Origin of the sequence: Xenorhabdus santafensis, assembly GCF_033949405.1 — a bacterium.
Classification (GTDB): Bacteria; Pseudomonadota; Gammaproteobacteria; order Enterobacterales; family Enterobacteriaceae; genus Xenorhabdus; species Xenorhabdus santafensis.
The window spans coordinates 1-57671 of sequence record NZ_VCDN01000044.1; the positions used below are offsets into that span (position 1 = coordinate 1).

General features: G+C 42.0%; 48 protein-coding genes and 1 other RNA gene (1 of these 49 running past the window's edge). 22 read left to right on the forward strand and 27 right to left on the reverse strand.

What is annotated here, in order from left to right; genetic code table 11:
• The first annotated feature begins 413 nt into the window (after nucleotides 1-413).
• Nucleotides 414-1130 carry an aspartate/glutamate racemase family protein gene (locus FE392_RS11340; RefSeq protein WP_319930338.1) on the forward strand — a complete coding sequence of 239 codons (717 nt, stop codon included), beginning with the start codon at nucleotides 414-416 and terminating at the stop codon, nucleotides 1128-1130.
• 137 nt (nucleotides 1131-1267) lie between these two features.
• Here the strand turns inward: FE392_RS11340 and FE392_RS11345 are convergent, their stop codons facing one another.
• The 9 genes from FE392_RS11345 to xseB form a co-directional block, all read right to left on the reverse strand.
• The gene (locus FE392_RS11345; RefSeq protein WP_319930339.1) at nucleotides 1268-1948 is read right to left on the reverse strand and encodes a helix-turn-helix transcriptional regulator; all 681 of its coding nucleotides are present in this window, start codon (nucleotides 1946-1948) and stop codon (nucleotides 1268-1270) included.
• An 865-nt stretch (nucleotides 1949-2813) separates the two neighbouring features.
• Entirely contained in the window at nucleotides 2814-4268 is a 1455-nt protein-coding gene (gene nhaC, locus FE392_RS11350; protein WP_319930340.1) for a Na+/H+ antiporter NhaC, read from the reverse strand.
• A gap of 38 nt (nucleotides 4269-4306) precedes the next feature.
• A complete protein-coding gene (locus tag FE392_RS11355; RefSeq protein WP_319930341.1) occupies nucleotides 4307-5308 on the reverse strand; it encodes a LacI family DNA-binding transcriptional regulator in 1002 nt (333 codons plus the stop codon).
• Nucleotides 5296-6042: a helix-turn-helix transcriptional regulator gene (locus FE392_RS11360; protein WP_319930342.1), complete on the reverse strand. Its 747-nt coding sequence runs from the start codon at nucleotides 6040-6042 to the stop codon at nucleotides 5296-5298. The genes FE392_RS11355 and FE392_RS11360 overlap by 13 nt, the downstream gene beginning before the upstream one ends.
• 264 nt (nucleotides 6043-6306) lie before the next feature.
• Nucleotides 6307-7533, reverse strand: coding sequence for an MFS transporter (locus tag FE392_RS11365; RefSeq protein ID WP_319930343.1), 1227 nt, complete (start codon nucleotides 7531-7533; stop codon nucleotides 6307-6309).
• A gap of 2 nt (nucleotides 7534-7535) precedes the next feature.
• Nucleotides 7536-7709, reverse strand: a complete 174-nt coding sequence (locus FE392_RS11370; RefSeq protein WP_319930344.1) for a 2OG-Fe dioxygenase family protein — start codon at nucleotides 7707-7709, stop codon at nucleotides 7536-7538.
• Between the two features lie 151 nt (nucleotides 7710-7860).
• Nucleotides 7861-9726: a 1-deoxy-D-xylulose-5-phosphate synthase gene (dxs, locus tag FE392_RS11375; protein ID WP_319930345.1), complete on the reverse strand. Its 1866-nt coding sequence runs from the start codon at nucleotides 9724-9726 to the stop codon at nucleotides 7861-7863.
• A 184-nt stretch (nucleotides 9727-9910) separates the two neighbouring features.
• Nucleotides 9911-10828 (reverse strand): (2E,6E)-farnesyl diphosphate synthase, encoded by a 918-nt coding sequence (gene ispA, locus FE392_RS11380; RefSeq protein ID WP_319930346.1) that lies wholly within the window; start codon nucleotides 10826-10828, stop codon nucleotides 9911-9913.
• Between the two features lie 4 nt (nucleotides 10829-10832).
• Nucleotides 10833-11090, reverse strand: coding sequence for an exodeoxyribonuclease VII small subunit (gene xseB / locus FE392_RS11385; RefSeq protein ID WP_092510166.1), 258 nt, complete (start codon nucleotides 11088-11090; stop codon nucleotides 10833-10835).
• A 255-nt stretch (nucleotides 11091-11345) separates the two neighbouring features.
• Between xseB and thiI the strand changes: the two genes are divergently transcribed.
• Nucleotides 11346-12794, forward strand: coding sequence for a tRNA uracil 4-sulfurtransferase ThiI (thiI, locus tag FE392_RS11390; RefSeq protein WP_319930347.1), 1449 nt, complete (start codon nucleotides 11346-11348; stop codon nucleotides 12792-12794).
• Nucleotides 12795-12854: 60 nt separating this feature from the next.
• Here the strand turns inward: thiI and yajL are convergent, their stop codons facing one another.
• Nucleotides 12855-13451, reverse strand: a complete 597-nt coding sequence (gene yajL, locus FE392_RS11395; RefSeq protein WP_319930348.1) for a protein deglycase YajL — start codon at nucleotides 13449-13451, stop codon at nucleotides 12855-12857.
• Nucleotides 13414-14322, reverse strand: a complete 909-nt coding sequence (panE, locus tag FE392_RS11400) for a 2-dehydropantoate 2-reductase (protein ID WP_319930349.1) — start codon at nucleotides 14320-14322, stop codon at nucleotides 13414-13416. Before panE ends, yajL begins: the two co-directional genes overlap by 38 nt.
• Before the next feature lie 173 nt (nucleotides 14323-14495).
• On the opposite strand from panE, the gene FE392_RS11405 reads away from it, so the two are divergent.
• Complete coding sequence (locus tag FE392_RS11405; RefSeq protein ID WP_319930350.1) at nucleotides 14496-14987, forward strand: YajQ family cyclic di-GMP-binding protein; 492 nt, start codon at nucleotides 14496-14498, stop codon at nucleotides 14985-14987.
• A gap of 420 nt (nucleotides 14988-15407) precedes the next feature.
• Nucleotides 15408-16904, forward strand: coding sequence for a glycoside hydrolase family 18 protein (locus FE392_RS11410; protein WP_319930351.1), 1497 nt, complete (start codon nucleotides 15408-15410; stop codon nucleotides 16902-16904).
• A gap of 194 nt (nucleotides 16905-17098) precedes the next feature.
• On the opposite strand, the gene FE392_RS11415 is transcribed toward FE392_RS11410, so the two are convergent.
• The 9 genes from FE392_RS11415 to FE392_RS11455 all read right to left on the reverse strand — a co-directional run bounded on the left by FE392_RS11415 (nucleotide 17099) and on the right by FE392_RS11455 (nucleotide 26950).
• Nucleotides 17099-18466 carry an MFS transporter gene (locus tag FE392_RS11415; RefSeq protein ID WP_319930352.1) on the reverse strand — a complete coding sequence of 456 codons (1368 nt, stop codon included), beginning with the start codon at nucleotides 18464-18466 and terminating at the stop codon, nucleotides 17099-17101.
• Between the two features lie 144 nt (nucleotides 18467-18610).
• Nucleotides 18611-19495, reverse strand: a complete 885-nt coding sequence (cyoE, locus tag FE392_RS11420; protein ID WP_319930353.1) for a heme o synthase — start codon at nucleotides 19493-19495, stop codon at nucleotides 18611-18613.
• 12 nt (nucleotides 19496-19507) lie between these two features.
• Nucleotides 19508-19840 carry a cytochrome o ubiquinol oxidase subunit IV gene (locus FE392_RS11425; RefSeq protein ID WP_319930354.1) on the reverse strand — a complete coding sequence of 111 codons (333 nt, stop codon included), beginning with the start codon at nucleotides 19838-19840 and terminating at the stop codon, nucleotides 19508-19510.
• Complete coding sequence (locus tag FE392_RS11430; RefSeq protein WP_319930355.1) at nucleotides 19840-20451, reverse strand: cytochrome o ubiquinol oxidase subunit III; 612 nt, start codon at nucleotides 20449-20451, stop codon at nucleotides 19840-19842. The genes FE392_RS11425 and FE392_RS11430 overlap by 1 nt, the downstream gene beginning before the upstream one ends.
• Nucleotides 20451-22433, reverse strand: coding sequence for a cytochrome o ubiquinol oxidase subunit I (gene cyoB / locus FE392_RS11435; protein WP_319930356.1), 1983 nt, complete (start codon nucleotides 22431-22433; stop codon nucleotides 20451-20453). Before cyoB ends, FE392_RS11430 begins: the two co-directional genes overlap by 1 nt.
• Before the next feature lie 4 nt (nucleotides 22434-22437).
• Nucleotides 22438-23403 carry a cytochrome o ubiquinol oxidase subunit II gene (gene cyoA, locus FE392_RS11440; protein ID WP_319930357.1) on the reverse strand — a complete coding sequence of 322 codons (966 nt, stop codon included), beginning with the start codon at nucleotides 23401-23403 and terminating at the stop codon, nucleotides 22438-22440.
• Nucleotides 23404-23754: 351 nt separating this feature from the next.
• Nucleotides 23755-24522 carry a nucleoside-specific channel-forming Tsx family protein gene (locus FE392_RS11445; protein WP_319930358.1) on the reverse strand — a complete coding sequence of 256 codons (768 nt, stop codon included), beginning with the start codon at nucleotides 24520-24522 and terminating at the stop codon, nucleotides 23755-23757.
• Between the two features lie 252 nt (nucleotides 24523-24774).
• Nucleotides 24775-26292 carry a muropeptide MFS transporter AmpG gene (gene ampG, locus FE392_RS11450; RefSeq protein ID WP_319930359.1) on the reverse strand — a complete coding sequence of 506 codons (1518 nt, stop codon included), beginning with the start codon at nucleotides 26290-26292 and terminating at the stop codon, nucleotides 24775-24777.
• Between the two features lie 70 nt (nucleotides 26293-26362).
• Nucleotides 26363-26950 carry a lipoprotein gene (locus FE392_RS11455; protein WP_319930360.1) on the reverse strand — a complete coding sequence of 196 codons (588 nt, stop codon included), beginning with the start codon at nucleotides 26948-26950 and terminating at the stop codon, nucleotides 26363-26365.
• Between the two features lie 240 nt (nucleotides 26951-27190).
• Between FE392_RS11455 and bolA the strand changes: the two genes are divergently transcribed.
• The 9 genes from bolA to FE392_RS11500 all read left to right on the forward strand — a co-directional run bounded on the left by bolA (nucleotide 27191) and on the right by FE392_RS11500 (nucleotide 37870).
• Entirely contained in the window at nucleotides 27191-27514 is a 324-nt protein-coding gene (gene bolA, locus FE392_RS11460) for a transcriptional regulator BolA (RefSeq protein WP_319930361.1), read from the forward strand.
• A gap of 386 nt (nucleotides 27515-27900) precedes the next feature.
• Nucleotides 27901-29205 carry a trigger factor gene (gene tig / locus FE392_RS11465; RefSeq protein WP_319930362.1) on the forward strand — a complete coding sequence of 435 codons (1305 nt, stop codon included), beginning with the start codon at nucleotides 27901-27903 and terminating at the stop codon, nucleotides 29203-29205.
• A gap of 261 nt (nucleotides 29206-29466) precedes the next feature.
• Complete coding sequence (clpP, locus tag FE392_RS11470) at nucleotides 29467-30090, forward strand: ATP-dependent Clp endopeptidase proteolytic subunit ClpP (protein WP_319930363.1); 624 nt, start codon at nucleotides 29467-29469, stop codon at nucleotides 30088-30090.
• 142 nt (nucleotides 30091-30232) lie between these two features.
• Nucleotides 30233-31504 carry an ATP-dependent protease ATP-binding subunit ClpX gene (clpX, locus tag FE392_RS11475; protein WP_319930364.1) on the forward strand — a complete coding sequence of 424 codons (1272 nt, stop codon included), beginning with the start codon at nucleotides 30233-30235 and terminating at the stop codon, nucleotides 31502-31504.
• A gap of 331 nt (nucleotides 31505-31835) precedes the next feature.
• Nucleotides 31836-34190: an endopeptidase La gene (gene lon, locus FE392_RS11480; protein ID WP_319930429.1), complete on the forward strand. Its 2355-nt coding sequence runs from the start codon at nucleotides 31836-31838 to the stop codon at nucleotides 34188-34190.
• Nucleotides 34191-34438: 248 nt separating this feature from the next.
• Complete coding sequence (gene hupB, locus FE392_RS11485) at nucleotides 34439-34714, forward strand: nucleoid-associated protein HU-beta (protein WP_169924704.1); 276 nt, start codon at nucleotides 34439-34441, stop codon at nucleotides 34712-34714.
• A 175-nt stretch (nucleotides 34715-34889) separates the two neighbouring features.
• On the forward strand, nucleotides 34890-36770 hold the full coding sequence (gene ppiD / locus FE392_RS11490) for a peptidylprolyl isomerase (RefSeq protein WP_319930365.1): 1881 nt from the start codon (nucleotides 34890-34892) through the stop codon (nucleotides 36768-36770).
• Between the two features lie 148 nt (nucleotides 36771-36918).
• Nucleotides 36919-37311: a ComEA family DNA-binding protein gene (locus FE392_RS11495; protein WP_319930366.1), complete on the forward strand. Its 393-nt coding sequence runs from the start codon at nucleotides 36919-36921 to the stop codon at nucleotides 37309-37311.
• Nucleotides 37312-37471: 160 nt separating this feature from the next.
• Nucleotides 37472-37870 carry an acyl-CoA thioesterase gene (locus FE392_RS11500; protein ID WP_319930367.1) on the forward strand — a complete coding sequence of 133 codons (399 nt, stop codon included), beginning with the start codon at nucleotides 37472-37474 and terminating at the stop codon, nucleotides 37868-37870.
• A 79-nt stretch (nucleotides 37871-37949) separates the two neighbouring features.
• On the opposite strand, the gene queC is transcribed toward FE392_RS11500, so the two are convergent.
• On the reverse strand, nucleotides 37950-38648 hold the full coding sequence (gene queC / locus FE392_RS11505) for a 7-cyano-7-deazaguanine synthase QueC (protein ID WP_319930368.1): 699 nt from the start codon (nucleotides 38646-38648) through the stop codon (nucleotides 37950-37952).
• 32 nt (nucleotides 38649-38680) lie between these two features.
• Nucleotides 38681-39733 carry a PLP-dependent cysteine synthase family protein gene (locus tag FE392_RS11510; RefSeq protein ID WP_319930369.1) on the reverse strand — a complete coding sequence of 351 codons (1053 nt, stop codon included), beginning with the start codon at nucleotides 39731-39733 and terminating at the stop codon, nucleotides 38681-38683.
• Between the two features lie 122 nt (nucleotides 39734-39855).
• Here FE392_RS11510 and FE392_RS11515 point away from each other — a divergent pair, with 122 nt between their 5' ends.
• The 5 genes from FE392_RS11515 (at nucleotide 39856) to amtB (ending at nucleotide 45697) form a co-directional block, all read left to right on the forward strand.
• Nucleotides 39856-40326, forward strand: a complete 471-nt coding sequence (locus FE392_RS11515) for an Lrp/AsnC family transcriptional regulator (RefSeq protein WP_319930370.1) — start codon at nucleotides 39856-39858, stop codon at nucleotides 40324-40326.
• 56 nt (nucleotides 40327-40382) lie between these two features.
• Nucleotides 40383-42131, forward strand: a complete 1749-nt coding sequence (locus tag FE392_RS11520) for a SmdA family multidrug ABC transporter permease/ATP-binding protein (protein ID WP_319930371.1) — start codon at nucleotides 40383-40385, stop codon at nucleotides 42129-42131.
• Nucleotides 42115-43893: a SmdB family multidrug efflux ABC transporter permease/ATP-binding protein gene (locus FE392_RS11525; RefSeq protein ID WP_319930372.1), complete on the forward strand. Its 1779-nt coding sequence runs from the start codon at nucleotides 42115-42117 to the stop codon at nucleotides 43891-43893. Before FE392_RS11520 ends, FE392_RS11525 begins: the two co-directional genes overlap by 17 nt.
• A 170-nt stretch (nucleotides 43894-44063) precedes the next feature.
• A complete protein-coding gene (gene glnK, locus FE392_RS11530; RefSeq protein WP_319930373.1) occupies nucleotides 44064-44402 on the forward strand; it encodes a P-II family nitrogen regulator in 339 nt (112 codons plus the stop codon).
• A gap of 14 nt (nucleotides 44403-44416) precedes the next feature.
• Nucleotides 44417-45697, forward strand: a complete 1281-nt coding sequence (amtB, locus tag FE392_RS11535; protein WP_319930374.1) for an ammonium transporter AmtB — start codon at nucleotides 44417-44419, stop codon at nucleotides 45695-45697.
• A 155-nt stretch (nucleotides 45698-45852) separates the two neighbouring features.
• On the opposite strand, the gene tesB is transcribed toward amtB, so the two are convergent.
• Nucleotides 45853-46707 (reverse strand): acyl-CoA thioesterase II, encoded by an 855-nt coding sequence (gene tesB, locus FE392_RS11540; RefSeq protein ID WP_319930375.1) that lies wholly within the window; start codon nucleotides 46705-46707, stop codon nucleotides 45853-45855.
• 726 nt (nucleotides 46708-47433) lie between these two features.
• Between tesB and ffs the strand changes: the two genes are divergently transcribed.
• Nucleotides 47434-47530, forward strand: an RNA gene (gene ffs, locus FE392_RS11545) — signal recognition particle sRNA small type.
• Between the two features lie 88 nt (nucleotides 47531-47618).
• Here ffs and hha read toward each other — a convergent pair.
• From hha to FE392_RS11565, 4 genes are all read right to left on the reverse strand, one after another.
• The gene (gene hha / locus FE392_RS11550) at nucleotides 47619-47822 is read right to left on the reverse strand and encodes a hemolysin expression-modulating protein Hha (protein ID WP_010845060.1); all 204 of its coding nucleotides are present in this window, start codon (nucleotides 47820-47822) and stop codon (nucleotides 47619-47621) included.
• Nucleotides 47823-47869: 47 nt separating this feature from the next.
• Nucleotides 47870-48238 (reverse strand): Hha toxicity modulator TomB, encoded by a 369-nt coding sequence (tomB, locus tag FE392_RS11555; RefSeq protein ID WP_092510108.1) that lies wholly within the window; start codon nucleotides 48236-48238, stop codon nucleotides 47870-47872.
• A gap of 674 nt (nucleotides 48239-48912) precedes the next feature.
• Nucleotides 48913-52062 carry an efflux RND transporter permease subunit gene (locus FE392_RS11560; RefSeq protein ID WP_319930376.1) on the reverse strand — a complete coding sequence of 1050 codons (3150 nt, stop codon included), beginning with the start codon at nucleotides 52060-52062 and terminating at the stop codon, nucleotides 48913-48915.
• Between the two features lie 14 nt (nucleotides 52063-52076).
• Nucleotides 52077-53276: an efflux RND transporter periplasmic adaptor subunit gene (locus FE392_RS11565; RefSeq protein WP_319930377.1), complete on the reverse strand. Its 1200-nt coding sequence runs from the start codon at nucleotides 53274-53276 to the stop codon at nucleotides 52077-52079.
• A 141-nt stretch (nucleotides 53277-53417) separates the two neighbouring features.
• Here FE392_RS11565 and acrR point away from each other — a divergent pair, with 141 nt between their 5' ends.
• From acrR to mscK, 3 genes are all read left to right on the forward strand, one after another.
• Entirely contained in the window at nucleotides 53418-54068 is a 651-nt protein-coding gene (gene acrR, locus FE392_RS11570; RefSeq protein ID WP_319930430.1) for a multidrug efflux transporter transcriptional repressor AcrR, read from the forward strand.
• A gap of 19 nt (nucleotides 54069-54087) precedes the next feature.
• A complete protein-coding gene (locus FE392_RS11575) occupies nucleotides 54088-54441 on the forward strand; it encodes a DsrE/DsrF/TusD sulfur relay family protein (protein ID WP_319930378.1) in 354 nt (117 codons plus the stop codon).
• Nucleotides 54442-54585: 144 nt separating this feature from the next.
• Nucleotides 54586-57671, forward strand: partial view of a mechanosensitive channel MscK gene (gene mscK, locus FE392_RS11580; protein WP_319930379.1) — the 5' portion only. Its footprint extends 346 nt past the window's final position; the window shows 3086 of its 3432 coding nt (coding positions 1-3086); the start codon lies at nucleotides 54586-54588; its stop codon lies beyond the right edge, outside the window.

Sequence of the window (57671 nt, forward strand, 5' to 3'; positions counted from 1 at the left end):
AGGAAAAGAGTCTGTCAGTTCAGTTGATTTTAAACGGCAAGGACCATTACCTTGGTTTCGCAAACAAATAAAGCCAACAGATTTTGAACAACAGATTACAGCTATTTTAGCTGAGCTGGATAGGATTAGCCCATCGAAAGGAACAGCTGGTTCTGAGAATATCGTTGGATAAAAATATTAGATAAAATATAAACATAATAGGTGCGGAATGGTTAATTTTCAGGTAAACATGTTTGCACTTTATTAAATATTTTATTGGTTTTATGAATGTATTCCCGTAAAGAAAGTAATAGTGATTGAATTTATTTAAAGTATGGTTATTTATTGTTTTATTTGATATTTTTGTTGCTATTTTAGCAATCTATCCTATGATATTTCGCTTATTGGATTTGTCCAAACAGAGAGGTATCTAAATGTCTTATTCAATTGGTGTACTTGCTGGAATGGGGCCAAGATCTACTGCGCCTTTTGTCGATATGTTGGTAGATGCTTCTCAGTCTTTGTATGGTGCAAAGTATGATATGGATTTTCCTAAAATGCATATTATTTCTTTGCCTACCCCTTTTTATCCAGGGCGGGCCATTGATGATATTCAAATGATACAGGCATTAGAGGGTGGCATTGCAGATTTGGTCAGAGCAGAGGTCGATCTGATTGCCGTTCCGTGTAATCTTGCCCACAGATATTATTCGTATATGACTCAAGCCAGCGCTGGTATACCTGTCCTGCATATAGCTGATTGTGCCCTAACAAAAATTTCTTCTGATTGTAAAAAAATAGCGATTGTTGGCACCGAGCCTACAATTGATGCTGAATTTTATCAGGAACGCATTTATGCAGCAGGTAAAGAGCCTGTTTTATCTATAGAGTTACGTGATCGCACAACAGAGTTAATTACACTAATTAAAGAAAAGGGATTTGACAATAATGAGGTGCTGAAGGCTTGGAGTTCAATATTGTCATGTGTAGAAGCTTTAAAAGCCGATGTGTTACTCATAGCTTGTACAGATATCAGTCCCCTGATAAAAAACAGTGTAATAAATCGACCTGTGAAGATAGTGGATACAGCATTAAGCTTAGCAGAAGAGGCTATTCATAGATTTTACCAGTTTAAATTTACACCTAAATAATAAATGTAAAAAATCAAGGCAATTAAATTGTAGGTTTTTAATAGAGCGTTTAATAGCGCTCTATCAGGTTTTTTGTAAAAAATTATATTTAATTTATATGGTTAGCTATAGGGAATAAAATAAATCTTCATCTTGCATTAATCTAAAAGATGGCTTCCTCGACGCAAAAACTGCTCCGGGACATAGAGGTCAAAATTATTAAGTCGGCAATATTCTTCTAATTGCTGAGCTGAACTGACACCAATCTTTTTATATATTTGTGCTGTGTAATTTTCTACAGTACGGTAGGAGATATTTAATATCTTACCAATTTGCTTACTGGAGTATTTGTGTAAAGAAAGAAAAATAATATTCCATTCTTTTTGTGTAAATAGATTGGTAGGAGGCTGAAACATAATGGATGCAGGAAGTTTTCCATGATATAGACGAGTTAATGAATAATCCTGAGCTTTCCATAGATGATATATAATACCTATGCAATCTCCATTGTTTTGATAAATAGGTGTTTTTTCACAAAAGTAAGATGATAGTATTTTATCTTCACCCCAAATATGTGTTTCAAGTGAAACATATGCTCTTTCTTCTTTCATAACTTTTTGGTCATGATAAATATATTCCTTTGCAAATTCAGCACCATTCCAAGGCAATTCATCATCATAATATCCTTCAAAATCAAATGATTTAGAAAATCCTTTAATAGTGCTCAAGGCCTCATTTCCATAAATAAAGCATGAATCTTTAGCTTTTATGCCCCAGGGATCATTGCTTGCTGCTAGGGTATTAATTATTTGAGGTGAAATGATAAGTTTATTACTCATGTTATTATTCCTTGAGGAAATATACTGGATTTAATATTTAAAGATATTAATTTTTTATTGATCTATAATTTTAAATTAATAAAAATTTGATAAAGATATATTATTTTGCAATTTGTTATCTGAATGTGTTTAATTTAAATATAGAAATTTGTTTCTATTTGAAATTAATTTCATTTTAATTATTTGTTAGGTTGTTGATGATTTTAATTATTAATTTTTCAATGGGCTAATGATATATTAAAATATATAGATTGGCTAGTAAGGGCAGGTGTTTATTATGATTTTTAAAAATATATTTTAATAAAAAATATTATTTTACTTTTATTCATTAAGTTGACTTAAGAGGATCTTTATGCGTTAAATTTCACGTGGGTAGATTATTAATATGTTGTGTTATTGCATTGTTTACTTTCTTGAGAAAAAAGAATGAATTAAAGTATTTTTTACGCTTCCAATATTGATGAAAATAGCTAAAATATTAAGTAATTCATCGCGGTAAAAAATATTTTTATGTGGTTTCATTGTTAATAAATCAATGATTTTAGAATCGCCAAGTGTGTAGTTCTTGTATAAAAACGCTGGCATCAGGGAAAACAATTATAACAATATAATTTTAATACAATAAAAAATAAGAATTGATAATATATTCCATGAAATTAGAATTTCGTCTAAGAAAAAAGAGTGTATCATTTCAGGTATAGAGCACATTATGATTATAAAAGTGGTAACTAGATGAAAAAAATATAGCTAAAAAATATGTGGCTTGAAATAAAGTTCTCTTTATTGTTACCGTAAAAAAATAAATAAAAATCAATGGGTTGATTTTTTATATTAAGTATTGTTGCAGCTTATTATTAAATTGAGATTAGATGATTTTACGGTAACAGCTTTTTTCATTCGGAAAAATTCCCTGTGTAGTTTTTGCTATGCCGAAACCGGTAAAGCCATAAATGAGGGCCAGAAAGGCAGCGGCGTAACATTGAATTGCCCAAGGCAGTAAATCAAGTGTACTGACACCTAATGTAGTTGCCATGAAAATTCCAGCTGAAGTCCAAGGCATCAGCGGCTCGATCACGGTGCAACCATCCTCTATGGTTCGTGATAGATTTTTATTGTCCAGCCCCATCCTACGGTAAGCCTCCTTGAACAATTCTGCCGGAATAAGAAGAGCTAATCTTCCATCACAGGTTGCTCCGGTGAGGAGAATAGTTGTACCCAGAGTAACTGTAATGAGCATTCCAGTTGTATGAACAGCTTGCAGGAGTTGGTTAATAATAATAGTCAAAGCGCCTGTGAGTGCTAAAGCACCGGCAAATGCAAATGCACAAAATATAAGTAATATAGTGCTCATCATTGAGGACATGCCACCACGATTAAGCAAGCGGGGAACGTCACTAATGATGCCGGCAATGTTGTGTTCCTGCTCAGAAAACATCGAGAGATTGAAACCATCAATTAATACATGAAGGCCTTGTTTAATAGTAAATCCTTGAAGAGTAGCACCTATCACAATCGCCAATACACACGCAGCCAGCATGGTTGGGATTACGGGGCGTTTTGTCATAGCCCCCCATAAAACCAGCATTGGCGGCAAAATCAGCAATGGATTGAAATGATATAAGTTTTCAAGCGAGCATATGATTTCGGTTATTTTCTCAGGGGTTGCCACATTTCCGGCTAGGCTTGTATGTCCCGCAATAAAATAAACAATAGCGGCTAAAATAAAGCTTGGGAGAGTGGTATACAGTAAATGTTGAATATGGCTGTAAAGATCGGTATCGGCAACGATAGCTGCAAAATTAGTTGTGTCAGATAGCGGTGAAATTTTATCACCAAAATATGCACCTGAAACAATTGCGCCAGCTGCTGCTGCTAAAGATACATCAAGACTAGCGGCAACTCCCATAAGAGCCACGCCGACAGTACCAGCCGATCCCCATGAAGTTCCTGTGCAAACAGAAATAACACTTGTGATAAAGAAAGCGGTAATGAGTATATATTGAGGGCTAATAAGTTTTAATCCCCAATAAACCATATAGGGTATCGTGCCACTGAACATCCAGGTGCCAATTAATCCCCCAACACAAATCAGTATCATGATTACTGGCATTACTTTGGTAAGTTGTGACACGATAGAATCAATAATGTCATTCCAACGATAGCCTTGCCAATATGCAAGGGCCGCGGCTATACCTGCTGATGTGAGTAATAAAGATTCAATGCGCAATCCTAATTGACCATAGCCAATAATCAGTAGAGGAAGCATCGCCGCAAGTGGTAATATAGCAAGCGCTAGATTGAGTTTTTTCTTACCATACATATAAAAATCCAGTCTTAGATCGTTTTTTGAAGTAAAAATTATTTTATTAAACAGACAGAATCCCTAACGATAAGCTCAGCGGAAAACATATTCATTTGTGGAACAATTTCTTTTGTTGAACTGAGTTGTAATGCCAAATGAGCCGCTCGTTGAGCCATCTGTTCTACTGGGTTATGTACGGTAGTAAGGGAGGGATAAAGATATTGAGCCGTGACAATATCATCAAACCCAACGATAGACAGTTGTTCTGGCAAGCTAATTTTTCTCCGATGTAAGGAACGCATCATCCCTGCCGCCATAACATCATTGAATGTTAATGCAGCTGTAAAATTGATCCCTTTTTCCAAAAGTTTTTCTGCTGCTAGTTCCCCACCTTTTTCATTGAATGGAGCACTGATAATCCAATCGTTGGGTACTGTAATCCCTGCATCGGCCATTGCAGCATAATATCCCTTCAGGCGGAGCCTCCTGTCATCAATTGGTATGTCTGCTGTTACATAAGCAATTTTCCGATGTCCATTTTGGAGAAGATAATTAGTTGCAGTGTGAGAGGCACTGACATTGTCTAACCAAATACATCGGTTAGCGATGGCAGGTAAATATCGATTGATGATAACCAACCCAGGTGTATGGGCTGCATAACGCAATATATCTGCATCACTCATCCTACTCACATGAGCGACTATCGCTTCACAACCTTGGTTAATTAAAAATTCTAAGGCAGATTTTTCGAGTTCTTCCTGATGCCCGCCACTGCATACCATTAATTTGGCACCTTCTTTTTTGGCTATTTTTTCAACTCCTTTCGATAAAAGAGCAAAAAAAGGATCTGCCAAATTAACAGTTAACAGCCCCAACATATTTCCACATCTTTTCGCTAGAGCAAGTGCAGCAGAGTTCCGGCGGTAATTGAATTCGCGCATGGCTTTTTCGACACGCTCACGAGTGCCGGGCTCAACGTAAGCAGTATTATTAATGACACGACTGACAGTCGCGACAGATACTCCTGCTTTATATGCGACATCTTTCATTGTGGCCATGCGTTCTCCTCAGTTGTTATGCATGGTAAATTATCGTCGCTTTGAAATTCTAAATTTCTTGGTTGTAAAAAATAATGGCCTATATATTTAAAATAATTTGGCGGAATATATAGATCATAGTTGTTTTCTTCACATAGCATTTTCAGTTCAGAAATTGAGTTTATTGATAGTTTTTCGTAGATGTTTTTAAAGTGTTTTTCTAATGTACGAACTGAAATTTTCATTTCGTAAGCAATACCTTTATTGCTAATGCCTCGGCAGAATAAAAAAATTATCAACCACTCTTTTTCTGTTAGGGTGTTGTTTGGTGGCGTAATGTTAACAGATATGGATTTGTTATTATTAATATAATGATGCACCGAAAAGTGATGTATTTCTTTAATATGGCCGATTACTCCAATGCATTGATGATTTTCATCTATCAATGGATATTTTTCGCAAGAATAAGGTCTTAGTTGTTTATTATTACTTTGAAAATAAGTACCAACCGATGATATGCGCTGCATGAATTGCAAAACATTTCGATCATGCTCTTCAAATTGATGTGCAAGATGGCTATACGATGTAGGTAAAGCGCTCGTTGTAAGTCCTGTGACGTCAAAATTTTCAGGTAAATTACTCAATTTAAGAAACACCTTATTTGCATAGATAAAACGATGCTTTTTATCTTTTATGAACCATGAATCATGACTTTTATCCCACATGTTTGTTAACTGAGGAGTGATTTGATTCATAGATAACCTTCAACATTCATTTAATACATATACCTGCCTTTATTGGTTGAATTTTGATCGTTATTATAATTAGCTTTAAATTGAAACTATTTTTAACCATGCATTGTAAATTTCTGCTATGGCTGACATCGTAAGGAGAGTAATAAATTTATTATTGATGAAATGTGAGAAATGCTTACTATCCATGTAAGCGCTTTCATGGGGTGTTATAATGTGATGCATATCACGTTATACTTTGATATTGAAACCTGTGGGATAATAAATTTATGCTTTAGGTGCCATAAAATGCTTTCCCCATATAAGGAGAACGATTAACACCGTCAGCGGCAAGCCATGAAATAGCAGAATGACGATAGAAGGTGGCAGCCAGACGTAAAACGGAGCGACAAGTAACATACCAATTCCGAATCCTGTCATCTGTAACAATGTCAGCAAACTGAAAATCGGCAGCCGCAAGTTTTCCGGTTCGCTTTGCGCTCGTGATATCAGGCTAACTTCGGCGATCCCATCTCCAATTCCCGCCCAAATGGCAAACAGCAGCAGCCAGAACAGGCTGGTTTGTTGGAAGGTCAGGATAAATCCTGTCGACATCAGGGCTACTCCAATAAAGAAGAGTTTCTCCATTTTCGGCAGCTTACGACTGCGGAGTAAATAATTGGCCAGCCGCGCGCCACTGAATTTTCCTATTGCCCATGTTGCCAGCAGTAATCCCATTGTAGTGCTGGCATTATCGGGGGTCAGGAGTTTAGAAATGATGGGGAATCCGACGTTATGGGCGGCACTGCCCAGTGTGTCTGCCAGACTGAGGAAGAGCATTCCCGCCAGCACAGGGGCTCCGCGCAAGCCAAAGCGTAATTCACGCCATTCATTACTGAGTGCCCTTGATGTTTTTTGTTCCGGTAAGGAGATAAAACGCAGAGGCATAATCAGGATTGCAGCCAGCAAGTAGGTGATGATATTGACGGTAAATACCATTTCATAACCACTGCTTGCAACCAGAAGCCCTGAGACAAGGCTACCAAATACAGCCCCCGTTGCAGCAACGGAGGTAAGCCAGGCGTTCGTTGATATGCGCTGTGCAGCATGTACCCAATACGGTAATTGGCTGTTAAGCCCAATGGCAAACATCGAGTTGCCCAAGCCAACACCAAAGGCGATCAGCGGTAAAATCAGTAACTGCTGTGAGCCCGGAACCATCAATAGCAGGGACAGCAAAATAACGCGTACGAAATCAAAAAAGATTAACGGCCATCTTCCTGCAAATCGCCTGTAAAATGGCGTTCCGATCAGGCTGGCAATAATGCCGCCCGCAACACGACAGGCGAGAAAAATGCTGACGTGCATAACGCTGTTACTGAGTAAGTACACATAGGTGGAGAGTGCCACCATATTCAGAAACGCACCAAAATCGGAGACGAATCGGGCACTGACAATAAGTAAGACATTAAAACCAGACCCACGCAAATTCAAACTTTCTTCCTGGCTTGACATTATTATTTGCTCTTTTGTTGTTCAGGAAGTTGCCGGAAGGTCACCAGCAATAGATCCCGAAATGCCACGTTTGTAGGAGATACTTGCCGAACACTGCCTGCCCGATGATAAAGTTGTTTATCATTTATTGCGAGTGTTTTAAGAAAGTGCTCCATTGCGGTGAGGATTATATTCACCTTTAGAGATGGTGGATGAGCGATATTAAGTATTCCGATTTAATTGGAGTGGGTTTTCTGCGTCAGGGCGGTAATATCTGGAAAAAAATAAATATGAATATAAAGAAAAATGGATGAGTGTTTAGAATAAACACTCATCCATTATAAGAAGTTATTTAGCCAGATATTTTTCGATACTATTCTGGATGCCTGCGGCATCAAGTCCTAAATCAGCATACAGTTCTTGTTGCGTACCTTGCGGTATAAAGTAATCCGGTAAGCCGAGGTTCAATACGGGAACTGACAGTTTTTCCTGCATCAGCAGTTCATTCACACCACTGCCCGCACCACCCATAATGGCGTTTTCTTCCAGAGTTACCAAAACATCATGGCTGGCCGCTGTTGCCAGTACCAACTCTTTATCCAATGGTTTGATAAAGCGCATGTCGATCACGGTTGCATTCAGGTTTTCGGCTGCTTGCAGTGCATAAGGCAAGAATGTACCGAAGTTCAGGATTGCGATGCGCTCTCCCTGACGGCGGATTACACCTTTACCAATCGGCAATGTCTCGAGTGGTTGAAGTTCAGCGCCTATGCCGGCTCCGCGGGGATAGCGGACAGCAACGGGCCCGGCTTGATAGTGATGCCCGGTATGTAGCATTTGGCGGCATTCATTTTCATCGCTGGGTGCCATGATGACCATATTCGGGATACAACGCAGGAATGAGAGGTCAAAAGCTCCTTGGTGGGTTTGACCATCCGCCCCGACAATGCCGCCACGGTCGATGGCAAAGAGAACGGGCAAGTTTTGGATAGCTACGTCGTGGATCACCTGATCATAAGCACGTTGCAGGAAGGTCGAGTAAATGGCGACGATCGGTTTGTAGCCGCCGATAGCCAGCCCTGCCGCAAAGGTGACAGAATGCTGTTCTGCAATGGCGACATCAAAATATTGGTCAGGATATTCTCGGGAGAAGCGCACCATGCCAGAGCCTTCCCGCATGGCAGGGGTTATTGCCATCAGTTTGTTATCTTGGGCGGCTTCTTCACACAGCCAGTCACCAAATATTTTGGAGAAAGTCGGGCGAGTATCGGTACTTTTTGGCAGGGAGCCGATAGCCGGATCAAATTTCGGTACTGCATGCCAGCTAATCGGATCTTTTTCTGCCGGAGCGTAACCACGGCCTTTTTTAGTCATGATGTGCAGGAACTGTGGCCCTTTCAGGTCACGCATATTTTTCAGAGTTTGGGTCAGCGCCAGTACATCATGGCCGTCGACAGGCCCGATGTAATTGAACCCAAGTTCTTCAAATAATGTTCCGGGAACCACCATGCCCTTGAGATGTTCTTCGGTTTTTTTCAGCAACTCTTTAATTGGGGGTAAGTTGGAAAAGACTTTTTTTCCACCTTCACGCAGGGTGGTATACAGTTTGCCAGACAGCAATTGTGCCAGGTGGTTATTCAGTGCGCCGACGTTTTCAGAAATGGACATTTCATTGTCATTGAGGATAACCAGCATGTCAGGATCGATATCTCCCGCATGGTTCATGGCTTCGAAAGCCATGCCCGCAGTAATGGCCCCATCTCCGATTACGCAAACTGTTTTCCGGCCCTTGCCTTCATGCTTTGCCGCGATGGCCATCCCCAGGCCTGCGCTGATTGAAGTGGATGAGTGGCCGACACATAAGGTGTCATACTCACTTTCATCCCGCCACGGGAAGGGGTGCAGGCCATTTTTTTGGCGAATAGTATTAATGCGTTCGCGTCGCCCCGTCAGGATCTTGTGTGGATAGGCTTGATGCCCAACATCCCAGACCAAATTATCAAAAGGAGTTTTATACACATAGTGAAGTGCGACGGTTAATTCGATTGCGCCAAGGCCGGAAGCGAAGTGACCACTGGAGCGGCTAACACTGTTCAGCAAAAATTGACGCAGTTCATCGCATAACTTTGGCAAAGTGTCTTTAGGTAGCAGGCGAAGCTCTTCTGGAGTTTCTGCCAATGCCAATGTTGGATATTTCGCTATATCAATGCTCATGCTATGCCTGTATAAAATGCTATATCCGTTAGAAGTTGAATGTAAAGAACCCTGTTATTATCGGTGTGTAATTGTCGGGTTCACCCCATAAGGTGCTTTTATTGATTTTTTGGGTAGTTAGATAACTTATTTATAATATTAAACTGGGTGCCAATATGGCTGATTGTTCTTATAGTTGACAGCCTTAGCTGTTTCTTTCAATAACAAAACTAGCCAATTTTTTTAATGTCACAGTGTTATATGATTTTTTTTCCAGCTCGGTGAGTGCACTGATGGCTTCTTCATACAGGTCATAGGCTTTTTTCTGTGCCTGCTCCAAGCCCAATAGCGCCGGATAGGTGCTTTTACCCAGTTGCTGATCGTTACCCTGACGTTTACCAATAACTTCGGTATTGCCAATGACATCCAAAATATCGTCTTGTACTTGAAACGCGAGACCAATGGCATGGGTGTATTGATCCAATAATGAAAGCACGTCACGCCCGCGTTGCCCGGCGGCATAAGCGCCCAGACGAGCTGCTGCCCGTATTAAGGCACCAGTCTTATGGCGATGGATCTGCTCCAGAGACGCCAGATCTATTTGCTTGCCTTCTGCCTCTAAATCGAGTGACTGCCCACCACACATGCCTGCAAATCCACTGGCGCTTGCTAACTCAGCAATCATTGCAATGCGGTCTAATGGGGCAACATCGGGCATATCTTGTGTGGCAAGAATCTCAAAAGCCAGCGATTGTAATGCATCTCCTGCCAAAATAGCCTGACTTTCACCGAATTTAATGTGGCAAGTCGGCTGCCCACGGCGTAAATCATCGTTGTCCATTGCCGGTAGGTCATCGTGGATCAGAGAATAAGCATGAATGCACTCTAATGCTAAGGCCGCGGCATCAACGCTTTTCTTTGTAAGCCCCAACATTTCGCCTACGCTGTAAACTAAAAATGGACGCAGGCGTTTTCCCCCCAAAACAGCGCCATGTTGCATTGCTGTGCCTAATGGGCTGTCAAAAAAAGGTAATGAAGAAAAGGTTGCCACTAATTTGTCATTAATGTGTTGCTGGCAAGCTTTCAATTGTTCTTCGAAAGGGATCTCATATTGTATGGACATAAATTCACTCAGCGTCGGACGAAAATTCATCAAGAGGAGATTGTGCGTCAGGATTCAATAAAATTTGCACTCGTTGTTCCGCTTGCTGGAGGGTTTTTTGGCCTTGTTTTGCAAGTTGAATTCCGCGTTCAAATTCATTCAAGGCATCTTCTAGGGGAAGTTCCCCTGACTCCAGCCGAATAACGATTTCTTCCAGCTCTTTCAAAGAAGTTTCAAATGCTGGGCTTTTTTCGGTTTCTGATGTTTGATTTGCTTTAGACATAATGAGTTAACTTATGGTTATTTAACGAATCACAGCAAAGAAGTTCGTTACAGAATTGCAGAGTACCCTACTACACCAAGAAAAATAAATCATGCGTTACCACCGTTTTTTCAGGTGATTTTTTTACAGGCGATATAGCGAGATGGTGTTATACTCTGCACCCTATCCAACTGAACATTTGAACAGCCATTGATTAATAACAATCATTGGGATTGTTTGTGATAGTTCAATATTGAATGACTACTATATCTTACTATGAAGTTTATCATTAAATTATTCCCAGAAATTACGATTAAGAGCCAGAGTGTCCGGTTACGTTTCATTAAAATTCTTGCCAGCAATATCCGCAATGTGTTGAAAACTTTTGGCGAAGGAATTGCTGTTGTTCGCCATTGGGATAATATCGAAGTTCGCGTTAAAAATGATAATCTCGGTGCAGAAATTTGTGACGCACTAACACGCATTCCAGGTATTCACCATATTCTTCAAGTTGAAGAGCGAGATTTTCGTGATTTGCATCATATCTTTGAACAAACCTACGAAACATATGGTCATTTATTACATGGGAAAACATTTTGTGTTCGCGCCAAGCGCCGCGGTAAGCACAGTTTTACCTCCAACGAAGTCGAGCGTTATGTCGGCGGTGGCCTGAATCAACATATTGAATCGGCTAAGGTGAAGCTGACACAGCCTGATGTGACTGTGAATCTGGAAATTAACCAAGATACACTGATTTTGGTTAAGGCTCGCCATGAAGGGATCGGTGGTTTCCCGATTGGCACTCAGGAGGATGTGCTGTCGCTGATTTCCGGAGGGTTTGATTCCGGTGTTTCCAGCTATATGCTTATGCGCCGTGGCTGTCGCGTACATTACTGCTTCTTTAACCTCGGTGGCTCTGCCCACGAAATAGGTGTGAAACAAGTTGCCCATTATTTATGGAACCGATTTGGCAGTTCCCATAAAGTCAGATTTGTTGCCGTGGATTTTGAGCCTGTTGTGGCTGAAATTCTGGAAAAAGTCGATGATGGTCAAATGGGCGTTGTTCTGAAAAGAATGATGGTCAGAGCGGCATCTAAAGTTGCAGAACGTTATGGCGTACAGGCAATCGTAACAGGTGAAGCGTTGGGGCAGGTATCCAGCCAGACGCTGACCAACTTAAGATTGATTGATAATGCTTCGGATACGTTAATCCTTCGCCCGCTGATTTCTCATGATAAAGAGCACATTATTAAGTTGGCTCGTGAGATTGGCACCGAAGATTTTGCCCGTACCATGCCTGAGTTCTGTGGTGTGATCTCGAAAAGCCCGACCGTAAAAGCGGTTAAAGCCAAGATTGAAGCGGAAGAAGATAACTTCAATTTTGAGATCTTAGAGCGTGTGGTGAGTGAAGCTCAGAATATCGATATTCGCCAGATTGCAGAACAAGCCAGTGAACAGGTTGTTGAAGTTGAAATGGTGACGGAGTTTTCTGCCAATGACATTTTGCTGGATATCCGTTCCCTTGATGAGCAGGATGAGCGTCCATTGAATATGGATGGCATTGAAATCCATTCATTACCTTTCTATAAATTAGGCACTCAGTTTGGTGACCTGCCAAAAGAAAAAACGTATTTGCTGTACTGTGAGCGTGGTGTGATGAGCCGATTACAGGCGCTGTATCTGCGTGAGCAAGGTTTTGAAAATGTGAAGGTCTACCGGCCTTAATTTTAACATGATGATATCGGGCTGCTGGTGGGGAATATCCTAAAAGCAGCCCGATATTGTTCATTGAAGGCTTTGATAATTATTGATGCCGGGTGGTAAAACCAACTGAGCGGCAACATCTGCTGCTTGCTCTTTTCCTTTCAATAATTCAATGAGTTTCAATGCGAAATCAAAAGCAGTCGCAGGCCCTTGGCTGGTCAATAAATTGACTCTCTCATCAAAATAAACGCGTTTATCAATCCACTTTTCGGGTGAAATTTTATCTTTCAGACTGGGATAGCCAGTCATATTTCCGATGGGAAAAAGCTGGTGGTGTTCTAATACGATGGCGGGAGAGGCACAGATTGCGGCAATTATTTTCCCCTGACTTTGCGCTATGCGAATTTTTTCTACCACCAATAAGCTGTCGCGAAAGCATTCTGCCCCCTTTATTCCACCGGGAAGGATAATTGCATCGAAATCTTCGTCGACCACATCAACCAAAGGGACATCAGCGACAATTTTAACGCCCCGTGAGCAGGTTAATACAAGGGAACCGTCTGTTTCTGTGCTTGCGACTGTAACCTTAATGCCCGCTCGGACAAGTAAATCAATTGTTGTGGTTGCTTCGATTTCTTCACTACCGTGAGCCAAGCAAATGAGTGCTGAGGCGTTCATATTCTTCCTCCTTGCTCTTAATGTATTGGTAAATTTTGGCATTTTCTCTGGCTTGCAGGCCGTGTATACGTGCCCGGTGCAATAGAAAGCCAGTGATGTAATCTATTTCTGTATGTCGCTGCGTCCGTATATCTTGCAGCATGGATGAATAGTTTTCCGAGGTTTGCTCAATCACATTCATGACACTTTCAAGCAGAGTCTGCTTGGTTGTATGAATGCCATCGAATTCCATGACTTCGTGAATTTCGTCACACAACGCCTGAATTTTTGCGCGATGATGTTTTAAATCGCCATTTTTGCAATCATACATGACTGTCAGTGGATTGATGACACAGTTGACGGCAAGTTTCATCCAGCAGATGGAGTGTATTTCATTATGCCAGGCAACATCGGGGAGCGCTTGATGCAGGATATCTGCCAGGTAATTAAATTTATAAGCATTGCTTGTTACTGCGCCAATGTGCGTCATACCTTGTGATTTATGGTAGACAATCCCATTCTCCTGATAGGCGCCATGCGTTGTTACGCCAACTAACATAGGGTTGGGTAAAGGAAAAAACTCTTCTTGCGAACCCATACCATTATGTAAGAGCAAGATCGGGCAATGGGGAGAAAGTTTGCCTGCAAGGTGATTTATGGCATCAGAAACTTGCCATGCTTTTAAACAGACGAGAAGTAACTCACTTTCAGCGAGGAATTGCTCATCATTGGCTGGCAACTGGCGATTAAACACCCCCTTGGCGCTTTCGACCTGTACGGTGATAAAAGGGTGTGGAATTTTTAGCCATGCCTGCGTATCGTGGTTTTGTTGAGATAAGGCAGCGAGCCACAGTTTACCTATAGCACCACAGCCAAGAACGGTTATTTTCATATTTCTTCCTTGAGGGATGCTTTCATCAGGGCCTCGGCACGTAATGTAATACTAAATGACTTCAAAAATCAGGATAAACTCAAAAGATTGCCAAGCCCTTGAGTATAGAGCTTTTGCCAATAATGGAAAGCGGTTATCATGCCGACTTATTGATTAGCAGGAGGTGACGGATAATGCCATCATTTGATATTGTTTCAGAAGTTGATATGCAGGAAGTGCGTAACGCAGTCGAAAACGCACAGAGGGAGTTAACCAATCGCTGGGATTTCCGCAACGTCAACGCGAGTTTTGAATTGAATGAGAAAAATGAATCGGTCAAGATTGCGAGCGAATCAGATTTTCAGGTAAACCAATTAGTTGACATTCTACGTGAAAAATTTGCCAAACGTGGAATCGATGGTTCCGTGCTCAATATTCCTGAAAATATGCTTCACAGCGGTAAGACATACAGTGTAGATGCAACGCTGCTGCAAGGCATTGATACACCGCTGGCAAAAAAGATTGTGAAACTCATCAAAGACAGTAAGTTGAAAGTGCAAGCCCAGATTCAGGGTGAACAAGTTCGTGTCACTGGCAAAGCGCGTGATGATCTGCAAAGTGTGATCGCGTTGGTTCGAGGAGCAGAACTGGGGCAGCCTTTCCAGTTTACAAATTTCCGCGACTAAAATTGGCAAAATAGCCAGCAATCGTGAATTAATCCAGAGCGAAGGTTGTTAAACTTTCGCTCTGGGTTTGCCTTTGTTATTTTTTCTCATTGCAAAATAAATCAGCATCAAAAATATTTGTTTAATATTCACTTTTAAAATTGAAGTGTAATTCATATTTATGAATAAATTTAGACGGGATTATTGGTGTGTTAAAGAACGTACATTATCGAGGCGGTGATTTATTTTATCTTTGATTATTTAAAAGTGGTTAATTATTCCTGCTTGGGATGATTTAATGCTTTTCTTTAAATTAACAAAATGTATTTAATAACATAGTGCTAATAAATGATGAGGTATTAAATAAAATCCATATGAGTTAATGTTATTTCTGAAGTTATAACGTTAGACATGTAATTCTAATTTTAAAAAGGAAAGTATATGTCAAAGATAATTCAACCAGATAAACTTACTTGTGAGTCATATTGCTTTGACCGTTTTAATCCGGCAACAGCAACCACAAAATTCAGTTATACTTCAGGACGGGTTGCTTTACCGGTTTATAATAAATATGACGTTAAAAATAAACCCAAAGTTATAGGTTATTATACCGATTGGGCCCAATATGATGGGCGTTTACAAGGTCATCAACTTCCTCAGGCGAGAGGAAGGGGAATTAACTTGCAACACTTGCTGGATAATCCTTTTGCCTATGATAAATTGATTGTTGGTTTTTGCGGAATACTGGGCGATAAAGGCGAAAAAGGGTATGCAATATCCAACGCAGCACCTAAATTTGCGCGTTATAAGAAAGGGGAAGTCACTTTTACTGATGAGTGGGGGGATTGCCAATCTTATGTAAATTGTACTTTCCCTGCCTGGAAAGACATTCAAATGCCCAGAGATTTTAATCAGGCAGCCGCAATGGGTATATTGGGAGGATTGGCAAAAGTACAGGGCGCAGCAAAGGCACAAGGCCATGATCTGGCAATCTCGTTCAGTGTCGGCGGCTGGACGATGAGTAATGGTTTCTACCATATGGTCAGAAATAAGGAGCTGAAATCTAATTTCATATCTAGCTTGATTGATATATTTAAGCGTTTTCCTATGTTCACGGAAGTGGATATTGATTGGGAATATCCGGGAGCTGCTGGGAATAATAACCCGTATGATGAAGAAGATGGGCAATATTATATTAGCCTGATTCACGATTTATCTCAGGCTTTCAAGAGAGAAGGGCGCCCAGATATAAAAATCAGTATTGCCTGTTCTGCTTCTCCGGCTATTATGAAAAAATCCAGAATACCTGAATTATTGAATGCCGGTTTATATGGTGTGAATGTCATGACTTATGATTTCTTTGGTACACCGTGGGCAGACAAATTAATGCATCATACTAACTTACGCCGTTATCCTAACAGTGAACACAGTGTCGAAAATGCTGTAGAGTATTTGTTGAGTGAAGGTGTTCCGCCTCAGGTTATTAATATTGGCTATGCTGGTTATTCGCGTAATGCCAAGAATGCCAATATTACAAGTCATTCTCCGTTGGCTGGGCACTATAGTCCTGGTATAGATACGACGACAGGAACATTTGAATCGGGAACAACAGAGTGGTATGACACAATATATAATTATCTCGATTTGGAATCTCGACAAGATTTAAATTATTTTACGCTTTATACCGATGAAATTGCGGATGCTGATTATCTTTATAATCCAAATAGTAAACTTTTCCTGTCAATCGATACGCCCCGTACCGTAAAAGCGAAGTCACAGTATGCACTGGAAAAAAATCTGGGCGGTGTTTTTACTTGGACTGCGGATCAGGATAGCGGGTTATTGGTCAATGCGGCGCGTGAAGGTTTAGGCTGCCCTTTGTTGATTAGAAAAATCGATATGGAACCGTTCTATTATAAAGGTAAAACAAGTAAGTAATCACTTCTTATAGGAAAGTATAGGTTATTGTTAATGGAGTTTTCTGAATAATTTATTAATGCAATAGTACGGTGTTTATAGCTGGTAAATTTCAGACTATGGTAATTGGTAGTACCGCAATTTGAAATAGATAACAGCTATGATTAGGCACCGTACTTTTTTTCACAAATTTTACTTGCTGCTAATTCAAGCGACTATTTGTGGTATGCGACAATTTTTTCTAATTGTTCACGGCCAGTCTGTTTTGTATCGACTTTGATATAAGCACTGAATTCTTCTGGGACGATAACAACATCTTTCACTCCAGCTTGTGCCAATATTTCTTTTTCTAAAATATCTGGATCACTCAATTGGTTGGGTAAAACAAGCCTAATGCTGCTGACATAGGGAGGTTGTCGTAAGGTAAGGCTGATAATAAACCAAAGTGTGGTCAGTGCGATCCCGCCGATAAAGACTAATGATGCTCCTTGTAGTTGATAAAGCATCCCACCAAGGCTTCCTCCCAATGCAACCCCAAGGAACTGGCTGGTTGAATAGACGCCCATAGCCGTGCCTTTGTAACCCGCAGGAGCTTCTTTGCTGATAAGTGAAGGCAAGATGGCTTCCATGATATTAAAGGCAAGGAAGAAAATTTGAATACCGACAAAAATCCCCCAAAGATTTGCTCCTTGCGACCACAAAACAACTTCAGCAATGAACAACATACCAATGCAAAGTAAAAAAACTTGCTTCATTCGACGCTTTACTTCGGCGTAGATAATGAAAGGCAAAACAGCGACGAAAGAAATTAATGTCGTGATTAAATATACTTTCCAGTGTTGTTGTGGAGGAAAGCCCGCTTTTTCCATGATAAGTGGCAGGGCAACAAAGCTCGACATCAATAGGGTATGCAGGCTTAGAATGCCAAAATTGAGTTTCAATAGTTGAGGATCAGAAAGCACACGTTTAAAACTGCCACGGGCAATACCCGATTCGCGATTTAATAAATGATTATGTGTATTTGGTACGGCAAATAGTGCAATTAAGATCCCACAACCCGCAAGAGCAGCGATGGCGGCAAACAGGCCATTCAAGCCGATATGATGAGTAATAATAGGGCCAACAACGATAGCAAAAGCGAATGTAATACCAAAACTGATGCCAATAAATGCCATGGCTTTTGTTCTATTCTGCTCCCGGGTGAGATCAGAAAGTAATGCCATGATTGCCGCTGATATAGCCCCTGCGCCCTGTAAGGCTCGCCCGACGATAATGCCCCAAATAGAGTCGCTGCATGCGGCAATAATGCTGCCTAATACAAAAATAAGCAGGCCACCGATTATCAGCGGCTTTCTGCCAATTTTGTCTGAAAGTAATCCAAATGGAATTTGGAATATCGCTTGTGTTAATCCATAGATACCAATGGCAATTCCGATCAGTGCTTCGGTCGCGCCATGTAATTCTAAACCATAGGTTGTCAGAACAGGTAGAACCATGAACATGCCTAGCATGCGCAAAGAGAAAATTGAACCTAAGCCCCATGTTGCCCGAAGTTCAAGCGGAGTCATTTTATTATCGTTCATGGATACCTCTACAAATCTGTTATGACATTTTATTTAGGGAAGGAAAACATGAAGTGTATGTTTTTGACCGAATAAGTTGCCATTGAATACAGAAATCGGGGGAAAGGAAAAAAAGATGACAGGGCGAACCTGTCATCTTTGATATTACCAGACGTAAGTCAGAAGGCTTTCTGGTGATGCCGATGAATCTACAGACATCATAACGCTCAATGACATGATAGCGATGATAGAAAACATAAATAACTTACGGGCCCAAATACGATCATCAGACGTTTTGTAACCTGATAATGCCATACCCAGCCACCAGATACTCACTGCTGCTGCTACGATGAGATATTTATAACCCGCATAACCACTGATGGTCAGCATCAAGGTAGCAACCATAAAGGCCAGAATGTACAACGTGATGTGGTTCTTCGCGACGGAAATACCTTTAATCACTGGTAATACTGGGATATTGGCGGCTTGATAATCTTTGAACCGAAAAATAGCAATGGCGTAAGAGTGGGGCATTTGCCATAAGCTGAAGATCAGCAATAAGATCAGCGCACCTGTATCAAAGTGCCCTGTTACCGCACAGTAGCCAATAACTGGAGGCGCTGCGCCTGACAAACTACCCACCAGCGTGCCGTACACAGATTTCCTTTTCATGTAGAGGCTATAAACCCCGACATAAATGACAAATCCGATAAACGCTAACCACATTGCTAAGGCATTGGCTGCTACATAGAGCAGCACCATGCCAGCAATACCTAACACTGAGGCGTAAATCAGGCTGATTTTCGGATCGATAAGCCCTTTCACAAGGACCCTTTCTTTCGTTCTTTCCATGATACGGTCGATATCGCGGTCGATATAGTTGTTGAATACACAACCTGATGCTACCACCAGCGATACCCCGACCATCGTTGCAAAGAATAAGGGGTAATCTATTACTCCCTTGGAAGCGAGTAGAAAACCACCAATCACAGAAATTAGATTTCCGAAAATAATTCCTGGTTTGGTCACTTGCAGGTATTGCTTAATCATTCAAATCAACCCTTAATCAACCATCATATTGATGTTCAGGTTGTACATAATCCACAGGGAGCCAACAACAACGATAGCGATGACCAGTAATGTGAATAATAAAGCAACGAGGTTCCAACGCTCTTCAGACGACGTATTCATATGCAGGAAGCAGATGAAATGAACGAAGATCTGAATAACTGCCATCACAACCACAGTCATGAGGATGGTGCTTTGTGAAGCTGTACCTTCCATCACCATCCAGAATGGGATCACGGTCAGTATGACTGACAGTACAAAACCAATCATATAGGTTTTGAAACTACCGTGGCTGGCGCCGGAATGAGAAGTATTTGGATGACTCATTACATAGCTCCCATCAGATAAACGATAGTAAATACACAGATCCACACAACGTCAAGGAAGTGCCAGAACAAGCTCAGGCAGTTCAGACGAGTACGATTTACTTCAGTTAAACCACGGCGTGCAACCTGAACCATCAGAACGATAATCCAGATCAGGCCGAAGGTAACGTGCAGACCGTGAGTTGCAACCAGTGCGAAGAAGGAAGACAGGAATGCACTTTTATCTGGCCCATAACCTTCTGAGATCAGTTTATGGAACTCATAGACTTCCATTGAAACGAAGCCAAGGCCAAGTAAGAAGGTAATGAACAGCCACAGGTTAACTTGAGCGGCTTTACCTTTATTCATGCACAGCATGGCGAAACCATAAGTGATACTACTGAACAGCAGCAAGAAGGTTTCGACCAGCACAAAGTCCAGTTCAAAAATTTGTTTACCTGTTGGGCCATCAGCAGTGCCGTTAACCAGCACTGCATAAGTAGCGAACAGACTTGCAAACAGAACCAAGTCACTCATCAGGTAGATCCAGAAACCAAATACTTTATTGGCTCCTGCATCGTGGTGCCCATGAGCGTCATGGGCGGCTGTGTTGTTAAGGGTTTGAGTCGACATTATTTCACACCTGCCTTTCTCAGTTCTTCGTAACGCTGATTTTCAACTTTTTCGACTTCAGCTACAGGGACGTAGTAATCAACGTCTTCATCAAAGCTTTTCACGATGCAGCTGATAATGATGCCAGCAAAGCTTCCAATCGCCATCCACCAGATATGCCAGATCAAAGCAAAGCCCAATATCAGACAGAATGCACTGATAACCACGCCAGCTGCGGTATTCTTAGGCATATGAATTTCTTCATATTTAGCTGGACGCTTGTACTCGTTGCCTTTTTCTTTCATATCCCACCATGCATCACGAGACTGGATGTGTGGAACTTCAGCAAAGTTATAGAATGGAGGCGGGGAAGAAGTTGCCCACTCCAGAGTACGTGCACCCCATGGATCACCAGTCAGATCGCGGTTTTGGTCGCGGTCACGGATACTTACGTAGAACTGGATAACCTGACTCAAGATACCCAGAGCAATCAGAACTACGCCGCAAGCTGCAACAACCAGCAGTGGGTGGAATGCAGGGTTGATATCTTGGCTCAGACGACGGGTCATCCCCATGAAGCCCAGCGCGTACAGCGGCATAAAGGCAACGAAGAAACCTGTGATCCAGAACCAGAAAGCACGGACGCCCCATTTTTCGTTCAATGTGAAACCAAACGCTTTCGGGAACCAGTAAGTTGTACCTGCGAAGCAACCAAATACTACACCGCCAATGATAACGTTATGGAAGTGAGCAATCAGGAACAAACTGTTGTGCAGAACGAAGTTCGCACCAGGTACGGCCAGCAGAACACCTGTCATACCACCAATGGAGAACGTGACCAGGAAGCCAACAGTCCACAGCATTGGGGTTTTGAATTCGATACGACCACGGTACATGGTAAACAGCCAGTTGAAGATCTTAACCCCGGTTGGGATAGAGATAATCATTGTGGCGATACCAAAGAAGGCGTTGACGTTCGCACCGGAACCCATGGTAAAGAAGTGGTGCAACCATACGATGAACGACAGGATGGTAATAACGATTGTCGCCCACACCAGTGAGGTATAACCAAACAGGCGTTTTTTCGAGAATGTTGCAGTAACTTCAGAGAAGATACCAAAGACAGGCAGAACCAGAATATAAACTTCAGGGTGACCCCAAGCCCAAATCAGGTTGATGTACATCATCATGTTGCCGCCCATATCGTTGGTAAAGAAATGGGTGCCCAGATAGCGGTCCAGAGTTAACAGTGCAACTGTGACTGTCAAGATTGGGAACGCAGCGATGATAAGTACGTTGGTGCACAGTGAAGCCCATGTAAAGACAGGCAATTTCATCATGGACATGCCTGGTGCACGCATGCGCAGGATAGTCACGAAGAAGTTAACACCTGTCAGCAAGGTACCGACACCGGAGATCTGAAGACTCCATATCCAGTAATCGACCCCGACCCCCGGATTGTACTCCAGGCCGGACAGAGGTGGATAAGCCAACCAACCCGTTTGTGCGAATTCACCGACCCCCAGAGAGAGGTTCATCAGTATGACACCGACAACAAACAGCCAGAAGCTCAAAGAGTTCAGGAATGGAAATGCAACGTCACGCGCGCCAATTTGCAGAGGAACAACAATGTTCATCAGGCCGACAACGAAAGGCATCGCCATAAAGAAGATCATGATAACGCCGTGGGCGGTAAAGATCTGATCATAATGGTGCGGAGGCAGGAAACCTGCTTCGCCAGCGGAAGCAAGAGCTTGCTGTCCACGCATCATGATGGCATCCGCGAAGCCACGAAGCATCATTACCATGGCTACAACGATGTACATGACACCGATTTTCTTATGGTCAACGCTGGTTAACCACTCACTCCAGAGCCATTTCCACTTACCGAAATAGGTGATGGCACCAACAACGGCCAGTCCCCCAAGCAAAATCCCAATCAATGTCACCACAATAATGGGTTCATGTAATGGGATTGCATCCAGTGTTAATTTTCCCCACATGCCTTTATTCCTCAACACCTGCATGAGCCGGTTGACTCATATGCATATTATGACCCGCAGCGTCACCATGTTCTGTTTTACCATGACTTGGCACACCAAACATACCACCATGGCCCATTTCGCCCATGAATTTGGCGATAGTTTCTTGGAACAGATTTGGCTTCACTGTTTTGAAGAGTTCAACAGGATTGTTTTCGCTAGGTTTAGCCAACGCATTGAATTTTTCTGTGGTATCCAGGGAATTCTCAGATGCTTGTACTTTCTTCACCCAATTTTCAAAATCTGCACGATTTTCAGTTGCGGTCGCAGTGAATTTCATGCCTGAGAAGCCACGCCCACTGTAACTAGCTGAAAAACCATCGTATTTGCCAGCAGAGTTAGCAATCAAGTGCAATTTGGTTTGCATACCTGGCATTGCATAAATCTGACCACCTAACTGTGGGATGAAGAACGAGTTCATCACAGAGTCTGAAGTGATCTTGAAGTTGATTGGAACATCTTTAGGGAATACGATTTCATTTACGGTTGCAATACCCTGCTCCGGATAGATGAATAGCCATTTCCAGTCGAGGGAAATAACTTCAATCGTTACCGGTTTAACATCGCTGTCCAACGGCTTATATGGATCGAGCTCATGAGTCGTTTTCCATGTAATTGAAGCCAGAACGATAATAATCAGAACGGGCACCGTCCAGACGACAAGCTCAATTTTATTTGAGTGTGCCCAGTCTGGACGATAGGTTGCAGATTTGTTGGCTTCCCGGTAACGTAAAGCAAAAATGATTGCCATTACGATTGCCGGGATAACAACGATCAGCATCAAGCCAAACGCTGTTAATATCAGCGTTTTTTGCTCAGCACCGATCGCCCCTTTGGGATTCATCAATACCATATCACAACCGCTTAGCATTAAAGTGGCTGCAAATAGCGACGATAACCCAATAGTTTTTTTGTATTTCATCAGTCTCATTAGAGCGACCCCAGATAACAAAAGCTTTATTGTCGTTTCATCAGTGGGGGCATTCTACGGTAAGGTTACCGGGGTGTAAACAATTGTAATGGAAGCAGGTTAGCTTGCGGGCTTTTTATGCTAGAGGGATCACATGTAATGCTGAATTTAACAAAATGTTAACTTCGGCTTGTTATTTTAACCAAAAAATCAAAAGAAACAATTTATTTATACTAACTATTTATTTTTTAAAATAAAATTTTAATCAAAAGCAAAGGAAAAATAGCCTAAATGTGCGCTGTGGTTGAGAAGGTAGTTTCTATTATTAGCGATGATGGATAGGTATGAACTATCCATCATCTAAATTAGTTGTTAGAAGTTATATTTCACACTATAAACAATACCATCCTGCAAGAAATCTTCTCCCAATTTGTTATCTGCATAACGGTATTGGATTCCGGTTGTAAATGAAGGATGTGGTGTCCACCATAATCCCAGCGCACCGTTAACGCCGTCACGACCACCGTTGCCATAGCGTTTGTTACGGTTCAATTCAATTTCATTCCAGTTTGTAACGCTGAATTTTTGTTCCCACAGATTGAAATCGTATCCCGCTACCCAGCCTACGACATAGCCGTTATTTCCAGAGTAGAAAGTTTGATCAACATAGTGCAGTGCGACAAATGGCTTGAACCACAAACCTGCAAGTGTGGTGTTATAACCTAATCCATAGAGGGTATTGACTTCGTGGAAGTTTCCGCCGTTTGCTTTTCCTGGCAATGAATAGGTTCCATACACATGGCCATAGAGGTTGAATCCAGTATCACCCAGATAGAAACGACCTGTTGTTTTGAAAGTATAACGTTGGTTATCGCCTGGTTGTGCTGTTTTGCTGTTAAATGTGTTTTCTAAATCAGCAAAACCATATAGCTCGCCCCAGCTGAATCCTGCTCCACCTTCCAACTCCAGGTAGGCAAAATCATCTTTATGAGAAGTGTGCCCCGTTTTTTGGGTTGTATGCTTGGTCCAGTCTAGGTAGTTCATGCTGACATTGGCAAATCCCCACTGGTATTCTGCGTTGGCTGAAGCAGAAACTAAGGCTGCGGCAATTGCAGTGAGTGTTAAAATATGTCTTTTCATAAATTCCCTTTATATGGTTTTAAGGTGGTTAACAATATTTCGAATAGTTTGAAATAAAATGCGTTCAAATAATAATATTTGTTAGTGTGAATATAAATAATTTCCCTCTGAAAAAGATGCCTTCTAAGTCACATAATTAAGGGTTTTTATTTTTCTTGTGAAGTTGGTCACTATAAAAGAGCAACAAAAGACTGAACTTTATCAGCCTTTTGTTGTAGTGAACGTTGAAATCGATTGAAGAGAAAGTATTTGTTAAGCAAGTTTACTTTTTTTCAGGGCTAAATAATCCAGTATTCCGCCCAAGAGAAGCCCTACAACGCCAACAATAATACTCCAAGTTAACATTGGTGAGATCCAATCACTGAAGTTGTTAAGTGATTGAATATACTGTGGAGATATAGGGTATAGCAGAGGGACAAAATGAGTTATGGCAAAGATCAGAATGGTGATAATCAGCCAAATAATAAATACCGTAGCAGCCAGTAACGCGATCAGGAAGATAGAGCGGTAATATTTTTTGAATAATGTTCTTGGGATAAAGTTTTCGTCAGCCAGAGTATTGCGGCAAATTAGCAATAATAATAGCCCCGGTATCCCGATAATAACAGAAAACAGATAGAATACCGGCCAGCCATGCTCTTCTGCTAACCATCCTGCCACAGGGCCGACATAAACCCGACCAACAGCCGATAGCGCAGACAGCAGGGCAAACTGTGTTGCGGAGAACGATTTATTGCATAAAGCCATCAGTAAGGCGACAAATGCTGCGGTTCCCATCCCACCACAGATATTTTCGACAAAAACAACGATACCCATGACATAAATGTCTTTTGGTGTCACTGAAAGTATCCAGTAACCAAAGTTTGATACAGTTTGGAGGATGCCAAATATCATTAAGGCACGAAATAAACTCCACTTATGCATCAAATAACCGCCATACAAAGCACCAACGATGGTGGCTGCGAGCCCCAGAGTTTTATTGATCGCACCGACTTCTGCAGTACTGAAACCAACGCCGCGGATTAGAAAAGTTGTACTCAGAGATATAGCAAATGCATCAGCCAGTTTGTACAGTATGATCAATAGCAGGATGAGCCAGGCATTGTTTCGGTTGAAAAAGTCAGCTAAAGGCTCTAATACTGCTTGATGCAACGTTTTTGGCGGTGCAGTGCTTATTTGGGGTTCCTTGGCTGTTAACGTCGCATAAACACCAATCAGCATCATGCCAGCCATAATCCAGTACATATTCTGCCAGCCAATATAGGTCGCCATCAATAAAGCCAACCCGCCGGAAGTCAACATTGCCAGACGATACCCCAGAACAGAGATAGCGGCGCCTGAGCCACGTTCTTCCGGCGACAGTAAGTCTGTTTTATAAGCGTCGAAGATAATATCCTGGGATGCGGAAAAAAACGCAACTGCGACAGCTAATGCCGCGAGCCACCATAAATGTTGTGATGGCTGAAGGACCCCCATCGCAGCAATGCTGGCAATGAGTAAAAGCTGGGTAATCAACATCCATCCTCTTCTCCGCCCCAAGAATGAGGGAGAATACCGGTCCATCGCTGGAGCCCAGAGGAATTTAAAAACATAGGCCTGACCAACCAAGGTAAAAAAACCGATAGTTTTGATATCGATATTTTCGACAGTCATCCATGCCTGTAAGGTGCCAGCTGTAAGAGCTAGAGGAAGACCAGAGGCAAACCCCAATAATAGAAGGGTTCGATAGTTACGTAATGCAGATAAATTTAAATAGCGATGGCTAGTCATGAGCCTCCTCAAACTTTCTGCACGATATCTGATGTGTCAGAATCCGGCAGAAAGTTTATTTATTATCCGGTTAGCGAACGTTTTGTTTGATGAAGGTACTGATTGACGAATCTTGAGCCATATCTGCAATTACGTCTGACAAGACAGTATTTACCGCATCAGCAATTTTGGCATTGGTTGCACCCAGTGGCCCCTGAGCATTGTAGCTGGTACGATAGTTTTTGATTTGTTTACTGCCATCCTTTGCATAGACAATAATGGAGATGTCTGCTTTTGTTAAAATATCATGACGCAAGCTCCCTTCCTTTATATTGGCATTAAGCTGGTTCACAATAATTTGTAAATTGGCATCGGCGGGAGAACCAATCATATAGCCACGCGCAGTCATCTGTTTTTCCAGCGCTTCTTGCAATAAAAAGCGTAAGTCGCGGGAAGGGACTAATGTGACTAAGCGTGCATCACGATTAATTTGGGCCAGAGCTTGAGATTGGCGATGGTCGACCCCACTAATGCTGACTGTGATTGCTTTCATTGTCGGATCAGAGGGTGGCAAGGTAATTTTAGGCTGAATCGCCAAGGTATTTCCTGTGCCTGCGCAGCCAGATAAGCCGGCCAGAAAGAAAAGCGTAATCAATGGAATAAATATTTTCTTTAACATTTGTTTTTCTCAACTCAAGATTTGGATATCCGATGTATTCATGTGGGTAGTATAAATTACCGTAATCATAACATCGTCATTGTTAACGGCATATCCCTGATGATTGAGATATAGGTCGAAATACCTCAAGAAAATTTTGTTAAAGAGATTTAACTATCCCGATGTTATAAATTACGGGAAATAATCTAAAATCAATAATGTGGTTGGATAAATAACCTTTGGTGATTGAAGGAGAATGAGATGGTTCGTCAGGAAATAGAAACAAAGTTACGGGCGGCATTTAAGCCTTCTCATCTGAATGTGATTGATGAAAGCTATCGCCACAATGTGCCTGCTGGTTCTGAAAGCCATTTTAAAGTTATTCTGGTGAGCAATGATTTTTCTGAACAAAGGATGCTCAGCCGCCACCGTTCAGTGTATAGTGTCTTGGCACAGGAATTGGAAGAAGGAGTGCATGCTTTGGCACTTCATACTTATACGGAAAAAGAGTGGGCAGAATTGGGTGATACTGGCCTGGCTTCTCCTGCATGTCGTGGTGGGAGTACAACGACATCAACGTTATGATTTTTCCGAATAATCCAATAAACCACCTGATTTTATTTTATTAATCTGGATATTATTTTAGATAACAGCCTTCGGGCTGTATTTTTGTTTATATACATTAAATAGATGGCGCATAAACACTATAGCGATGTATCCATTGAGCAACATTTATCACATAAGTCAACGAATCATGCATGCTTTTGTCTGCAATTCTCGACTCACACTGTCTGCATCGCTATAATGCTGCGTCTAAATTTTTAGAATGGTTTCGGGACGCTTCTGATCAAGGGATTCTCGGTTTTTAAATGCGACCGCCCCGGTTCTTAAAGAGTGCTGCAATCTGCTTTGCTAGGTATTGCAGCCATTCTGAAGTTGACCGAGCACTATGATTTTTTTGAGGTAACAAGATGCAAGTTTCTGTTGAAACCACTCAAGGCCTTGGGCGTCGTGTGTCAATCACCGTTCCTGCTGCCGATATCGAAAAAGCAGTTAACAGTGAATTGGTTAATGTAGCAAAGAAAGTTCGTATTGATGGCTTCCGTAAAGGTAAAGTGCCAATGAATATCGTTCAGCAGCGTTATGGCGCTTCTGTTCTTCAAGATGTTCTGGGTGATCTGATGCAGCGCAATTTCATCAATGCGATCATTGAGCAGAAAATCAACCCAGCTGGCGCACCAAGCTACAAACCAGAACAGTTTAAAAACGGTGAAGACTTCACTTACGCAGTTGAGTTTGAAGTTTATCCAGAAATTGAACTGAAAGGTTTGGAAGAAATTGAAGTTGAAAAACCAGTTGTTGCAGTAAAAGATGAAGATCTTGACAACATGCTGGATACTCTGCGTAAACAGCAGGCTGATTGGAAAGAAACAACTGAAGCAGTAACAGCAGAAGATCGTGTAACTGTTGACTTCACTGGTTCAATTGATGGTGAAGAGTTCGAAGGCGGTAAATCAACTGACTTCGTTCTGGCTATGGGGCAGGGTCGAATGATCCCTGGTTTTGAAGATGGTATCGTTGGCCATAAAGCGGGCGAAGAATTTTCCATCGATGTAACCTTCCCAGAAGATTACCACGCAGAAAACCTGAAAGGTAAAGCAGCGAAGTTTGCTATCAACCTGAAGAAAGTTGAACAGCGTGAACTGCCAGAATTGACTGAAGAATTCATCAAACGTTTTGGCATTGCTGATGGTACTGTTGAAGGTCTGCGTACCGAAGTTCGTAAGAACATGGAACGTGAACTGAAAAATGCCGTTCGTAACAACATCAAAACTCAGGTTCTTGATGGCCTGGTTAAAGCTAACGAAATTGACGTTCCTGCCGCTGTTGTTGATGGTGAAATCGATGTGCTGCGCCGTCAGGCTGCTCAGCGTTTCGGTGGCAACGAAAAACAAGCTCTGGAACTGCCTCGTGAACTGTTCGAAGAGCAGGCAAAACGCCGCGTTGTTGTTGGTTTGCTGTTAGGCGAAGTTATCAGTAGCAATGAGCTGAAAGTAGACGAAGATCGCGTTAAAACGCTGATTGAAGAAATGGCTTCCGCTTACGAAGATCCAGCAGAAGTTATTGAATACTACAGCAAAAACAAAGAAATGATGGACAATGTTCGCAACATCGCTCTGGAAGAGCAGGCTGTTGAACTGGTCCTGAGCAAAGCGAAAGTTTCTGAAAAAGAAACTGGCTTCAATGATCTTATGAACCAAAATCAACTGGCATAAGTTTCATTTATTGATTGCCTGAGATGATGAAATCTCACTCTCAATAAAGTAAACCCGCAGGCACTGCTTGCGGGTTTTTTTATTTTTCTTGAAAAAAACAGATTTAACCTCATATCCTTTCTTACTATTATGTAAGAGCTTACTACTTTTTAAAGGGGGAAAAGCCCCTTATTAGTTAACCTTGGATCATGGTCATCATCGCTTATCTCAAGTAGAATCAGTTATGAATGGCACCAGCGTGAGTTCTATTAGGAGACGGAAATGTCATACAGTGGCAAGCAAGATCAATATGCACCTAACATGTCTTTGGTGCCGATGGTGGTTGAACAAACAGCACGTGGGGAGCGTGCATTCGATATATACTCCCGCTTATTAAAAGACCGCATTATTTTTCTAACTGGCCAAGTCGAAGACCATATGGCGAATTTGATTGTCGCCCAAATGTTATTCTTGGAAGCAGAAAATCCAGAAAAAGATATTCATCTTTATATCAATTCTCCGGGTGGGGTTATTACAGCTGGTATGTCAATTTATGACACGATGCAATTTATCAAACCAGATGTAAGCACTATTTGTATGGGGCAGGCTTGCTCGATGGGAGCGTTTCTGCTGACTGCTGGAGCTGAAGGCAAGCGTTTCTGCCTGCCGAATTCTAGGGTTATGATTCACCAGCCATTGGGTGGTTTCCAAGGGCAGGCGACTGACATTGAGATCCATGCGCAGGAAATACTTAAGGTTAAAGCTCGCATGAATGAATTGATGGCAAAACATACAGGCCAACCACTTGAAAAAATCGTAGTGGATACAGAACGTGATCGTTTCTTATCCGCTTCGGAAGCCGTAGAATACGGGCTGGTTGATAGCATATTCACCCATAGAAACTAATTTTTTGACAATATATTATTACTTTGTTCTGGTCTTTTCTGGGCACATTTTATGTTAGCGCAAGGCCGGGTGGAGTAATAACAGCGTTTTTTCTGTTATGCCAGACAAACTGGGATAACAGCTCATAAAGTGAGGTTGACTGATGACAGATAAGCGCAAAGACGGTTCAGGAAAGCTGCTGTATTGCTCTTTCTGCGGGAAAAGCCAACATGAAGTTCGTAAACTAATCGCTGGCCCGTCAGTGTATATCTGCGATGAATGTGTCGATTTATGTAATGATATCATTCGCGAAGAAATCAAAGAGCTGGTACCACATCGTGAGCGTAGCGCATTGCCTACACCTCATGAGATTCGTCAACATCTGGATGACTATGTCATTGGGCAAGAGACGGCGAAAAAAGTACTGGCAGTAGCTGTCTACAACCATTACAAGAGACTGCGTAATGGTGACACCAATAATGGTGTAGAGTTAGGTAAAAGTAATATTTTGCTGGTTGGTCCAACAGGTAGCGGTAAAACTTTGCTGGCTGAGACGCTTGCCCGCTATTTGGATGTGCCGTTTACGATGGCTGATGCCACAACATTGACTGAAGCAGGCTATGTTGGGGAAGACGTCGAAAACATTATCCAGAAACTTCTGCAAAAATGTGACTACGATGTGCAGAAAGCACAACGTGGTATCGTGTATATTGATGAAATAGATAAGATTTCTCGTAAATCAGATAATCCTTCAATTACACGTGATGTATCAGGTGAAGGGGTTCAGCAAGCACTGCTGAAACTGATTGAAGGAACGATAGCAGCGGTTCCACCTCAAGGCGGTCGCAAGCATCCACAGCAGGAATTCTTGCAGGTTGATACATCTAAGATTTTATTTATCTGTGGTGGCGCATTTGCTGGCTTGGATAAAGTTGTCAGCCAGCGTTTAAATGTCAGCTCAGGTATTGGTTTTAGTGCTACAGTTAAAGGTGAATCGGAGAAAGCAACCGAAGGCGAATTGCTGGCTCAGGTTGAACCGGAAGACTTGATTAAATTTGGGTTAATTCCTGAATTTATCGGGCGTCTGCCAGTTGTTGCGACCCTGACTGAACTTAGTGAAGATGCATTGATGCAGATCCTGCAGGAACCGAAAAATGCGCTGACTAAACAGTATCAAGCCCTGTTTAATCTGGAGGGTGTTGAGCTGGAGTTCAGGAAAGAAGCATTGACAGCTATCGCGAAGAAAGCAATGGCGCGTAAAACTGGTGCACGTGGTCTTCGTTCGATTGTTGAAGGCGCTTTGCTGGATACGATGTATGATCTGCCATCAATGGAACACGTAGAAAAAGTTGTCGTTGATGAAACGGTTGTTGAAGATAATTCCGCACCATTATTGATATATAGCAAGCCGGATGCCCAAGTTTCTGGTGAGTGAATAAAATAGGGTAGGGAATACCGATTATCAGTATGCATTGAAAAAATAAAATGAGGGAGAATCCCTCATTTTGCTTTTTGCAGCTATAGGCTATTGAATGTCAGATTCCTGTCCCCATATATTTTGTATTCTTTGAAGTGAAACTCGTGAAAACCGTGTTTCACGAGATTCCTAAAAACTGGCGAAAGCTGTACCCGATAGATTTCGAGTTACATTTCGACGGCAAAGTGAGTGAATCCGCGGCAATATAATCAATGATGCAGCTGGAAAAATGAGCGCAGCCAACAAAGAGAACTTGAAAGATGAAGGGCATAAACGAAGAGAGAGCTCTATGAATCCTGAGCGTTCCGAACGCATAGAAATCCCTGTATTGCCTTTGCGCGATGTAGTGGTTTACCCACATATGGTGATCCCTCTGTTTGTTGGGCGTGAGAAGTCGATCCATTGTCTGGAAGCAGCAATGGATCATGACAAACAGGTCATGTTGGTCGCGCAAAAAGAAGCATCTACTGATGAGCCAGGAGTCAATGATCTTTTCTCCGTAGGTACAGTAGCTTCTGTTTTACAGATGTTGAAATTGCCGGATGGTACGGTAAAAGTGCTGGTAGAAGGCTTGCAACGTGCTCGTATTACTACTCTAACGGATAATGGAGAGTATTTTTATGCGCAGGTTGAATACCTTGAGTCCCCTGAAGTTGATGAACGTGAACAAGAAGTTCTGGTGAGAACCGCGATTAATCAGTTTGAAGGCTATGTCAAATTGAATAAAAAAATCCCGCCAGAAGTTTTGACGTCATTGCACAGCATTGAAGATGCCGCAAAGTTGGCAGATACCATTGCGGCTCATATGCCTTTAAAAATAAACGATAAACAGTCTGTTTTAGAAATGTCTGATATCGTTGAGCGCATTGAATATCTGATTGCGATGATGGAGTCAGAAATCGATCTTCTACAGGTAGAAAAGCGTATCCGTAATCGTGTTAAAAAACAGATGGAAAAAAGCCAGCGCGAGTACTACCTGAATGAACAAATGAAAGCAATTCAGAAAGAATTGGGTGAGATGGACGATGCACCTGATGAGTATGAAATGCTGAAACGCAAGATCGAAGATGCGAAGATGCCGAAAGAGGCGCGCGAAAAAGCAGAAGCTGAATTGCAGAAACTAAAAATGATGTCTCCGATGTCAGCTGAAGCAACTGTCGTCCGCAGTTACATTGATTGGATGGTACAAGTTCCTTGGATCGCACGTAGCAAGGTTAAAAAAGATTTAGTAAAAGCGCAGGAAGTACTGGATATAGACCATTATGGTTTGGAACGTGTTAAAGAACGTATCCTTGAATATCTTGCAGTACAAAGCCGCGTTAGCAAAATAAAAGGGCCAATTCTTTGTTTGGTAGGGCCGCCAGGTGTGGGTAAAACCTCATTGGGTCGCTCCATTGCACGTGCAACCGGGCGCAAATATGTACGTATGGCATTGGGCGGGGTACGTGATGAAGCGGAAATCCGTGGGCATCGCCGTACTTATATTGGTTCCATGCCAGGCAAATTAATTCAGAAGATGTCCAAGATTGGGGTCAAAAACCCACTGTTCTTGCTAGATGAAATTGACAAAATGTCATCTGACATGCGTGGCGATCCTGCTTCAGCGTTACTGGAGGTTCTCGATCCTGAACAAAACGTAGCATTTAACGATCACTACCTTGAGGTAGATTACGATCTGTCTGATGTGATGTTTGTGGCAACTTCGAACTCGATGAATATTCCGGCTCCATTGCTGGATCGTATGGAAGTCATTCGTCTGTCGGGTTACACCGAAGATGAAAAACTCAATATTGCCAAGCGTCATCTGTTGCCAAAACAAATTGAACGCAATGCCTTGAAAAAAGGCGAGCTAACCATTGATGATGGTGCAATTATTGGCATTATCCGTTATTACACCCGTGAAGCCGGCGTCCGTAGTCTGGAACGTGAAATCTCTAAATTGTGTCGTAAGGCCGTCAAAGCCTTATTGATGAATAAAGAGATCAAGCATATTGAAATCACGGCTGAAAACCTGAAAGATTATTTAGGTGTACAGCGAGTGGATTACGGTCGCGCTGATACAGAAAACCGTGTGGGTCAAGTAACGGGTCTTGCATGGACGGAAGTTGGTGGTGACTTGCTGACAATTGAAACGGCTAGTGTGCCAGGTAAAGGCAAATTGACTTATACCGGTTCATTGGGTGAAGTAATGCAGGAATCCATTCAGGCGGCTTTGACCGTTGTTCGGGCTCGTGCAGATAAACTGGGCATCAGTTCTGATTTCCACGAAAAACGCGACATTCACGTTCATGTGCCTGAAGGTGCAACACCAAAAGATGGGCCAAGTGCAGGTATTGCAATGTGCACGGCATTGGTTTCTTGTCTGACGGGTAATCCGGTTCGCGCTGATGTAGCTATGACAGGGGAAATCACCCTGCGTGGTTTGGTTCTGCCAATTGGTGGTTTGAAAGAAAAACTATTGGCGGCACATCGTGGTGGAATTAAAACAGTTATTATTCCAGATGAAAATAAACGAGATCTAGAAGAGATCCCGCAGAATGTCATTCAAGATCTGGAGATCCACCCTGTTAAACGCATAGAAGATGTTTTGACTATCGCTTTGCAGGATCCCGCATTCGGGGCTGAGTTAGTATCATTAAAGTAGTACAAAAATAGTGAGCTAATTCAAGAACTGTGTATAAAATATAGGTTGGCAAGTAAATTCAGACTTGTCAGCCTTTTTTTGTGCTATTAAGTTAGATTAGTCTAATTATCCGATTAAATATTTTGCTGTTCCATGATTTCTTGCTAATACTGGAAATGATTGACATGGCGGTATCGCCTGTCATAAATCGGTTTTGTTACAAGGTGTTTGTTACAATAGTAAAGTAAAACTAAATGGGGATGATAAGAGTGAATAAATCACAACTGATCGACAAAATTGCCGCTGATGCGAACATTTCTAAGGCAGCAGCTGGGCGTGTAGTAGATGCATTCATTTCTTCTGTATCTGAAGCATTGAAAAGCGGTGATGATGTCGCTTTAGTGGGGTTCGGTACTTTTACTGTGCGTGAGCGTGCTGCACGTACAGGGCGCAACCCTCAGACAGGCAAAGAAATCAAGATTGCGGCAGCAAAAGTGCCTGCTTTCCGAGCTGGGAAAGGTCTAAAAGACGCAGTTAATGCTTAATGGATAGTAATCTGGCCTTTTATTTTTGTTATTGCGGTAAACTTCGACTGACGAGGCAAAAGTGATAGGTTAGAATATAAGCGCATCAATCGTTTGGTGCGCTTTTTTTCTCTTAGCGTTTGAATTAGCGTAATATGGCAGTTTCTTTTTCACTAAAGCGGAGTTTTACGTCTTTATGATGGACAACCTACGCACGGCGGCAAATGGTCCTGTGCTCAAAATTGTATTGGCTCTAATCATCCTGACCTTTTTGCTGACAGGTGTAACAGGTTACCTGTCAAATGAAAATGGTAGTTATGCTGCCAAAGTAAATGGTCAAGCTATTAGCCGTGTTCAGTTGGAGCAGGCATTTCTGCAAGAAAAAAATACGTTGCAGGAGAGATTGGGAGATCAATTTTCAGCTCTGTTAAGCGATGAGCAGAAAATACGCCAGATTCGACGTCAGTCATTGGATCGCCTAATCAATTCCACTTTGATTGAACAATATGCCAATAAGTTAAATTTATCAGCCAGTGATGAGCAAGTGGCTGCAGGAATACGCAACTTACCTTTCCTCCAAACTGACGGCAAATTTGATAACAAGAAATACCAGGATTATCTGGATTCGCTTGCTCGTTCAAACATCAGCCCTGATATCTTTGCGGAGCAAGTTCGTAAGGATTTGATTAATCGTCAATTAATGCAGGCATTGCTGGGATCGGAAATCGCATTACCGGCAGAAATCAAGCAAGAAGTGAAGCTTGCCCTTCAAGAAAGAACAGTGCGTTTTGCGACACTTGAATTGAAATCAATTGAAGCAAAGCAAACCGTAACGGATGAAGAGCTGAAAAACTACTACGACGCCAATAGTAAACATTTCACCGTGCCAGAAAAAGTTAAAATCAGTTACCTCAAGATGGATGCAGCAGATGAACTAAAAAATATCACTGTATCTGATGCTGATATTGAAAAGTATTACAAAAACAACCTGGCAAAATATACTAAGCTTGAGCAGAAGAAATATAGCTTTATTCAATTGGATTCAGACGTAGCAGCTAAATCAGTCTTGGATGAATTAAATAAAGGGGCTGATTTCAGCCAGTTGGCATCTGAAAAATCGACAGATAAATTTTCGGCTCAAAAAGGGGGCGATCTTGGTTGGATGGAAGATCGCGCTATGCCTGATGAGCTAAAATCTGTGAATCTGACAAAGAAAGGACAGCTTTCTGATGTTGTCAAATTAGCTAATGGATATGCTATTTTCCGTCTGGACGATATTAAACCTGAAGTCATTGAGCCACTGGCTGATGTGCGTTCAGAAATAGAGAAAATCGTTAAGCAGGAAAAAGCCGTTGATGCGTTCTATGCATTGCAGAGAAAAGTCAGTGATGCAGCTGCGAACGACAATGAATCCTTGGCCGCTGCGGAAAAAGCAGCTGGTTATAAAGCAATAACCACAGATTGGTTTGATCGTACCCATATCCCTGCTGATATCAATTTCAGCCAAGTCGTTGAGACAATTTTCTCCGGCAATTTAATTGATGATAAAGGAACAACAGGAACTAATTCTGATGTCATTTCTGTTGAAGGTGACAGAGCCTTTATTATTCGTGTTGACGAGTTTAAGCCGGAGTCAGTTCAACCATTTGAACAAGCTAAAAATGAAGTGACTGAGCTGGTTAAACGCCAAAAGGCGGAAAAACAGCTTCAGGTTGAAAGTGAAAAATTGCTGGCATCTTTGAAAGAAGGTAAAGGCGAACAAGCTTTGAAAACAGCTGGTATTCAATTTGGTCAACCAACGATAATAAAACGTCTCGAGGAAACCAATCAGGCTTCTGATGTCGCATTCTCTTTACCACACCCTAAAGATGGGAAGGTTGAATATGGCTTGGCTCAAGACGAACTGGGTAATGCGGTGTTAGTTGAACTGGATAAAGTTACTCCTGGCTCTATCTCTGATGAGCAGGTTAAACAATATATGGACGGTTATCAGTATCAGACCGGTAATATCATGCTGGAATCACTCATGCTTAATTTACGCGATGAAGCTGATATTAAATACGGTCAGATGGAATAAAATTGCGAACTCATTCGCAACTATTTTTGTAACATAGTAATTTTGAAAGGCCACATTCGTGGCCTTTCGCATATTCAAATCTTGCCTATTGTTTCGAAATACCGTTATGGCAATCTCTCCTTCGTCAATAAAACATGGAGAGATTTACATGAAGTATTTAAGGATATTATTCAATTCACTCATTATGGCCTTGTGCATTAATACATCATTGTCTTATGCCGCTACGGCGAATGGAGCTGTCGATAAAGCGGTGAAACCGCCAATTAATCAACATGCAGCCACAACTAAAAATCAGGACATGAAAGAGGGAGGCGAGGTTGCCGCTAGTCAACAAACTTCAGGGAAGGAATTACTCAATATCAATACTGCGAATGCTGAAGAATTGGTGAAAGAACTTAATGGCATTGGCGTCAAAAAAGCACAGGCAATCATTGAATATCGTGAAAAATATGGCCCCTTTACAGCGATAGAGCAATTACAGGAAGTACAAGGTATCGGCCCCATTTTTATAGAAAAGAATCGAGGTAAATTAACTCACTAAACAGTAAAAAAGTATTACGCCCTCTTGTTATGAGCCCATACTCTTAATCAAGAGGGCTGTGATACCGATCAAGAATAACTCATCAAATGCTATTGTAATTAAATTGTTTTGCTATTGTTACATGTTATCTGGTCTGATGAGTATAAGGAAGAAGTGAGCAATGAGTACGATTATAAAAGTCAGGGGTTATCATATCGATGTTTTCCAGCATGTGAATAATGCGCGCTATTTAGAGTTTTTGGAAGCAGCACGATGGGATTTACTGACGGATGATGACACTCTGGCATGGTTAAATAGTAGAAATGTCGGTTTTGTCGTCGCCAACATCAATATTAATTACCGACATCCAGCTGTGTTGGCCGATGAATTGGAAGTGAAATCTTCCTTGCAGGAATTACGTACGAAAAGTGGAACATTCTTTCAGGAAATTATACGCAGACGAGATAACCAAATTATTGCTGATGCCCTAACTACCTTTGTTTGCCTTGATCTGAAAACAAATAAAGCATTGGTGCTGGAAGGTGAGCTGAAGGACAGAATGGAACTTTATAAGAAATAGCACAGCAGAGTGAGAGGTTAGTTGAACCTCTCACAGAAGTATTCTCACTATTTTGTGAGAATTAAATTGAGCGGGTTAATTAATTTAACTGTGTTTTGGATTTCATATCCAGCATTGTGGATTGGGCATTATTTAAATAATCGTTTAAGCCCTTGGCTCGAAGATGACAGGCTGCACATTCACCGCATCCATCACCTTGGATACCGTTATAACAAGTAAGCGTTTGGCTACGGACAAAATCGAGTTTTTGATAATAATCGGCCAGTGCCCAAGTTTCCGCTTTGTTTAACCACATTAAAGGCGTTTCGAAACGGATATCACGGGCTATACCAAGACTGACAGCTTTGTTTAATGCTTTAACAAATTCATCTCGGCAGTCTGGATAACCTGAAAAATCAGTTTCACAAACACCAGTAATAACGGCTTCGGCTTCAACTTGGTAGGCATAAATAGCCGCCAAAGTTAAAAATAAAATATTACGCCCGGGTACAAAAGTGCTCGGAAGGCCACTTTTTTCACTTGTGTTGAAATCTGGTACTGGAATGTTGTCTCTTGTTAAGCTGCTGATTGCAAGCTCATTCAACAAAGTAACATCCAGCACCTTGTGGGCAGCAGCGCCTAATTCTTTGCTGATATGACAAGCTACATCAATTTCAGCACGGTGGCGCTGTCCATAATCAAAAGTAACACAGTGAACCTCGTCATATTGACGAAGTGCCTGAATTAAACAAGTGGTGGAATCTTGCCCACCACTGAATACAACAACGGCTCGTTTCATGATACCTACCTTTGCGAATTGAAGGAGGTATGTTACTCATAACCATTTAATTTGGGTAGTTGTGTTAGATATTGTGTGATATCGCCGATATTATTGCTAACCCACTCCGGGTTGTAATAAGTATCAAGATAGCGTTCCCCGCTATCACAAATTAACGTCACGATTGCTCCTTGCTGGTTGTTATCACGCATTTGGTTAGCAAGTTGCAGAGCACCCCAGACGTTAGTTCCTGTAGATGCGCCAGTTTTTCTGCCAATTAATTTTTCAAGCCAGTAAATGGTAGCAATGGAAGCAGGATCGGGGACTTTTAACATGTCATCTATCACAGTGGGAATAAAGGATGGTTCGACACGCGGACGCCCAATACCTTCGATTTTGCTGCTGGTATTTCCGCGGATCTCACGGCAATTCTGGTTATAGCAATCGTAGAATACTGAGTTTTCCGGATCGACACCGATGAGCTTGGTGTCATATCCCTGATAGCGGATATAGCGACCAATTGTTGCGGATGTTCCCCCAGTGCCGGCACTCATAACTATGTAGGTTGGCTCAGGAAATGGCTCTAGCTTCATGTGGTGGAAAATACTTTCAGCAATATTATTGTTTCCTCGCCAGTCAGTCGCTCGTTCGGCATAGGTAAATTGGTCCATATAGTGACCATTTAACTCTTTGGCCAGCCGCTCTGACTCTTGGTAAATAAGGGCTGAATGCTCAACAAAATGGCATTTTCCACCGTAGAACTCAATTTCCTGAATTTTACGTTTAGCCGTGCAGGAGGGCATAACAGCAATGAAAGGTAATCCAAGTAAGCGAGCAAAATAAGCTTCAGAAACCGCGGTGCTGCCGGATGAGGATTCAATGATCGGAGTTCCTTCATGGATCCAGCCATTGGTGAGGGCATAAAGAAACAGGGAGCGAGCAAGCCGGTGTTTCAAGCTACCGGTGGGATGGGTGCTCTCATCTTTGAGATAGAGGTGAATACCCGGAAACATGGGAAGATTGAGGCGAATCAGATGCGTATCTGCGCTGCGTTGGTAATCTGCTTGGATGGCCCTTATTGCATTTTTGGCCCATAAAGATGACATAAATTGACCCTGAATAATAATACAGTAATGGCATATAGATTACCCTTACATTCAGAGAAATAGATTATTATTTTTCTGATTTTAACCGTTATATTTGGGAAAAATTTCTACAGGAATTAAATATGCTAGATAAAATAGACCGTAAGCTACTGGGGCTGCTCCAACGAGATAGTAGTTTATCTTTGAATGCGTTGGCTGAAGCTGTCAATTTGACCTCTACACCTTGTTGGAAACGTCTTAAAAGACTTGAAGATGAGGGCTATATCATTGGAAAAGTTGCACTGCTGAATGGAGAAAAACTCGGGCTGGGCTTGACGGTGATAGTGATGATCAAAACTCAGCAACACAGCAGTGAATGGTACGAGCAATTTGTTACCTTTGTTAAAGAAATGCCGGAGGTTTTAACATTTTATCGCATGGCAGGTGAGTACGATTACTTAATGCATGTAGAAGTTATTGATATGAAAAGTTATGATCGGTTCTACAAACGCATGGTTAATGGGATTCCGGGTTTGATTGATGTGACCTCCAATTTTGCAATGGAAAAAATAAAATATACAACGGCGTTGCCGATACCAGAATCAGCAGTGTGATGCCTTCTCTGGTATGTAGGCACTAACTTTTCATTTTCTAGCTCGGGAATAGGTGTGTGAGATTATTTTCACAATTAGGCTGGTATTTTATTAGTGAATGGCGGCGTTATTTAGGCGCTGTAATATTCCTCGTTATGATTGCTGTGCTGCAACTCATTCCTCCCCGTTTGGTTGGCGTTATTGTTGATGGGATTAGCTCAAATACGATGTCGTCTCGTCAGCTATTGATGTGGTTGGGAATAATACTGGTTATAGCATTAGCGATATATGGATTACGTTATGTCTGGCGTGTGTGGTTGTTTGGTGCTTCCTATCGGCTGGCCGTTAAATTGCGTAGTGATTTTTACCAGCGATTAAGTAGTCAGAACCCTGAGTTTTATCTGCGCCACCGAACAGGAGACCTCATGGCGCGGGCAACAAATGACGTTGACCGAGTTGTCTTTGCCGCGGGTGAGGGAGTACTTACTTTAGTTGATGCCTTAGTTATGGGCTGTGCCGTTCTTGTCGTAATGAGTGTGGAAATTAGTTGGCAGTTAACATTGTTATCACTATCACCTTTACCCATTATGGCCTTGGCGATCAAGCATTATGGCGACCAGCTTCACCACCGTTTTAAATCGGCACAAGGCGCGTTTTCTACCTTGAATAACCACGCTCAGGAAAGTTTAACCAGTATCCGCATGATCAAAGCGTTTGGATTGGAAGAATTGCAATCCAATCAATTCGAAGAAGTTGCCATTGAAGCGGGGCGTAAGAATATGCACGTTGCCCGTGTGGATGCACGTTTTGATCCAACTATTTTCATCACCGTTGGCATTTCGAACCTACTGGCTGTTGGTGGCGGAAGCTGGATGGTTATTCATGGAACCTTGACCCTTGGCGAACTGACCAGTTTTGTCATGTATTTGGGGTTGATGATTTGGCCGATGCTGGCTTTGGCGTGGATGTTTAACATTGTTGAAAGAGGAAGCGCTGCATATACGCGTATTCGCAGCTTGTTGCAAGAACCGCTGGTGATCGCGGATGGTTCGCAATCTTTATCTTCAGGCCGTGGAATTTTACAGGCAAATATCAATACATTTACTTACCCACAAAATGATAAGCCTGTGCTGCATGATATCAACTTCCAGCTAAAGCCAGGCCAGTTATTGGGCCTTTGTGGGCCGACGGGGTCAGGGAAAAGCACGTTGCTGGCTTTATTGCAGCGGCAATTTGATGTAACTGATGGGGAAATTCTTTTTCAGTCGCAAAATATATCCACCCTCAAAATGGATGAGTGGCGTTCGCGGCTGGCTATCGTCAATCAGACACCATTCCTGTTCTCAGATACCGTTGCCGGCAATATTGCGCTGGGAAAACCTGATGCAACTCAGGCACAAATAGAAGAAGTGGCTCGTCTGGCAAATGTGCATGATGACATTTTACGATTGCCTCAAGGCTATCAAACGGAAGTGGGAGAGCGCGGTGTAATGCTTTCTGGTGGGCAAAAACAGAGAATATCCATTGCTCGGGCTTTATTGCTGGATACAGAGATTTTAATTCTTGATGATGCCTTATCAGCCGTGGACGGGCATACCGAGCATCAAATCATGAAAAATCTCCACCAATGGCGGCAAGAACGCACAATTATTATTAGCGCGCATCGATTGTCTGCACTAACAGAGGCAAATAATATTTTGGTCATGCAACATGGAACAATTGCACAGCAAGGCCAGCATAAACAACTTATCGCTCAATCTGGCTGGTATTCGGATATGTACCATTACCAGCAATTAGAGGCCGCATTGGATGGGGACAATGACTAATACTCATATGCGTAAGCTATGGCCATCGTTAAAGCGTCTGCTTTCTTACAGTAAAAATCACCGTAAACCAATTTTAATTGCGGTGCTCATGTTATGGGTTGCATCACTGGCTGAAGTCAGTGGGCCGCTTCTTGTGAGCTATTTTATTGACAATATGGTCGCTACAGGAAATTTACCGCTAGATGTTATTGGAGGGCTGGCGGCTGCCTTCCTGGCTTTGCAACTTGTTTCTGCTGCATTGCATTATTATCAGACCTTATTTTTCTATCAAGCGTCGGTGGGAGTTGTGCAGCAGCTTCGTACTGATGTGATGAACTCAGCATTGCGTCAGCCATTGAGCGCTTTTGATAATCAACCCGTTGGTCAATTGATATCTCGTGTCACGAATGATACCGAAGTCATCAACGATCTGTTTGTAAATGTGATCCCAACGGTATTTCGCAGTATTGCGTTGATCGGGGCCATGTTGATCGCTATGTTTGCCCTGGATTGGCGTATGGCATCGGTTGCAGTCGTGATATTTCCTGCGGTTCTGCTGGTTATGTTTGTTTATCAGCGTCTCAGCACCCCGATTGTCAGGCGAGTTCGTGGCTACCTGGCTGATATTAATGATGGTTTTAATGAAGTTATAAATGGAATGGCCGTAATCCAGCAATTCCGTCAGCAAGCCCGTGTTGGTGAAAAAATGTTGGCAGTCAATCGGGCGCATTATCAATCCCGTATGCAGGCGCTGCGGTTAGATGGGGTTTTATTAAGGCCGTTATTGAGTTTCTTTTCTACCGCAATATTGTGTGGTTTGCTTTTATTGTTTGGAATCGAGGGAACGGAAGTTATTGGTATTGGTGTTCTTTATGCCTTTATCAACTATCTGGGGCGATTAAATGAACCTCTGATTGAGCTGACTGCGCAGCAATCTTTATTGCAGCAAGCTGTGGTTTCAGGTGAGCGAGTTTTTGAGCTGATGGATAGCCCACAGCAACAATACGGTAATGATCAACACGCATTGGCAAGTGGTCAGATTGATGTTGAAAACCTGAACTTTTCTTATAGGAAGGACAAACGAGTCTTGAGTGATATCAACCTGCATGTTCCTTCATGTGGATTTATCGCCTTGGTTGGGCATACAGGAAGTGGGAAAAGTACCTTGGCTAATTTAATCATGGGCTATTATCCATGGCAGGATGGCGAAATTTATCTTGATGGGCGCCCGGTATCTTCACTTTCTCATGCTGTATTGCGAAATGGTGTGGCTATGGTACAGCAGGATCCTGTCGTTTTAGCCGCTTCATTTTTTGACAATATTACCTTGGGGCGGGATATCAGTGAGGAGAAAATCTGGGAAGTGCTGGAATTGGTTCAACTAACGGAATTTATCCGTAATTTACCTGAAGGCTTGAATTCCAGACTTGGTGAACAAGGCAATACGCTTTCCGCAGGGCAAAAACAGCTTTTGGCAATGGCTCGGGTTTTAGTGCAGTCGCCACAGATCCTTATTCTAGATGAAGCAACCGCAAATATTGATTCGGGAACTGAGCAGTCAGTCCAAAAAGCGTTGAATATGATCCGCAAACAAACAACATTAGTCGTTATTGCCCACCGGCTTTCAACTATCGTTGAGGCGGATTCCATATTGGTGCTGCATCGTGGTGCAATTGTAGAGCAAGGGCAGCATCAACAATTATTAGCAAGACGTGGACGTTACCATCAAATGTACCAACTCCAGCAGGTTGGAGAGACATTGAATGAACCTGTGCACATTTAGAGTGCATATAGGGGGTAGCGGCTGTTCGCTGCTCCCTTTTTTATCCTTCCTTACTGACACCCCTTTAAATAACCGTCTGATTAAAAGCCATTTTTAATTTTTGGCATATCCTTTGCAATATACCCCTAGTAAATAGCTTTTGTGTGAACACAGTGAAAGACGGGGGAAATATGAAACTAATCACTATCATCATAAAGCCATTTAAGTTGGAAGAAGTAAGAGAGGCTCTGGCTGAAATAGGCATACAAGGGATGACTATGTCGGAAGTAAAGGGCTTCGGGCGCCAAAAAGGCCATTCTGAGCTTTATCGGGGAGCTGAATATAACGTCAGTTTTTTGCCCAAGGTTAAGATTGATATTGCCATTAATGACGAGCGAGTTGAAGAAGTGGTCAATATTGTTCAACAAACTGCCTTTACGGGAAAAATGGGGGATGGGAAGATTTTTATCTTTGAATTACAGCAGGCTATCCGGATCAGAACCGGTGAAATAAACGAAGCCGCCCTCTAAGGGGAGAATGAAAAATGAAAAAACAATTTTTATTCATAATTGGTATTGTGGCCAGTTTACCTTCATTCGCCTTTGCTGCGGGAAAAAACTTCGATAAGGCAGATACAGTATTTATGCTGGTAAATACTGTACTGGTTCTTTTTATGACAATTCCCGGAATAGCTCTGTTTTATGGTGGATTGTTGCGACGTAAAAATGTTTTGTCACTGATGTCACAAGTACTTGTCAGCTTTTCTCTGGTTTATGTACTTTGGGTTATTTATGGTTACAGCATGACTTTTGAGGCCGGTAACCGTTTTTGGGGTGGATTAGGCCAATTTATGCTGAAAAACATCACTATTAATGATTTAAGTGGCAGTTTCTACCAGTTAATACATGTTGTTTTCCAGGGCGCATTTGCCTGTATTACTGTCGCCTTAGTGGTTGGAGCCTTGTGTGAAAGGATCCGTTTTTCAGCATTGTTGATTTTTAGCGTACTGTGGCTGACTGCATCTTATATCCCCATGGCGCACATGGTATGGGGAGGCGGCTGGCTTGCCAAGGATGGTTCTTTGGATTTTGCTGGTGGAACTGTTGTGCATATTAATGCGGCAGCGGCAGGTTTAGTTGGGGCATATTTACTTGGAAAACGCTCAGGCTTTGGGCGAGAGGCTTTTAAACCCCATAGTTTGCCGATGACGTTCATTGGTACGGCCATCCTATATATCGGCTGGTTTGGTTTTAATGTGGGATCGGCTGGGGCTGTAAATGCGATTTCGGCATTGACGCTGGTAACTACAGTAATAGCCACAGCAGGAGCCGTGTTATCGTGGGTTTTCTCCGAATGGCTTTTCCGTCAAAAACCCTCTCTTTTAGGTGCGTGCTCTGGGTGTATTTCAGGTTTGGTGGCAATCACACCGGCTGCGGCAACAGTGGGCATTGGTGGGGCTTTAGCTATAGGGTTGATTGCCGGAGTTGCGGGCTTATGGGGAGTGGTGATATTAAAGCGCTGGCTACGTGTCGATGATGTCTGTGATGTATTTGGTGTGCATGGCGTATGTGGCATTGTGGGGTGTCTTTTGACGGGGATTTTTACGGCGGCTGATTTAGGCGGGACTGGCTTTGCTGAAGGCATGACCATGCTGAAACAGTTAGAAATGCAAATTATCAGTATATTAGTCTGTATCGTCTGGTCATCTGTGGCAGCGTATATTTCATTTAAGATTGCGGATAAATTGGTTGGTTTGCGTATTAGTGTTGAGTCAGAAAGAGAAGGATTAGATATTACTTCGCATGGTGAAAGTGCTTATAACTGATATAGCTCCCATTTTCACCATTGCAGCCGTATGAGATGAAAGTACTTTTTCTGGTTGTTGTACCGTAATAACAGGCAAAGGTTATATAACCACCAGTGGTCAAATGCTGGCTTAATTGTGTTCGCTGTTGTTATTACGGTACGTAATGCCTCACATTACAGTTTGCGAATGACCCCTTCCTGAACAGCAGAAGCGATGAGTAAGCCTTCTCGGTTGTAGATTTGCCCACGAACGAAACCACGAGCGCCTGATGCCGATGGGCTTTCGATGGCATAGAGTAGCCAGTCATTCATATCGAAAGGGCGGTGGAACCACATTGAGTGATCAATTGTCGCAACTTGCATATTACGTTCCATAAACCCAACTCCATGGGGAAGCAAGGAAGTCGGAAGAAAATGGAAATCTGACGCATAACCCAGAAGACAGCAATGAATTAATGGGTCGTCAGGCATTTTTCCGTTACTGCGGAACCAAACATAACGAACGGGTTTATGAGGAGAGTAATTAGGGAGATTTTTAGATTTAACCAGTTTCATCTCCAGAGGAGGTGCAGAGAAAGCCTTTTTAAATTTGTCAGGAAGAGAGGAAGGCACCTGTTTTGCAATTTCTTCCTGAGACTCTAATTCTTCAGGTGGTGGAACATCAGGCATGACATCTTGGTGTTCAAAACTCTCTTCATGGCCTTGAAAAGACGCTGTCATGTAGAAGATCGGCTGGCCGTGTTGTATCGCACTGACTCTACGCGCACTGAAGCTTTTGCCATCACGCAGTATTTCAACATCATAAACAATGGGCTTATGGCTATCTCCCGGGCGCAGAAAATAACTGTGAAAAGAGTGGATCATGCGGTCATCAGCAACGGTTTGCTTTGCTGCATATAGCGCTTGGCCGATTACCTGCCCACCAAAAACTTGGGGAAAACCTAAATCCTCACTTTGTCCCCGATAAATTCCTTCTTCTATTTTTTCCAGATGTATCAGGTTAATTAAGTTGTGTAATGCCTGGTTCATAATGTGATTTTGCTTTTATAAGAGCGGTTAAAAGGTATAAATGGATGATTATAGATATAAAATTTTATTTATTCGAAAGGAAATAAATTAAATTATAAATGAAAATTACCCTAATGTTTTTATTTCGGCATTAAATTATCACTATTAGTTTTATCAATATTTGTCAAATAATGCGAATAATTTTGTTTTTATTGTTTATTTATTGATTTATATGGTTATTTTTTAAAATTAAGAAGTTGTTAATGTTTTATTCATATTTTATTCAGTTTGGTATTGTGGTTGATATAGGGACAATATTTAGTTTTTCATATGATATAAAAATGATTGATTAGAGTTATTGGATTTTTTTTATTATTTTATTGAGCTATTTTTTCTTGCAAGCCGCGGGCGTGCAGTTGTTTTGGTGAGTTTTTATTCTGCTGGAAAAAGTGGCTAAACTTAATCCAAGTATAACAATATGAGCGTTTTTTCTTAAATGAACATATTCATTTATGATAAATAAAACGGCATGGTAAACAAAAAGCACGATGTTAGAACAATAATAGGAGAATGCAAAAATAGGGGGAAGCAAAAGGCCAATAGAAATATAAAACTCCACGTTTAGGCCGTTTTTTAAACGCTTTGAGCAAGGAATCGCCATTCAAGTGAGAGTGCCTTGCTATTTCATTATGTATGAAAGATAATGTCCACCGCTTCGAAGTTTGAAGCCTACGTCAATGGGGGCTCTGTTGGTTCTCCCGCAACGCTAACTTGTTAACTTGGTCAGGTCTGGAAAGAAGCAGCCATAGCAGGGGATGTGTGTGCCGGGATGTCGCTGGCAGAGCCCTCACCAGTTTTAATCTTCCGTCAACTCGCTCATTTAGCCGATAATTGCTACCGGCTTCAGTCACTTTCTATCTGATCACTGCAACTTAGCGGACAAATTTCCAAACAGATGATGGAATTTTATCATAGAGTTTATTCATAGTAAGTTCGGCTAAACGGTGGTCAGCAGCGGAGTAGAACAATTCAAGCTCGTCATCCGAAAGTTCATATTTATTTTTTTCAATTACACGTTCCAGTGTTTCAATAGAAGTGCATTTTCTCAAACGCATCAGATAGTCAGTTTTAGTCATGGTCGCCTTATCTTTTTTGGTATAAAAAATAGTTAGAAATATATTTATCAGGTTTTGCTTAAAGAAGCGTTTAAATCATGTAGAAGAATGTTAGTTAAGTGTTCGTTTGTTCTTTGCCATTTTGTCAGTTCAAGAAAGCTTATCTTATCGCTTCCGAACAAATTATATGTTTCATCCAGATATTCATCAATTAAGGTGCTGAGATCGTAGTTATCTGTGTATTTTATTTTAAAGTTCCAGACAAAAGCTGCAATGTGTTCGATCAATTCGTTTAACTTTAAGCTTTTCTCTGAGGTCAGATCGTGAATCCAATGATTATCAGTGCGATTCAAGACTGAAAGTGCTTCGTGAATTAATTTTTCACATAAGTATTTTAATTCAGCAATATCATGTCTTCTTGGTGAATATTCATCCATAATCACCTCCGTAAACGGCACACGGTTTATTTGAGCTAGGGCTTATACGTGCTAATTATTATAGTCATTCTTTTAGAATAGAGCCTATCAAAACATGATTATTATTTATTAATATTAAAGTGCTATTTTGTTCATTTGCCAACTGAATTTTAAACAGAGACGTAATTTACGTTTGGTTCAAGTAAAAATCTCGATTCTGGCAAACCTTAACTTTAGATAAACGACCGCCATTCTACTATAAAGATAGTGAATAAAGGTAGTCGGAACCTACGTATGTCATTAACTATATTGAATTCTACTAATATTGCAGAAGCATAGTAGAAGTTGCAGCAATAGCACAGAGGTCATTATAGGCGATTGTATTGCGACTTTCAAAATCAATATAATGCCATTATTACATATGTCACTATCGAGATGGAACACTTTTTACCATTAAAGGTGTAATTAGAAGAAAAACAAGTAAAGTTACCAATTAATCTTCTATTTATTATAAAAAAAAGCAAAGTGTCCTTCTTGAAGGTCGGTGGTTTTTCATAAGTATTTATTTTAATTAGATTATGAATAGTTGTTAAAGTAGCGACGTAATCAGTGAAATAAAGAGGGGGCGAAGTAATTTTTCCCGTTAAAAAGGCCACCTCAGTGGCCTTTTTGATATGGTTAATTTAATGAAGGGATTAGTGATGAGTAGTAACGTGTTCTACTTCCTCACTTTTCTTCATAAACCTGCGTTTGATGACAACGAAGAATACAGGGATAAAATAGATTGCCAATGATGTTGCTGCAATCATACCACCCAATACCCCAGTACCTACGGCATTTTGAGCACCTGAACCAGCACCGTTACTCAATACCAGAGGCGTAACCCCAAGCATAAAGGCAAGTGAAGTCATCAGAATTGGACGAAAACGCATTTTAACTGCATCCAATGTCGCTTCTATTAACCCTTTTCCTTCTTTCTCTATCAAATCCTTGGCAAATTCTACGATAAGGATGGCATTTTTCGCCGATAGCCCGATGGTCGTCAACAGGCCAACTTTAAAGTAGACGTCATTTCCTAGGCCGCGCATTGAAGTTGCCATCAATGCACCGATAACTCCCAGAGGAACGACCAGCATGACAGAGAATGGTACAGACCAGCTTTCATACAATGCCGCCAGACAGAGGAACACGACCACTAATGACAGCGCGTATAGTGCCGGTGCCTGATTACCTGACAGACGTTCTTGATATGACATTCCAGTCCAGTCATAGCCTATACCTGGCGGTAATTGTGATGCCAATTGCTCCATCAGTGCCATTGCGTCGCCGGTACTTTTACCTGGAGCTGCCTCTCCCATGATTTCCATAGAAGGTAAACCATTGTAGCGTTCAAGGCGCGGTGAACCATAAATCCACGGATCTTTTGATGTATCCATGAAAGCAGAGAATGGCACCATTTTCCCATAGTAATTGCGGACGTACAGCTTGCTGATATCGCTTGGCAACATACGATAAGGCGCATCAGCCTGAATCATAACTTTTTTGATTCGGCCGCGATCAATAAAGTCGTTAACGTAAACCCCACCAAACATTGTATTCAATGTTGAGTTAATATTTGATGTGGATACACCCAGAGCCTCGGCTTTTTCCTTATCAATATAGATATGGTATTGCTGTGTATCATTCTGCCCATTAGGGCGAACAGAGCTGAGTATCTCTGGATGTTGCGCAGCCATACCGAGTAGCTGGTTACGTGCATTCGTTAATGCTTCATGGCCAAGATTTCCTTTATCCAACAATTGGAAATCAAAACCACTGGCGGTGCCTAGCTCGACAATTGAAGGAATATTGAACGCAAATATAATCGCTTCCTTGATTTGAGAAAGTTCAGCATTTGCCCGTTCTACAATAGCTGGAACCTTATCTTTTTTATCTTTGCGTTGTTCCCAATCTTTTAGGCTGATAAATACCAGACCATTATTCTGCCCTTGACCAGAGAAACCAAATCCGTTGACTGTAAATACAGATTTAACAACATCGCTCTCTTTGGTAGAGAAATAGTCATTAACTTTTTCCAATACTTTTTGTGTCTGCTCCTGAGTTGAACCAGATGGCAATTGAACCATTGCCAGCAAAACACCCTGATCTTCTTCAGGCAGGAAAGAAGAAGGCATACGGGTAAACATCAGGGCCATACCTGCGATCAACATAACATAGATCACCAAGTAGCGGCCTGTACCACGCAGCATTCGACCAACACTGTCGGTATAATGACGAGTACTCTTTTCAAACAGATTGTTAAACCAGCCAAAAAACCCTTTTCTCGAACCATGGCTGCCTTTGGCAATGGGTTTGAGCATGCTCGCACACAGTGCAGGTGTCAGGATTAAAGCAACCAGTACAGACAATATCATTGCAGAAACGATAGTGACTGAGAACTGACGGTAGATAGCACCTGTCGCCCCGCCGAAGAATGCCATTGGGACGAATACCGCAGAAAGTACCAGCGCAATACCCACCAGAGCGCCCTGAATCTGCCCCATGGATTTTTTGGTGGCTTCTTTCGGGGATAGCCCTTCTTCTTGCATGACACGTTCAACGTTTTCTACAACAACAATGGCATCATCCACCAACAAACCAATCGCCAGTACCATGGCGAACATCGTCAGTGTATTGATCGAGTACCCGAATGCAGCAAGTATGGCGAATGTGCCGAGCAATACCACCGGAACCGCAATTGTTGGGATCAATGTGGCTCGGAAGTTTTGCAAGAACAGGTACATAACCACAAACACCAGCAGGATTGCTTCCGCCAGCGTTTTCACCACTTCGAAAATAGATATTTTAACGAATGGTGTCGTGTCATAGGGAAGTACTACTTTCAACCCGGGTGGGAAGTAAGGAGACATTTCAGCCAATGCGTTTCTGACGGCTTTAGACGTATTTAATGCGTTGGCACCTGTTGCAAGCTTGATACCAATCCCCGCAGCGGGTTTCCCATTGAATCTGCCGATTATGCTGTAGCTTTCAGCCCCCATTTGAATGGTTGCAACATCACTTAAGGTAATCTTCGAACCATTGGGGTTAACGCGTAGCAGAATTTTGCCGAATTCTTTCGCTGAGGTCAGACGTGTTTGAGCGACAATAGAGACATTCATACGCTGACCCGGGACTGGCGGTGTTCCCCCTAATTGCCCGGCTGCAACCTGATTGTTCTGGGATTCAATGGCACTGATCACATCCATGGTGGTCATTTTATAATTGACCAGCTTTTCAGGATCGAGCCAGATGCGCATTGCATATTGGGTGCCGAACAGTTGTGTTTCACCTACACCAGTAACACGGCTTAAGGGATCTTTGATATTCGCTCCGACATAGTCGGCTATATCATCTTGATCCATTGAACCATCTTCAGAAATAAAACCAGCTACCATCAAAATAGAACTGGTCGTTTTCTCAACTCTAACCCCTTGCTTCTGAACTTCTTGAGGCAACAGAGGCATAGCTGCTTGCAGTTTATTCTGAACCTGTACCTGAGCGACATCTGGATTTATGTTCGCTTCAAAGGTGAGCATAATGTTCACGCTACCGGCAGAATCACTGGTGGAAGACATGTAAACCAGATTATCGATTCCATTCATGTTCTGTTCAATAACCTGTGTTACAGTATTCTGCAACGTTGTAGCATCAGCTCCGGGGTAACTCGCTGAAATGGAAATAGCAGGTGGTGCAATTGCAGGGTATTGCTCCACGGGTAATTTCATGATTGCCAGCAGGCCAGAGAGCATGGTGATAATCGCGATTACCCATGCAAATATTGGCCGCTCGATAAAAAACTTAGGCATGAATCACCAACTCCTTATTGAGACTTTTTCGCAGACTCAGCTTGGTTAGCCGTAGGCTTGGCATCCAAATCAGTTTCTGTTGGCTTAACCGTGACGCCTGGCGCTATTTTTTGCAATCCAGTGACGATCACTCGATCCCCTGCTTTCAAACCTTTTGTCACCAACCATTTGTTGCCAATAGCTTGAGCGGCAGTGATATTACGCACTTCCACTTTATTTTCTTTATTGACAATCATTGTGGTAGCCTGGCCACGGGGTGTTCTGGTAACAGCTTGTTGAGGGATCAAAATCGCATTTTGACGAATACCTTCTTCCAGTTTGGTACGGACAAACAGACCTGGAAGTAATTCTTCATTTGGATTCGGGAAAATGGCACGCATAGTGATGGAACCTGTTGTTTCATCAACGGTAGCGTCTGAAAACTCAAGGTAGCCAGTCTGACTGTATTCTTGACCCGATTCAGTCACTAAGCGGATTTTTGATTTGCCGCGCTCTTTGTGAAGGGTGCCGTTGGCAATTTCATCTTTAAGCCGCAGATAATCATCACTTGATTGAGTGATATCCACATAAATAGGATCGAGCTGCTGAACAGTTGTCAGGGCTGTTGGCTGACCAGCAGAAACCAGTGCCCCTTCTGTGACGGTGGATTTACCCGCACGCCCAGAAATTGGGGAGCTGACTTTGGTATACGCCAGGTTGATTCTGGCACTTTCTAACGCGGCTTGGGCGGACTGAACATCGGCCTTTGCTTGTGCGTAATCAGAGGTTGCTTTATCGAATTCCTGTTTACTTACATATTGTGTTCCCAGCAGCGATTTATAGCGCTCGACGGTTAAGTGAGAAACATTTTCATTAGCTTTTGCTCTGGCCAGGTTAGCCTGAGCCTTGCTGTACTCTACCTGATAGGTTGCAGGATCGATTTGATATAACGATTCACCCGCAACAATATCACTACCTTCTTTGTAGTTACGTTTTAAGATAATACCGCCGACTTGGGGACGAACCTCTGCAACACGGTAAGCCGCGGTACGACCTGGTAATTCCGTGATGACTGTCAGAGGTTTTGCTTTCAGCGTTACGATGCCCACATCAGGAACATGTTGGCCCGCAGCCCCTTGCTGTGCATCTTTATTGTCATTGCATCCTGATAAGACAAAACTGCCTGAAAGCAGCAGTAATATGGCCAGAGGTAAAACCCCCCTGTTTATATGCATAAGTAAACCTCAAATTTTCAATGTTGATTCTCTAAACTCACGACTGAAATCATTACTTCATTGATTAAGGGTGCTATAGTACAAACATACATGAATGTATGTAAATCAGCTTCAGTTAAAAACAAAGTTTATGGCAAGAAAATGGCACGAAATAATAAACAACAAGCACAACAAACCCGTCAACAGATCATAGATGCTGCAATAAAGACCTTTTCTGAACGTGGCGTATCGGCTACTTCATTGTCCGATATTGCAACTGCGGCTGGTGTAACGCGTGGGGCAATTTATTGGCACTTTAAGAATAAGACAGATTTACTTTCTGTTGTTTGTAAGATACCCAAGCATAAAACAGCCGAACTAGAGAAAGAGTATCAAGCAAAATACCCCAATAATCCACTCATTGCATTGAGATATTTATTGATTTCGGTATTAAGAATAATGGTAGGCGATCTCCAAAGTTGCCTTCTTATGGAAATTTTTTTCCATAAATGTGAGTTTGTTGGAGAAATGTCTCCATTAGCAGATGAGCTTCGGGAGATATGTATTTCTGATTATGAGAGAATCGAAAAGTTATTAGAATCTTGCATTCAGTCAGGAGAATTACCACATGATCTCGACCTGAAGCGTTCTTCTATCATGCTGAGAGCGTTAATGACAGGGATACTGGAGAACTGGTTATTCTCGCCGGACAGTTTTAATATTCAAGAGCAATCTGTATATCTGGTGGATAGTTTCATTGACACACTGAAATATAGTCGTCATATGCGATACAGAGATGAAAATGCATTTTGAATAATTAGGACAAATAATAATGAAATCTATTTTAATCATTGCCAATGGTGCGGCGTATGGCAATGAATCTCTATTTAATGCCCTAAGATTATCTATTGCGCTCAAAGAACAAGAACCTGATTGCGGGCTGAAATTATTTTTGATGTCTGATGCAGTGGTTGCTGGCTTAGCCGGGCAAGCTCCCAAGGAAGGCTATAATTTGAAGCAAATGCTGGAAATTTTGACGGCACAGAATGTCGAAGTAAAATTATGTAAAACCTGCTCAGATGCCAGGGGGATCAGCGATCTGGCATTGGTTGATGGTGTGGAAATCGGTACATTGGGTGAGCTGGCTCAATGGACATTGGCAGCATCTAAAGTGTTAACATTTTAATTAAAATTAATGTATCAGGAAGTGCAGGGGCGGATTATAAATGCCGCAGTACTTTTTTCTACTATCTGTATTTCCTTAATATCAGTGTTGCCTAATATTAAGCATTATCATTCCATTATTTGCAGATGATGAGTAAATGAATTCATGGTTTCAGTTAACCGATATTTGAGTATTTTGCTCAATAAGGGAGGTGTGTGTGACAAACTTCCCGATAGATTATTGTTTCGATTTGTTTTGGTGGTAGGGCTGCTTTTCATCCTATCGTCCTTTTTTTCTCCGGCAAATGCCGCTCTTGGCAGTGATGTTCCAAACCGCAATGATATCCAAAATCAACTTAATGCTCTGACAGAACGCAAGGAACATACTGTCGAGGAAAAAGCATCAATAGCCGATTTGGAAAAAGCCCTTTCTTTCTTTGACAAAATTGATCAAGTGAAACAAGGCACCGCCTTGTTGAAGAAAAACCAGCAAGAAGCTCCTCAAAAGTCGCGCCAGATCACGCTAGAAATGGAAGGTCTGAAAAATAATACGCAGCAAAATGAAAACGAATATAAACAGTCATTGGACACACTGTCGCTAAAGCAACTTGAGTCGAAATTAAATAGCACGTTGAGTAGCTTGCAAAAGGCATTGGAAGATCTGGCCAGCTATAACAGCCAATTGATTGGGCTGCAAACGCAACCAGAACGAGCGCAAAATATACTATTTCATAATGTGCAAAGATTGCAGCAAATTCGTAATCAACTTAATAATGCATTGACTGAACAGCCGGAATCGAGCCAGACAAAAACAGAACTGTTATTGGTCGAACAATCCTTTTTGATGCAGCAAAATGAATTCCAAAGGGCTGCCTTGCAGGCAAATACGCAATTGCAATCGCTTTTGCAGCAACAGCGGGATTATACAACTCTCCAGATTAAGCAGTTAGAAGGTTATGTCCAGTTGATTCAAACCGTCGTGAGCGGAAAACGGTTAATTATTTCTGAAGAAACGGCAAAAGAAGCACAGACTCAAAACGGGCAAAATTCACATATTCAGGATAACCCTTTGGTCAGCCGGGAGCTGGAAAGTAATCGTGATTTGAGTGAGCGGCTCGTTGCCGCGACCCGGGATAACAATCAACTGGCGCAAAAAAACATTTATGTAAAAACGCTGCTGGATAGGGCGATCCAATCTGAGCGAAATTTAAAAGAGCAGATTAAGGTGTTGCGTGGCAGTTTATTGCTATCGCGCATTTTATTTCAGGAACAGTTGAAAATACCCGCAGATGTTCTAACAAAAGACTTACCGACAAAAATTGCGGACCTGCGTCTGGTGCAATTTGAAATTACTCAGGAACGGGATTTACTGTATCAGGATAACGATTACGTCAAGAATTTATTGATTGAGAACCAGAGTAAAATCAAAGGGGAATCCACAGAAACCGTGGATGAAATCCGTAATGCCCTCAATCAGATTTTGGATGTTCGCCGCGAGCTTCTGGATCAACTCAACAATCAGTTGGGCAATCAGATTACCCACTCCATCAATTTGCAGATGGATCAGCAACAATTATTGGATGTGATGGAGTCTCTGCAACAAACGCTTGTTCAGCAAATTTTTTGGGTAAACAGCAATAAGCCGATGAATTTAGCGTGGTTACAATCTCTGCCTGAGCAAATTCGGGATGAGTTGAATCATCTAAATATTCAAGTAACCCTCAATGGCCTGATTACCGGGCTGGAAAACTCTATCCATTTCGTTATTCCCCTTGTCTTGGTTGGCTTGTTTTTGCGTTGGCAAACCAAAGGCATTAATGAGCAATTAAAGAAAATTGCCGGTGAAGTTGGGCAATTCCGCCGTGACAGTCAACTGCATACCCCATTGGCTCTGATTCTGACCGTAATAAAAACGTTGCCACTTGCTTTCATTGTGCTGGCGGTAGGTTATTGGTACTTAAAATCAGGTGATGACTTGGGCGAGCTGATTTGGGGATTCTCCCGCCAGTTGGCGCTATTTTGGATTATGTACAGCACCTGTTATCAACTGCTTTCCGCAGGTAAGATCGGAGAACAGCACTTTGCCCTGAATAAAGCCGATTGTACTTTATTCCGGAAAAATCTTGTCCGCCTGTCCATTGTATTGCTGCCTATTTTATTTTGGGTAACATTGGGGGTTAAACACCCGTTACAGTTGTCTGATGATGTGATAGGTCAGGGCATTATTTTGATCTGCCTATTCTTTGTCTTCTTATTTGTCTTTCCATTTTGTCGCTACATATGGCGTGAAAAAAGTTCACACATGATACGCCTCATTGTGGTAACAACATTAACGTTTGCACCACTGGTTATGATGGTGCTGATGGTATCTGGTTATTTTTACACAACCTTGCACTTGGCTGAGCGTTGGTTATACAGCCTATATTTACTGCTGCTCTGGTATATCAGCTACCAAACATGTTTACGGGGATTGGGCATTGCTGCCCGTCATATCGCCTATCGACGTGCTGTCGCCCGGCGTCAATCCCTGACAAAAGAAAGTATGGAAGGCGAGGTATTGGAAGAACCGCCAATGGCGTTGGATCTTATTAACCAACAATCATTGCGTTTGACCACGATGGTACTGTTTCTGGTCTTTTTAGGCGCATTTTATTGGATTTGGTCTGATCTGGTGACCATATTTTCTTACCTTGACGGGATCAATTTGTGGCAATACAGCACCACAAGTGAGTTGGGCAATGTACTGAAATACATTACCCTGAAAGATTTGGTTCTATCGATAGCTATGCTGGTGATTTCATGGGTCATGATGAGAAACCTGCCGGGATTGCTGGAAGTTCTGGTTCTATCCCGCTTGCAGCTGCAGCAAGGTGCTTCATATGCCATTAAAACGACATTGACTTATTTGATCATTGGCGTTGGTGGGATCACTGCATTGGGAACGCTGGGCGTTTCATGGAATAAATTACAATGGCTGGCTGCTGCGCTTTCGGTCGGATTGGGTTTTGGTTTACAGGAAATCTTCGCCAACTTTGTTTCAGGCTTGATTATTTTGTTCGAGCGCCCGGTTCGTATTGGCGATACGGTAACTATCGGAACTTATTCCGGTTCGGTCAGTAAAATTCGCATTCGTGCGACAACAATTACGGATTTTGACCGTAAAGAAGTGATCATTCCCAATCGGGCATTTGTGACAGAACGTTTAATCAACTGGAGCCTTTCCGATACTGTCACGCGGATCATTATTAAAGT

Excerpts from the sequence above, each read along its gene's own strand:
- FE392_RS11415 (WP_319930352.1), bottom strand. The coding sequence starts at position 18,466 with ATGAACGATAATAAAATGACTCCGCTTGAACTTCGGGCAACATGGGGC.
- FE392_RS11360 (WP_319930342.1), bottom strand. The coding sequence starts at position 6,042 with ATGAATCAAATCACTCCTCAGTTAACAAACATGTGGGATAAAAGTCAT.
- clpX (WP_319930364.1), top strand. The coding sequence starts at position 30,233 with ATGACAGATAAGCGCAAAGACGGTTCAGGAAAGCTGCTGTATTGCTCT.
- tomB (WP_092510108.1), bottom strand. The coding sequence starts at position 48,238 with ATGGATGAATATTCACCAAGAAGACATGATATTGCTGAATTAAAATAC.
- FE392_RS11455 (WP_319930360.1), bottom strand. The coding sequence starts at position 26,950 with ATGTTAAAGAAAATATTTATTCCATTGATTACGCTTTTCTTTCTGGCC.
- acrR (WP_319930430.1), top strand. The coding sequence starts at position 53,418 with ATGGCACGAAATAATAAACAACAAGCACAACAAACCCGTCAACAGATC.
- dxs (WP_319930345.1), bottom strand. The coding sequence starts at position 9,726 with ATGAGCATTGATATAGCGAAATATCCAACATTGGCATTGGCAGAAACT.
- FE392_RS11410 (WP_319930351.1), top strand. The coding sequence starts at position 15,408 with ATGTCAAAGATAATTCAACCAGATAAACTTACTTGTGAGTCATATTGC.
- FE392_RS11365 (WP_319930343.1), bottom strand. The coding sequence starts at position 7,533 with ATGTCAAGCCAGGAAGAAAGTTTGAATTTGCGTGGGTCTGGTTTTAAT.
- FE392_RS11575 (WP_319930378.1), top strand. The coding sequence starts at position 54,088 with ATGAAATCTATTTTAATCATTGCCAATGGTGCGGCGTATGGCAATGAA.
- ampG (WP_319930359.1), bottom strand. The coding sequence starts at position 26,292 with ATGACTAGCCATCGCTATTTAAATTTATCTGCATTACGTAACTATCGA.
- FE392_RS11525 (WP_319930372.1), top strand. The coding sequence starts at position 42,115 with ATGGGGACAATGACTAATACTCATATGCGTAAGCTATGGCCATCGTTA.
- lon (WP_319930429.1), top strand. The coding sequence starts at position 31,836 with ATGAATCCTGAGCGTTCCGAACGCATAGAAATCCCTGTATTGCCTTTG.
- yajL (WP_319930348.1), bottom strand. The coding sequence starts at position 13,451 with ATGAACGCCTCAGCACTCATTTGCTTGGCTCACGGTAGTGAAGAAATC.
- FE392_RS11355 (WP_319930341.1), bottom strand. The coding sequence starts at position 5,308 with ATGGCCACAATGAAAGATGTCGCATATAAAGCAGGAGTATCTGTCGCG.
- tesB (WP_319930375.1), bottom strand. The coding sequence starts at position 46,707 with ATGAACCAGGCATTACACAACTTAATTAACCTGATACATCTGGAAAAA.
- FE392_RS11430 (WP_319930355.1), bottom strand. The coding sequence starts at position 20,451 with ATGTCGACTCAAACCCTTAACAACACAGCCGCCCATGACGCTCATGGG.
- ispA (WP_319930346.1), bottom strand. The coding sequence starts at position 10,828 with ATGTCCATACAATATGAGATCCCTTTCGAAGAACAATTGAAAGCTTGC.
- hha (WP_010845060.1), bottom strand. The coding sequence starts at position 47,822 with ATGACTAAAACTGACTATCTGATGCGTTTGAGAAAATGCACTTCTATT.
- tig (WP_319930362.1), top strand. The coding sequence starts at position 27,901 with ATGCAAGTTTCTGTTGAAACCACTCAAGGCCTTGGGCGTCGTGTGTCA.
- FE392_RS11345 (WP_319930339.1), bottom strand. The coding sequence starts at position 1,948 with ATGAGTAATAAACTTATCATTTCACCTCAAATAATTAATACCCTAGCA.
- FE392_RS11445 (WP_319930358.1), bottom strand. The coding sequence starts at position 24,522 with ATGAAAAGACATATTTTAACACTCACTGCAATTGCCGCAGCCTTAGTT.
- cyoB (WP_319930356.1), bottom strand. The coding sequence starts at position 22,433 with ATGTGGGGAAAATTAACACTGGATGCAATCCCATTACATGAACCCATT.
- cyoA (WP_319930357.1), bottom strand. The coding sequence starts at position 23,403 with ATGAGACTGATGAAATACAAAAAAACTATTGGGTTATCGTCGCTATTT.
- FE392_RS11495 (WP_319930366.1), top strand. The coding sequence starts at position 36,919 with ATGAAGTATTTAAGGATATTATTCAATTCACTCATTATGGCCTTGTGC.
- FE392_RS11340 (WP_319930338.1), top strand. The coding sequence starts at position 414 with ATGTCTTATTCAATTGGTGTACTTGCTGGAATGGGGCCAAGATCTACT.
- cyoE (WP_319930353.1), bottom strand. The coding sequence starts at position 19,495 with ATGATTAAGCAATACCTGCAAGTGACCAAACCAGGAATTATTTTCGGA.
- ppiD (WP_319930365.1), top strand. The coding sequence starts at position 34,890 with ATGATGGACAACCTACGCACGGCGGCAAATGGTCCTGTGCTCAAAATT.
- queC (WP_319930368.1), bottom strand. The coding sequence starts at position 38,648 with ATGAAACGAGCCGTTGTTGTATTCAGTGGTGGGCAAGATTCCACCACT.
- panE (WP_319930349.1), bottom strand. The coding sequence starts at position 14,322 with ATGAAAATAACCGTTCTTGGCTGTGGTGCTATAGGTAAACTGTGGCTC.
- FE392_RS11515 (WP_319930370.1), top strand. The coding sequence starts at position 39,856 with ATGCTAGATAAAATAGACCGTAAGCTACTGGGGCTGCTCCAACGAGAT.
- amtB (WP_319930374.1), top strand. The coding sequence starts at position 44,417 with ATGAAAAAACAATTTTTATTCATAATTGGTATTGTGGCCAGTTTACCT.
- FE392_RS11500 (WP_319930367.1), top strand. The coding sequence starts at position 37,472 with ATGAGTACGATTATAAAAGTCAGGGGTTATCATATCGATGTTTTCCAG.
- glnK (WP_319930373.1), top strand. The coding sequence starts at position 44,064 with ATGAAACTAATCACTATCATCATAAAGCCATTTAAGTTGGAAGAAGTA.
- nhaC (WP_319930340.1), bottom strand. The coding sequence starts at position 4,268 with ATGTATGGTAAGAAAAAACTCAATCTAGCGCTTGCTATATTACCACTT.
- FE392_RS11560 (WP_319930376.1), bottom strand. The coding sequence starts at position 52,062 with ATGCCTAAGTTTTTTATCGAGCGGCCAATATTTGCATGGGTAATCGCG.
- FE392_RS11565 (WP_319930377.1), bottom strand. The coding sequence starts at position 53,276 with ATGCATATAAACAGGGGGGTTTTACCTCTGGCCATATTACTGCTGCTT.
- FE392_RS11510 (WP_319930369.1), bottom strand. The coding sequence starts at position 39,733 with ATGTCATCTTTATGGGCCAAAAATGCAATAAGGGCCATCCAAGCAGAT.
- xseB (WP_092510166.1), bottom strand. The coding sequence starts at position 11,090 with ATGTCTAAAGCAAATCAAACATCAGAAACCGAAAAAAGCCCAGCATTT.
- clpP (WP_319930363.1), top strand. The coding sequence starts at position 29,467 with ATGTCATACAGTGGCAAGCAAGATCAATATGCACCTAACATGTCTTTG.
- thiI (WP_319930347.1), top strand. The coding sequence starts at position 11,346 with ATGAAGTTTATCATTAAATTATTCCCAGAAATTACGATTAAGAGCCAG.
- bolA (WP_319930361.1), top strand. The coding sequence starts at position 27,191 with ATGGTTCGTCAGGAAATAGAAACAAAGTTACGGGCGGCATTTAAGCCT.
- FE392_RS11425 (WP_319930354.1), bottom strand. The coding sequence starts at position 19,840 with ATGAGTCATCCAAATACTTCTCATTCCGGCGCCAGCCACGGTAGTTTC.
- FE392_RS11405 (WP_319930350.1), top strand. The coding sequence starts at position 14,496 with ATGCCATCATTTGATATTGTTTCAGAAGTTGATATGCAGGAAGTGCGT.